Annotated in this window: 58 protein-coding genes, 1 pseudogene, 1 riboswitch and 1 other annotated feature (2 of these 61 cut by a window edge); of the genes and pseudogenes, 38 read left to right on the forward strand and 21 right to left on the reverse strand. The window is 40.5% G+C overall.

Features of this window, described 5'->3' with window-relative positions; all coding sequences use genetic code 11:
- The 6 genes from FCL54_RS01455 to FCL54_RS23765 all read left to right on the forward strand — a co-directional run.
- Nucleotides 1-325: the final stretch of an isochorismate synthase gene (locus FCL54_RS01455; RefSeq protein ID WP_171016627.1), read on the forward strand. It extends 1,088 nt beyond the left edge of the window; the window shows 325 of its 1,413 coding nt (coding positions 1,089-1,413); its start codon lies beyond the left edge, outside the window; its stop codon occupies nt 323-325.
- Nucleotides 322-2,085 (forward strand): 2-succinyl-5-enolpyruvyl-6-hydroxy-3-cyclohexene-1-carboxylic-acid synthase, encoded by a 1,764-nt coding sequence (menD, locus tag FCL54_RS01460; protein WP_138122423.1) that lies wholly within the window; start codon nt 322-324, stop codon nt 2,083-2,085. The genes FCL54_RS01455 and menD overlap by 4 nt, the downstream gene beginning before the upstream one ends.
- 1 nt (nt 2,086) lies before the next feature.
- Complete coding sequence (gene menH / locus FCL54_RS01465; protein ID WP_138122425.1) at nt 2,087-2,905, forward strand: 2-succinyl-6-hydroxy-2,4-cyclohexadiene-1-carboxylate synthase; 819 nt, start codon at nt 2,087-2,089, stop codon at nt 2,903-2,905.
- 16 nt (nt 2,906-2,921) lie between these two features.
- Nucleotides 2,922-3,740 (forward strand): 1,4-dihydroxy-2-naphthoyl-CoA synthase, encoded by an 819-nt coding sequence (gene menB, locus FCL54_RS01470; RefSeq protein WP_138122427.1) that lies wholly within the window; start codon nt 2,922-2,924, stop codon nt 3,738-3,740.
- Nucleotides 3,741-3,920: 180 nt separating this feature from the next.
- A complete protein-coding gene (locus FCL54_RS01475; RefSeq protein ID WP_138122429.1) occupies nt 3,921-5,390 on the forward strand; it encodes an o-succinylbenzoate--CoA ligase in 1,470 nt (489 codons plus the stop codon).
- A 485-nt stretch (nt 5,391-5,875) separates the two neighbouring features.
- Nucleotides 5,876-6,016 (forward strand): hypothetical protein, encoded by a 141-nt coding sequence (locus FCL54_RS23765; RefSeq protein WP_171016628.1) that lies wholly within the window; start codon nt 5,876-5,878, stop codon nt 6,014-6,016.
- 87 nt (nt 6,017-6,103) lie between these two features.
- On the opposite strand, the gene FCL54_RS01480 is transcribed toward FCL54_RS23765, so the two are convergent.
- Nucleotides 6,104-6,511, reverse strand: a complete 408-nt coding sequence (locus FCL54_RS01480) for a YlbF/YmcA family competence regulator (RefSeq protein WP_171016629.1) — start codon at nt 6,509-6,511, stop codon at nt 6,104-6,106.
- A 658-nt stretch (nt 6,512-7,169) separates the two neighbouring features.
- Here FCL54_RS01480 and FCL54_RS01485 point away from each other — a divergent pair.
- From FCL54_RS01485 to FCL54_RS01500, 4 genes are all read left to right on the forward strand, one after another.
- Nucleotides 7,170-8,234: an AI-2E family transporter gene (locus FCL54_RS01485; protein WP_138122433.1), complete on the forward strand. Its 1,065-nt coding sequence runs from the start codon at nt 7,170-7,172 to the stop codon at nt 8,232-8,234.
- A gap of 199 nt (nt 8,235-8,433) precedes the next feature.
- Nucleotides 8,434-9,768, forward strand: a complete 1,335-nt coding sequence (locus FCL54_RS01490) for an ABC transporter substrate-binding protein (RefSeq protein ID WP_246055102.1) — start codon at nt 8,434-8,436, stop codon at nt 9,766-9,768.
- 88 nt (nt 9,769-9,856) lie between these two features.
- Nucleotides 9,857-10,891, forward strand: coding sequence for a carbohydrate ABC transporter permease (locus FCL54_RS01495; protein WP_246055103.1), 1,035 nt, complete (start codon nt 9,857-9,859; stop codon nt 10,889-10,891).
- Nucleotides 10,891-11,763 (forward strand): carbohydrate ABC transporter permease, encoded by an 873-nt coding sequence (locus tag FCL54_RS01500; protein ID WP_138122435.1) that lies wholly within the window; start codon nt 10,891-10,893, stop codon nt 11,761-11,763. The genes FCL54_RS01495 and FCL54_RS01500 overlap by 1 nt, the downstream gene beginning before the upstream one ends.
- An 81-nt stretch (nt 11,764-11,844) precedes the next feature.
- Here FCL54_RS01500 and FCL54_RS01505 read toward each other — a convergent pair whose 3' ends face one another.
- Both FCL54_RS01505 and FCL54_RS01510 read right to left on the reverse strand, forming a co-directional pair.
- A complete protein-coding gene (locus tag FCL54_RS01505; RefSeq protein WP_138122437.1) occupies nt 11,845-12,039 on the reverse strand; it encodes a hypothetical protein in 195 nt (64 codons plus the stop codon).
- A 228-nt stretch (nt 12,040-12,267) separates the two neighbouring features.
- On the reverse strand, nt 12,268-14,643 hold the full coding sequence (locus FCL54_RS01510) for a UvrD-helicase domain-containing protein (RefSeq protein WP_138122439.1): 2,376 nt from the start codon (nt 14,641-14,643) through the stop codon (nt 12,268-12,270).
- A gap of 597 nt (nt 14,644-15,240) precedes the next feature.
- Between FCL54_RS01510 and FCL54_RS01515 the strand changes: the two genes are divergently transcribed.
- The 3 genes and pseudogenes from FCL54_RS01515 to FCL54_RS24290 form a co-directional block, all read left to right on the forward strand.
- The gene (locus tag FCL54_RS01515) at nt 15,241-15,471 is read left to right on the forward strand and encodes a hypothetical protein (protein ID WP_138122441.1); all 231 of its coding nucleotides are present in this window, start codon (nt 15,241-15,243) and stop codon (nt 15,469-15,471) included.
- A gap of 35 nt (nt 15,472-15,506) precedes the next feature.
- Nucleotides 15,507-15,854 carry a hypothetical protein gene (locus FCL54_RS01520; protein ID WP_138122443.1) on the forward strand — a complete coding sequence of 116 codons (348 nt, stop codon included), beginning with the start codon at nt 15,507-15,509 and terminating at the stop codon, nt 15,852-15,854.
- A 164-nt stretch (nt 15,855-16,018) separates the two neighbouring features.
- A pseudogene (locus FCL54_RS24290) lies at nt 16,019-16,102 on the forward strand (YjcZ family sporulation protein); the annotation flags it as partial.
- 104 nt (nt 16,103-16,206) lie between these two features.
- Here FCL54_RS24290 and FCL54_RS01530 read toward each other — a convergent pair.
- Nucleotides 16,207-16,824, reverse strand: coding sequence for a DNA-3-methyladenine glycosylase (locus tag FCL54_RS01530; protein ID WP_138122447.1), 618 nt, complete (start codon nt 16,822-16,824; stop codon nt 16,207-16,209).
- Nucleotides 16,825-16,993: 169 nt separating this feature from the next.
- Here FCL54_RS01530 and FCL54_RS01535 point away from each other — a divergent pair, with 169 nt between their 5' ends.
- The 3 genes from FCL54_RS01535 to ytkD all read left to right on the forward strand — a co-directional run bounded on the left by FCL54_RS01535 (nt 16,994) and on the right by ytkD (nt 18,527).
- Nucleotides 16,994-17,203: a WYL domain-containing protein gene (locus FCL54_RS01535; protein WP_138122449.1), complete on the forward strand. Its 210-nt coding sequence runs from the start codon at nt 16,994-16,996 to the stop codon at nt 17,201-17,203.
- Between the two features lie 96 nt (nt 17,204-17,299).
- Nucleotides 17,300-17,833, forward strand: a complete 534-nt coding sequence (locus FCL54_RS01540; RefSeq protein ID WP_138122450.1) for a hypothetical protein — start codon at nt 17,300-17,302, stop codon at nt 17,831-17,833.
- A 214-nt stretch (nt 17,834-18,047) separates the two neighbouring features.
- Nucleotides 18,048-18,527: an RNA deprotection pyrophosphohydrolase gene (gene ytkD / locus FCL54_RS01545; protein WP_138122452.1), complete on the forward strand. Its 480-nt coding sequence runs from the start codon at nt 18,048-18,050 to the stop codon at nt 18,525-18,527.
- Between the two features lie 59 nt (nt 18,528-18,586).
- Here ytkD and FCL54_RS01550 read toward each other — a convergent pair whose 3' ends face one another.
- From FCL54_RS01550 to FCL54_RS01565, 4 genes are all read right to left on the reverse strand, one after another.
- Nucleotides 18,587-19,459 carry a cation diffusion facilitator family transporter gene (locus tag FCL54_RS01550; protein WP_138122454.1) on the reverse strand — a complete coding sequence of 291 codons (873 nt, stop codon included), beginning with the start codon at nt 19,457-19,459 and terminating at the stop codon, nt 18,587-18,589.
- Nucleotides 19,460-19,711: 252 nt separating this feature from the next.
- Nucleotides 19,712-20,518 (reverse strand): ABC transporter permease, encoded by an 807-nt coding sequence (locus FCL54_RS01555; protein ID WP_138122456.1) that lies wholly within the window; start codon nt 20,516-20,518, stop codon nt 19,712-19,714.
- Entirely contained in the window at nt 20,490-21,269 is a 780-nt protein-coding gene (locus FCL54_RS01560) for an ABC transporter ATP-binding protein (RefSeq protein WP_138122458.1), read from the reverse strand. Before FCL54_RS01560 ends, FCL54_RS01555 begins: the two co-directional genes overlap by 29 nt.
- Nucleotides 21,270-21,280: 11 nt before the next feature.
- Complete coding sequence (locus tag FCL54_RS01565) at nt 21,281-22,279, reverse strand: ABC transporter substrate-binding protein (RefSeq protein WP_138122460.1); 999 nt, start codon at nt 22,277-22,279, stop codon at nt 21,281-21,283.
- Nucleotides 22,280-22,511: 232 nt separating this feature from the next.
- Here FCL54_RS01565 and FCL54_RS01570 point away from each other — a divergent pair, with 232 nt between their 5' ends.
- Entirely contained in the window at nt 22,512-23,090 is a 579-nt protein-coding gene (locus tag FCL54_RS01570; protein ID WP_171016630.1) for a phosphatase PAP2 family protein, read from the forward strand.
- A gap of 29 nt (nt 23,091-23,119) precedes the next feature.
- On the opposite strand, the gene pckA is transcribed toward FCL54_RS01570, so the two are convergent.
- Nucleotides 23,120-24,703: a phosphoenolpyruvate carboxykinase (ATP) gene (pckA, locus tag FCL54_RS01575; RefSeq protein ID WP_138122464.1), complete on the reverse strand. Its 1,584-nt coding sequence runs from the start codon at nt 24,701-24,703 to the stop codon at nt 23,120-23,122.
- A gap of 579 nt (nt 24,704-25,282) precedes the next feature.
- A riboswitch (SAM riboswitch) is annotated at nt 25,283-25,395 on the forward strand.
- A 249-nt stretch (nt 25,396-25,644) separates the two neighbouring features.
- Between pckA and metK the strand changes: the two genes are divergently transcribed.
- Nucleotides 25,645-26,838 carry a methionine adenosyltransferase gene (gene metK, locus FCL54_RS01580; RefSeq protein WP_138122466.1) on the forward strand — a complete coding sequence of 398 codons (1,194 nt, stop codon included), beginning with the start codon at nt 25,645-25,647 and terminating at the stop codon, nt 26,836-26,838.
- A gap of 74 nt (nt 26,839-26,912) precedes the next feature.
- Here metK and FCL54_RS01585 read toward each other — a convergent pair whose 3' ends face one another.
- The 5 genes from FCL54_RS01585 to FCL54_RS01605 form a co-directional block, all read right to left on the reverse strand.
- On the reverse strand, nt 26,913-28,250 hold the full coding sequence (locus FCL54_RS01585) for a UDP-glucose dehydrogenase family protein (RefSeq protein WP_138122468.1): 1,338 nt from the start codon (nt 28,248-28,250) through the stop codon (nt 26,913-26,915).
- Nucleotides 28,251-28,264: 14 nt separating this feature from the next.
- On the reverse strand, nt 28,265-29,407 hold the full coding sequence (locus FCL54_RS01590) for a glycosyltransferase family 4 protein (RefSeq protein ID WP_138122470.1): 1,143 nt from the start codon (nt 29,405-29,407) through the stop codon (nt 28,265-28,267).
- A gap of 38 nt (nt 29,408-29,445) precedes the next feature.
- Nucleotides 29,446-29,967, reverse strand: a complete 522-nt coding sequence (locus tag FCL54_RS01595) for a phosphatase PAP2 family protein (protein ID WP_138122472.1) — start codon at nt 29,965-29,967, stop codon at nt 29,446-29,448.
- A 235-nt stretch (nt 29,968-30,202) separates the two neighbouring features.
- Complete coding sequence (locus tag FCL54_RS01600) at nt 30,203-30,421, reverse strand: hypothetical protein (protein WP_138122474.1); 219 nt, start codon at nt 30,419-30,421, stop codon at nt 30,203-30,205.
- A 119-nt stretch (nt 30,422-30,540) separates the two neighbouring features.
- Nucleotides 30,541-31,062, reverse strand: coding sequence for a gamma carbonic anhydrase (locus FCL54_RS01605; RefSeq protein WP_138122476.1), 522 nt, complete (start codon nt 31,060-31,062; stop codon nt 30,541-30,543).
- A gap of 91 nt (nt 31,063-31,153) precedes the next feature.
- On the opposite strand from FCL54_RS01605, the gene FCL54_RS01610 reads away from it, so the two are divergent.
- From FCL54_RS01610 to FCL54_RS01620, 3 genes are all read left to right on the forward strand, one after another.
- Complete coding sequence (locus FCL54_RS01610; protein ID WP_138122478.1) at nt 31,154-31,948, forward strand: alpha/beta hydrolase; 795 nt, start codon at nt 31,154-31,156, stop codon at nt 31,946-31,948.
- Between the two features lie 114 nt (nt 31,949-32,062).
- Entirely contained in the window at nt 32,063-33,133 is a 1,071-nt protein-coding gene (locus FCL54_RS01615) for a tetraprenyl-beta-curcumene synthase family protein (protein ID WP_138122480.1), read from the forward strand.
- A 78-nt stretch (nt 33,134-33,211) separates the two neighbouring features.
- Entirely contained in the window at nt 33,212-33,517 is a 306-nt protein-coding gene (locus FCL54_RS01620; RefSeq protein ID WP_138122482.1) for a hypothetical protein, read from the forward strand.
- Between the two features lie 183 nt (nt 33,518-33,700).
- Here the strand turns inward: FCL54_RS01620 and mnmM are convergent, their stop codons facing one another.
- Both mnmM and mnmL read right to left on the reverse strand, forming a co-directional pair.
- Nucleotides 33,701-34,273 carry a tRNA 5-(aminomethyl)-2-thiouridylate-methyltransferase MnmM gene (gene mnmM, locus FCL54_RS01625; protein ID WP_138122484.1) on the reverse strand — a complete coding sequence of 191 codons (573 nt, stop codon included), beginning with the start codon at nt 34,271-34,273 and terminating at the stop codon, nt 33,701-33,703.
- The gene (gene mnmL / locus FCL54_RS01630; RefSeq protein WP_138122486.1) at nt 34,273-35,229 is read right to left on the reverse strand and encodes a tRNA modification radical SAM protein MnmL/YtqA; all 957 of its coding nucleotides are present in this window, start codon (nt 35,227-35,229) and stop codon (nt 34,273-34,275) included. Before mnmL ends, mnmM begins: the two co-directional genes overlap by 1 nt.
- A gap of 189 nt (nt 35,230-35,418) precedes the next feature.
- Between mnmL and FCL54_RS01635 the strand changes: the two genes are divergently transcribed.
- The 10 genes from FCL54_RS01635 (at nt 35,419) to FCL54_RS01680 (ending at nt 46,636) form a co-directional block, all read left to right on the forward strand.
- Nucleotides 35,419-35,652: a hypothetical protein gene (locus tag FCL54_RS01635; RefSeq protein WP_138122488.1), complete on the forward strand. Its 234-nt coding sequence runs from the start codon at nt 35,419-35,421 to the stop codon at nt 35,650-35,652.
- Between the two features lie 263 nt (nt 35,653-35,915).
- Nucleotides 35,916-37,121 (forward strand): MDR family MFS transporter, encoded by a 1,206-nt coding sequence (locus FCL54_RS01640; protein ID WP_138122490.1) that lies wholly within the window; start codon nt 35,916-35,918, stop codon nt 37,119-37,121.
- A gap of 94 nt (nt 37,122-37,215) precedes the next feature.
- Nucleotides 37,216-37,446 (forward strand) — a binding site (T-box leader).
- Nucleotides 37,447-37,732: 286 nt separating this feature from the next.
- Nucleotides 37,733-40,150, forward strand: coding sequence for a leucine--tRNA ligase (gene leuS, locus FCL54_RS01645; RefSeq protein ID WP_138122492.1), 2,418 nt, complete (start codon nt 37,733-37,735; stop codon nt 40,148-40,150).
- Between the two features lie 247 nt (nt 40,151-40,397).
- On the forward strand, nt 40,398-40,706 hold the full coding sequence (locus FCL54_RS01650; RefSeq protein ID WP_138122494.1) for a rhodanese-like domain-containing protein: 309 nt from the start codon (nt 40,398-40,400) through the stop codon (nt 40,704-40,706).
- Nucleotides 40,707-40,833: 127 nt separating this feature from the next.
- A complete protein-coding gene (locus tag FCL54_RS01655; protein WP_138122496.1) occupies nt 40,834-41,022 on the forward strand; it encodes a sporulation protein Cse60 in 189 nt (62 codons plus the stop codon).
- A gap of 135 nt (nt 41,023-41,157) precedes the next feature.
- Nucleotides 41,158-42,321, forward strand: a complete 1,164-nt coding sequence (locus FCL54_RS01660; protein ID WP_138122498.1) for a CapA family protein — start codon at nt 41,158-41,160, stop codon at nt 42,319-42,321.
- Between the two features lie 185 nt (nt 42,322-42,506).
- Nucleotides 42,507-43,979: a circularly permuted type 2 ATP-grasp protein gene (locus tag FCL54_RS01665; protein WP_138123219.1), complete on the forward strand. Its 1,473-nt coding sequence runs from the start codon at nt 42,507-42,509 to the stop codon at nt 43,977-43,979.
- Nucleotides 43,972-44,937 carry an alpha-E domain-containing protein gene (locus FCL54_RS01670; protein WP_138122500.1) on the forward strand — a complete coding sequence of 322 codons (966 nt, stop codon included), beginning with the start codon at nt 43,972-43,974 and terminating at the stop codon, nt 44,935-44,937. The genes FCL54_RS01665 and FCL54_RS01670 overlap by 8 nt, the downstream gene beginning before the upstream one ends.
- On the forward strand, nt 44,934-45,791 hold the full coding sequence (locus FCL54_RS01675; protein WP_138122502.1) for a transglutaminase family protein: 858 nt from the start codon (nt 44,934-44,936) through the stop codon (nt 45,789-45,791). The genes FCL54_RS01670 and FCL54_RS01675 overlap by 4 nt, the downstream gene beginning before the upstream one ends.
- A 224-nt stretch (nt 45,792-46,015) precedes the next feature.
- On the forward strand, nt 46,016-46,636 hold the full coding sequence (locus FCL54_RS01680) for a lytic transglycosylase domain-containing protein (RefSeq protein ID WP_138122504.1): 621 nt from the start codon (nt 46,016-46,018) through the stop codon (nt 46,634-46,636).
- 211 nt (nt 46,637-46,847) lie between these two features.
- On the opposite strand, the gene FCL54_RS01685 is transcribed toward FCL54_RS01680, so the two are convergent.
- Complete coding sequence (locus tag FCL54_RS01685) at nt 46,848-48,107, reverse strand: BaiN/RdsA family NAD(P)/FAD-dependent oxidoreductase (RefSeq protein WP_138122506.1); 1,260 nt, start codon at nt 48,105-48,107, stop codon at nt 46,848-46,850.
- A gap of 354 nt (nt 48,108-48,461) precedes the next feature.
- Between FCL54_RS01685 and FCL54_RS01690 the strand changes: the two genes are divergently transcribed.
- Nucleotides 48,462-50,105, forward strand: a complete 1,644-nt coding sequence (locus FCL54_RS01690; RefSeq protein ID WP_138122508.1) for a putative polysaccharide biosynthesis protein — start codon at nt 48,462-48,464, stop codon at nt 50,103-50,105.
- Nucleotides 50,106-50,139: 34 nt separating this feature from the next.
- Here FCL54_RS01690 and FCL54_RS01695 read toward each other — a convergent pair whose 3' ends face one another.
- A complete protein-coding gene (locus tag FCL54_RS01695) occupies nt 50,140-50,373 on the reverse strand; it encodes a hypothetical protein (RefSeq protein ID WP_138122510.1) in 234 nt (77 codons plus the stop codon).
- A gap of 87 nt (nt 50,374-50,460) precedes the next feature.
- Nucleotides 50,461-50,886: a DUF6884 domain-containing protein gene (locus FCL54_RS01700; protein ID WP_138122512.1), complete on the reverse strand. Its 426-nt coding sequence runs from the start codon at nt 50,884-50,886 to the stop codon at nt 50,461-50,463.
- A gap of 155 nt (nt 50,887-51,041) precedes the next feature.
- Between FCL54_RS01700 and FCL54_RS01705 the strand changes: the two genes are divergently transcribed.
- Together FCL54_RS01705 and FCL54_RS01710 are read left to right on the forward strand one after the other, a co-directional pair.
- Nucleotides 51,042-51,749 (forward strand): pseudouridine synthase, encoded by a 708-nt coding sequence (locus FCL54_RS01705; protein ID WP_171016631.1) that lies wholly within the window; start codon nt 51,042-51,044, stop codon nt 51,747-51,749.
- Nucleotides 51,750-51,880: 131 nt separating this feature from the next.
- A complete protein-coding gene (locus FCL54_RS01710; RefSeq protein WP_138122516.1) occupies nt 51,881-52,525 on the forward strand; it encodes a PRC-barrel domain-containing protein in 645 nt (214 codons plus the stop codon).
- A gap of 97 nt (nt 52,526-52,622) precedes the next feature.
- Here FCL54_RS01710 and FCL54_RS01715 read toward each other — a convergent pair whose 3' ends face one another.
- Nucleotides 52,623-52,820 carry a DeoR family transcriptional regulator gene (locus tag FCL54_RS01715; RefSeq protein WP_138123221.1) on the reverse strand — a complete coding sequence of 66 codons (198 nt, stop codon included), beginning with the start codon at nt 52,818-52,820 and terminating at the stop codon, nt 52,623-52,625.
- Nucleotides 52,821-53,207: 387 nt separating this feature from the next.
- On the opposite strand from FCL54_RS01715, the gene FCL54_RS01720 reads away from it, so the two are divergent.
- Nucleotides 53,208-54,224, forward strand: coding sequence for a potassium channel family protein (locus tag FCL54_RS01720; RefSeq protein ID WP_246055104.1), 1,017 nt, complete (start codon nt 53,208-53,210; stop codon nt 54,222-54,224).
- A gap of 19 nt (nt 54,225-54,243) precedes the next feature.
- Nucleotides 54,244-55,650 carry a dipeptidase PepV gene (gene pepV / locus FCL54_RS01725; protein WP_425467084.1) on the forward strand — a complete coding sequence of 469 codons (1,407 nt, stop codon included), beginning with the start codon at nt 54,244-54,246 and terminating at the stop codon, nt 55,648-55,650.
- A gap of 78 nt (nt 55,651-55,728) precedes the next feature.
- Here pepV and cysK read toward each other — a convergent pair whose 3' ends face one another.
- Complete coding sequence (gene cysK, locus FCL54_RS01730) at nt 55,729-56,664, reverse strand: cysteine synthase A (RefSeq protein ID WP_138122520.1); 936 nt, start codon at nt 56,662-56,664, stop codon at nt 55,729-55,731.
- A 368-nt stretch (nt 56,665-57,032) separates the two neighbouring features.
- Here cysK and thpR point away from each other — a divergent pair, with 368 nt between their 5' ends.
- Nucleotides 57,033-57,614: an RNA 2',3'-cyclic phosphodiesterase gene (gene thpR / locus FCL54_RS01735; RefSeq protein ID WP_171016632.1), complete on the forward strand. Its 582-nt coding sequence runs from the start codon at nt 57,033-57,035 to the stop codon at nt 57,612-57,614.
- Nucleotides 57,601-57,671, forward strand: the 5' end (the start) of a protein-coding gene (locus tag FCL54_RS01740) for a CidA/LrgA family protein (protein ID WP_138122524.1). Its footprint extends 319 nt past the window's final position; only the first 71 of its 390 coding nucleotides appear in the window; the start codon lies at nt 57,601-57,603; its stop codon lies beyond the right edge, outside the window. The genes thpR and FCL54_RS01740 overlap by 14 nt, the downstream gene beginning before the upstream one ends.

Raw genomic sequence — 57,671 nt, forward strand, 5'->3', positions numbered from 1 at the left:
ATACGGTACAACACTGATTTCTATGGTAGAAAGGCTGCATCCGACACCTGCACTGGGAGGTTATCCAAAGGATAGAGCCATCAGTGAGATCCGTGAGCGAGAAATAATGGATAGGGGCTGGTATGCAGCACCTATCGGCTGGATCGACTCACGGGGAGATGGAGAATTTGCTGTGGGTATCCGTTCCGGGCTTTTAGATGGTAAGAAAGCATTCTTATTTGCTGGCTGTGGGATAGTAGGAGATTCAGACCCGGAAAGTGAATACCAGGAAACGAGGATAAAGCTGCGTCCTATGTTGTCCGCTCTTGGAGGGAAAGAATCATGAGTCACGTTGAAAAGTTAACAGCCTATATTGGCTCCTTTGTAGATGAACTTACAAGATCAGGCGTTAAGAATGCTGTCATTAGCCCGGGGTCAAGATCGACGCCGATCGCAATGCTGATGGCGGACCATCCTGACTTAAAAGCATGGATTAATGTAGATGAACGTTCGGCAGGCTTCTTTGCGCTTGGAATGGCTAAAGCGGAAAATGAACCTGTCGCTTTATTATGTACTTCTGGAACAGCTGCAGCCAATTATTATCCTGCAGTAGTTGAAGCCCAAATGGCACGAGTGCCATTAATCGTAATTACAGCAGATCGCCCCCATGAGTTAAGGGACGTGGGAGCACCCCAGGCTATTGATCAGATCGGCATGTTTGGAAAGTATCCAAAATGGTCTATGGAAATGGCTTTGCCAGAGGAATCGGATTCTATGATTCATTATGTAAGAACAGTGGCAGGGAGGGCTGTTTCTGTTTCAAAAAACAGCCCATCCGGTCCGGTACATCTTAATTTCCCATTAAGAGAGCCGTTGATCCCGGATCTTGATCGTCCGTCATTGTGGGAAAACGGCCGCAGTGACAATCGCCAGTGGGTGCGTACTACAGAGATGAGTTATACGCTGCCTGACGGAGAGGTCGAAAGAATTGCAATGGAGCTAAGCGGAAAAAGGGGCGTTATCGTATGCGGAGCACAGGATAACAACGGTTTTCCTGAAGCAGTTACGAACCTTGCCGAAAAGTTAAAATTCCCCATCCTTGCTGATCCCCTTTCGCAATTGCGAAGCGGAAAGCATTCTAAGGATCGTGTCATTGACGGATATGATGCATTTTTAAGGAACGAACAGGCGGTATCTGCATTAAAACCCGATGTTATTGTCCGATTCGGAGCGATGCCGGTTTCTAAGGCGTTTCTCTTATATCTAAAAAAACATCAGGAAACCCGCTTGCTTGTCATTGACGAAGGCGGAGGCTGGCGGGAGCCAACACATCAGGCAGAGGAAATGATCTATGCAGATCCAGTAGCCTTTTGCAATCGGGTTATTTCTTCATTAAGTTTCATGGTTAATGAAAATGCGGAGTGGGAAAAGAAGTGGATCCGCCTAAACAACATCGTTACTTCTCGGTTACACGATTCTGCAAAGGCTGACCTTCTGTTTGAAGGAAGGGTTTTTAAAGAGCTGGAAGAGCAGCTTCCCGATAACTCTCTCCTGTTCGTTGGAAATAGCATGCCGGTCAGAGATCTTGATTCTTTTTTCCATAATAACGAAAAGAAGATCCGGACGATGGCAAACCGGGGAGCGAATGGCATCGACGGCGTAGTATCGACTGCCCTTGGTACATCTGCTTCGCAAGCACAGGTCGTACTGGTGATTGGCGATTTATCCTTTTTCCATGACTTAAACGGATTAGCTGCTGCAAAGCTTCATGGTTTAAACATTACAATCATCGTGATTAATAACGATGGCGGAGGAATCTTTTCCTTCTTGCCGCAGGGCAAACAGCAGCATGAAAAGCATTTTGAAGCTTTGTTTGGCACACCGCTCGGGCTCGATTATAAAAATGCTGTCGAAATGTATGGGGGCCGATTTACCAGGATTTCGAATTGGGGAGAGTTCCAGAACGCTTTTGAGAATTCAGGAAAATCAAAAGGTCTTCACGTTATTGAGGTTCCCGCTGACAGGACAGAAAACGTCAACCTGCACCGGGAAATCCGGGAAATAATTTCAGAGGACATTGCAGTGTTTTTAAGCGAGGAACAGTGAAATGAAAATAGAAGTGAACGGACTTCAAATGAATGTAGAAATAGCAGGTGATGGGCCTGCTCTGCTTCTTTTACATGGTTTTACAGGTTCAAGCGAAAATTGGACCCCTTTTCTGGAAAGCTGGACAAAGGATTTTAAAGTAATAATGCCTGATCTGATCGGGCATGGGAAATCGGAAGCTCCGATATATCCAGATCGGTATGAAATGGACCAAGCAGTAGAGGACATCATGGCACTTTTAGATCGACTTCAAATAGATAAAACCCATGTTCTTGGCTATTCGATGGGTGGAAGGCTGGCTTTAACACTTGCCACATCGTTTCCAGAACGAATAAACACCTTGCTTCTAGAAAGCAGTTCACCGGGGCTTGCAAACGATGAAGAACGGCGGCAACGGGTGGAAAAGGACGAAAACATTGCAGACAGCATCATGGAAAAAGGTGTAGAGGATTTTGTGTTGAAGTGGGAAAACATACCGCTGTTTGACACGCAAAAACGATTGAGCGAAGAGATCCGGCGGTCAGTCAGGCAGCAGAGGATGGTGAACAGTGCATGTGGCCTTGCTAACAACTTAAAAGGGATGGGGACAGGGAAGCAGCGGCCATTATGGAACGAATTAGAAAGCTTGAACATTCCTGTTTTTCTATTGGTGGGAGAGCTCGACCGCAAGTTCTGTAACATTGCTGAAAAGATGCTTGAATCCCTTCCTGACGCAAAACTTATTCGTTTTCCGGATACGGGTCATGCAATTCATGTAGAAGATCCGCGATTTTTTGGTAGAATAGTAAAAGAAGCTCTTTTAGAGTGTTCAAATACATAGAAAGGTGGAACTATATATGACAATTGAATGGAATTCCGAAAGACACTATGAAGATATTCTGTATGAGACACATAACGGAATTGCAAAAATCAGCATTAACCGTCCGGAGGTCCATAACTCGTTCCGTCCGAGAACAGTAAATGAATTGATCGACGCGTTTGCGTATGCACGTGACGACTCGGAGATAGGTGTTATTGTACTTGCAGGTGTTGGGGATAAAGCATTTTGTGCCGGAGGAGACCAAAGAGTCCGCGGACACGGAGGATATGTAGGAGAAGATCAGATTCCTCGTCTAAATGTTCTTGATCTGCAGCGTCTTATACGTGTTATTCCAAAGCCTGTTATTGCGATGGTTTCCGGATATGCAATCGGTGGGGGCCATGTCCTTCATGTTGTATGTGATCTAACGATTGCTGCTGACAATGCTGTGTTTGGACAAACAGGACCAAAAGTAGGAAGCTTTGACGCTGGCTATGGCGCGGGTTATCTGGCTCGAATCGTTGGCCATAAGAAGGCTCGTGAAATCTGGTATCTATGCCGTCAGTACAATGCACAGGAAGCATTGGACATGGGGCTTGTTAATACGGTTGTGCCGTTAGAAAAACTTGAAGAAGAAACGGTTCAATGGTGTGAAGAAATCTTAGCAAAATCTCCGACTGCTCTTCGTTTCCTAAAAGCATCATTCAATGCGGATACGGATGGCCTTGCTGGTTTACAGCAGCTGGGCGGAGATGCTACCCTGCTTTATTATACAACTGATGAAGCGAAAGAAGGCCGCGATGCGTTTAAAGAAAAGCGCAAACCGGACTTTAAACAGTTCCCGAGATTTCCTTAAACATAAGGAAGGGGCATGTGTTTGGCTTGTAGAACGCTTATAAAGCGCCTTTCATGCCGCTTGTAAAACCGGATTATCATTTGGCAGCTTGATGGCGATCATCAGGCTGCCTTTTTAGCTTAGAGAATAAATTCAGGCAATTTAAAAAGCAAATTTTATATATATGAAAGGTGATTCATCATGCAAGTAATGCCAAACTGGTTAAAGAAAAGAGCGGAGCTTACACCTGGCAGAATGGCAGTAACCATAGGGGAGAAAAGCTTAACTTACCAAATGCTAAATGAAGAAGCTATTATCATGGCTAAAAAACTTGCAGCTCTGGGTGTAAAGGAAAAAGACCGGGTCGCTGTTCTCGCGCAGAACTCTGTGGAGTCGGTTGTTTTTATGCATGCTTTAACTTACCTTCATGCAGTTCTGGTACCGCTTAACATTCGGCTATCAGGAGAGGAGCTTGCATGGCAAATTAATGACGCAAAGGCTGACTTTTTAATCTATGATCCTGTTTTTTTTAAGAAAACAGAAGAAGTAAGAAAGCTATCCCAGGTGGAATTTTATTCATGGAATGAGCTCAATAAACTGAAAGAAATAGCCGTGCCTGTTCTAAAGGACCATGTTTCTTTAGAAGACAATCATACGATTATGTACACTTCGGGAACTACAGGAAAGCCCAAAGGAGTTGTTCTGACATACGGAAATCATTGGTGGAGTGCGGTCAGCTCGTCTCTAAACCTTGGGTTGCATTTGGAGGACCGTTGGCTCGCAGCGACACCGTTATTTCACATGAGTGGTTTATCGATCCTTATTCGCAGTGTTATTTACGGGATCACGACTGTTATTCATGAAAAATTTGATCCTCAAAAAGCCAATAGCGCCATTAAAAATGAGGGAGTAACGATTGTTTCTGTTGTAAGTACCATGCTTGCACAGATGCTGGAAGAGCTTGGTGAATCAAGGTATCCAGAGTCGTTACGGTGTATGCTGCTTGGGGGTGGACCGGCACCATTGCCGATACTCGAAAACTGTAAGAAGCGTTCCATTCCTGTATATCAGACGTTTGGAATGACAGAAACAGCTTCTCAGGTTGTCACGCTCTCATCAGAATATATGCTTGAAAAATTAGGTTCTGCCGGCAAGCCCTTGTTTCCAGCAGAGGTTAAGATCATGGAAGACGGAAAGGAATTGCCCCCTGAAGAGGCAGGAGAAATTATAGTGAAAGGCCCGATGGTAACGAAAGGGTACTGGAAAAGAGAAGAAGCCACTGCTGAAGCCATTAAAGAGGGCTGGCTTTATACAGGAGATATTGGCTATCTGGATAAGGACGGTTTTTTGTTTATCCTTGATCGAAGAAGCGACTTGATTATCTCGGGCGGTGAAAACATCTATCCAGCAGAAATTGAATCTGTCTTATTAAGCCATCCATCAGTATTAGAAGCAGGAGTCGCTGGCAAAGAGGATAGCAAATGGGGACAGGTGCCAGTAGCATTTCTTGTTACCCAAAAGGACAAAACGGTTACGGAACAGGAAGTGCTTCAATATGCGGAAGCTAAACTGGCCCGCTACAAGGTCCCTGTAAAAGCATACTTCGTTGAAGAACTGCCAAGAAATGCATCTAAAAAGCTGTTAAGAAGGAAGCTAATGGATTTGTTATAAGAAAAGAAAGATGCTGAAGCAAAATTATTTTTCTTTAATTTCTTCGCTGGATAACAGTGTAATGGCGTAAGATAGAAGTTGAAACGCTGTTCTAAAATGCAAAATAAAAAACCTGGAATATCCAGGTTCAAGGATTTATATATTTTCCTGGCAAGCATCGCAGATTAAATTACTTGTGCTCACGGATTCTTGATGGCCGTTTTTATTTTCTACAAAAAGATAAAGTTGTTGAGGATCTTCAGTTTTATATATTTCATCCTGACATTCTTTGCAGACTACAACGAAAGATTCTTGCTTAGAGTGATATTGTACCATTTTAGTTGTCACCTACTTAAAGTTTATATTGTACATACTAACTACCCCTTTTTGTGAAATTTAAGACAAAAAGTTAAAAAATAAGCCAGATGTACCAAAAAATCATAATAAGGAATGAAAAGAGTTGAAGGACAGATAATAAAAAAAAGAGATATGTGGGAGTGACCAAAGTGAAAAAAGATACAGGGTTTAGGGCCATGAAAGATACGGAAGAAAAAATGGATTTAAACGGTATGGATAATGTTCCGGGTAATACGAAACATCAAGGTGAAAGGTCGAAAAAAGAAAAGAAGGGTTCTCAGAAACTCTAACTAAAAAACCCGCTCACAGATTAGTGAACGGGTTTTCTTGCGTTTAAAAAAGCATAACTTTTTAGCAAAGGAGAAGGCTTGCGGCGATTAACTGCAACCGCAAGAAGGACCGCATGAACCAGCTTCAAAATCGCTGTCTTCAGGTACGCGTCCAAGCTGAAAGGTTTTAGATACATATTGTTTAATCGTTTCTTCAATCTTATGCATTTGCTGTTGAGCATTAATGAATTGATTGATTTCAGGTATGGTTAACGCCTTTTCTTCTACTTGTTTATATTCGCTAAACTCTTCATCTGTGAGTGTGCCCTGTTGTTGTTTTTGGCGAATTACTTGCTGTTTAGAATAAAGATTTTGATAAATGCTTTTTGCTTCTTCGTTATTAAAAAATGAATCGATACTCGTTTTTATATCTGTAAATTCAGGTTGATCAAGAATTGTTTTGCAAAGTTCTTCCGTTTTGGTCAGTATTGGGCTTTTGTCTGTTTTTATTTCCATAAGATCCTCCTTCAGTTCATTACACCAATCATAACATACACCCACTGAAGAAATAAATTGTATGTTTCCGCGTTTGAAACTGCTACAAGTTCTAGTAAGAAGGGCACAAATCAATGGAGCGAAAAATAAATAGATTGCCCAATCAAAAGAAATTAAGTAGAATGAAATAGGAATCCTTATCATCAGATGCGAGGGGAAGAACGATGAATAATAAAAACCAGGTACTGTTTATTTACCTGCCGAAAGAAAAAGTAGAAGAAATTAAAAAGAAATCAGATAAAGATAACTAAATTTTGTGTTCTCAACCTAAAAAGGACATGCCAGCAGGCATGTCCTTTTTTGAATTAAATAAATGAAAAGATAGCTGCAATAACTACAATTAGCCCAATGATCATTAGAATAGTCCTAAGCATTATTTATTCCTCCTTTTGTTTGTAAACCTGTGTTTAATAATAAAACTTTACTAACTCGCTCCTGGTTAAATGATACCCTTTAACTTTTGGATGCTAAACATTTTTGTTGAATTTGTCTTTTTATAATTTTTGGGAAGTATGGAATTATTTATAATTTCCTTCTAAAAATAAAACTGCTGTTGAGATGTGTGAAAGTGCAGGCTTGTGGGAAAAGAACTATAGAAATGGACGAATGGAGGAAAAGTATGTGGACAAAGGATAGATTTTTTAAATATGCAACTGGAATACTTATCGTACTGGTGATCATTTTTTTCCTTGGGCAGATAGGTTTCTTTCTAGCCCCTTTCAAAAAACTCATCACGACTTTGTTTTTTCCGATTATCATAGCGGGATTGTTTTACTATATATTGCGTCCGGTAGTTGATTTAGGTAGCCGGTTTATGCCGAGGACTATCTCGATTCTAATAGTTTTTGTGCTCATACTTGGCGGGTTTTATTTATTGGGAACATTTACTGGAAATAAGATCACAGGGCAGATCAGTGACCTTACAAAAGAAATGCCTCAGAACGTGGAGAAAACATCGGAGATGACGACTGAGTTTATTGAGGATAACAATTATAATCTTTTTTCTGTGGAACAGGTGAAGGATAGGGCCATTAATTATTTGGGGAATATCGCAGCGAGTATCCAAAATAACATCATGACCATTGTTTCGATGATTACCAGCATTGCAACGGTGTTAGTCGTCGTTCCGTTCGTTTTGTTCTTCTTTTTAAGGGACGGGCATAAATTTCGGCCGTTCATGTTACGGTTTATTCCTGAAAAACATGATGCAGAAGGAAACCGCTTGTTAAAGGATATCGATAAAACATTGTTCACATACATTGTCGGCCAGTTTATGGTAGCTTGTGTTGATGGTATCTTAATGTATCTTGGATATACGATCATCGGTTTGAAATATGCGATTGTTTTAGCACTGTTTGTAATCATAACAGCGATTATTCCGTTGCTCGGTCCGATTCTTGGGGTTGTGCCAGCGTTGATTGTCGGGGCGACACAGGATCCGTACATGATGGTAAAGATTTTAATTGTCCTTGTGATCGTCCAGCAGTTAGAAAGCAACCTTGTTTCTCCGCTTATTCTGGGAAACAAACTGCATCTGCATCCATTAACCGTTATCCTGCTTCTTCTTGTGGCCGGATCGCTTTACGGATTTATCGGGATACTGATTGCTGTACCTCTTTATTCCATTTTAAAAGTAATGATCAAGAATTTTTATCATTTTTACAGATTGCGAAATAGTGGTTGAGACTCCGTAGTACGGGGTCTTTTCTTTTTATAAAAGTTAGTTGTCGGGTTCTCGAAGACTTATTTTGTATTTAAAAGTTAGAAAATCGGGGTAAAGGAAGAAAATTGTCAAAAAAAAGGTTTGAGAAGCAAATGGTTAAGGGTAGAAGAAGAAGCAGAAGCAAAATAGAGCTTAGTAAAAAAGTGGGGAGGTACATATTTTGCTAAAAGGAAAAAAATCATTTGCACTTTTCATGTCTTTATTTCTTATTATCAGTGTTGTTTTAACTGGCTGTTCCGAGTCAGAAAGCGAGAATGCCAGTTCCGACCAAACAAAAGATGGCCGGGTAGTGGTCGATTTTTGGACTTTCTGGGGTTCGGAAACAAGAAGGCCGATCATTGAAAAGATTGTTAAAGACTTTAACGAGTCCCAGGATGAGATTTTTGTGAAGCATACATATTTGCCATGGGGAGATATCTGGACAAAGAACCTTGCATCCATTGCTGCGGGTAATCCAGCTGATGTCATTATTAATGATATCAACACGGTTTCCCACCGTGCAAAAAATGAACAGGCTATGAATCTTACGAAGTATATCGAGAAGGAAGATAACTTTAAAGACAGTTTTTATCCAGAACTCTGGAACGCGGTAACTTATAAGGATGAAGCATATGCCGTTCCTTTTAATACCGATACAAGATTGCTTTTTTATAACAAGGATGCGTTTAAAGAAGCCGGGCTAGACCCGGACAAGCCGCCTAAGACCTGGAAAGAGCTAGAAGAGTATGCTAAAAAACTCGACAAGAAAAACGGTGACCGATATGAAAGAATCGGTTTCTATCCTGTATGGGGAAGCTTTGGTCCAGGAAGCTGGGCGATCAACGGTGACCAGGGCCGGAACTGGATTGAAGATAAAGAGGTGCTTGTTAACACTGAAGGCAAAGTAGAAGCGCTTAGTTGGGTGAGAAGCTGGAGAGAGAGATTAGGGGATAACACCATCAACGAATTTAAATCCCAATTCGGTAACAAACAGGCAAATCCGTTCATTTCCGGAAAAGTAGCGATGTATGCCGACGTTGCTACCTTCTATACCCAGCTTCGTGACTATGGCAAGGACGTTAACTTTGGCGTTGCCCCTATCCCGGCAAAAGATGAGGAATCCAAGCACTGGAGCATGGGCGGAGGGTTTGTAGCTGAAGTTCCAAAAGGAGCAGACCATCCTGAAGAAGCATTCGAATTCATCAAGTATTTAACTGGAGTCGAAGCACAAACATACTGGGCAACTAAAAACTTTGATAATGTCGCAAATATCGAGGCATCTAAAAAGGCTGCTGAAAGTGAAGAACTTTCAGAGGAAGGAAAGTACGTATACCAAAAAGCAGTTGATAATCTTGAGGTTACAAAGCTTACCCCAGTTCCTGTCTATGCACCAGACTATTTATCGATGATTAACCCGCAGATCGATGCTATCATGCTGGGGCAAACAGATGCTAAAAAAGCGTTGGACAAGGCTCAAAAGGATGTTGAAAACATCGTAGAAAAGAATACTAAGTAATAGGAAAAAAGAGGAGCAGGCCCAGTGCCTACCCTCCTCTTTTTAAATTAGATAACTTTATACAGTTCCTTAAAAAGGGAGGGATACGATGAATCAAGCTGAAAAGATGCTGAAAAAGGCGGAAACCACACATGATTTCCCTATTAAAGCTAAGCGGGAAAAAAAGAAAGAAGAAAAGGGGATCAATCCGAATATAAGCACTAAAAAAACAGGGCTTTTTTCGTCATTCAGTTTAAAAAACCGAGAGAATATACAGGGATATATCTTTGTTCTTCCGTGGATAATCGGTTTTGTAGTCTTTACAATGGGGCCGATGCTTTTTTCCCTTTACGCCAGTTTTACTAATTATAATATTACTTCTCATATGGACTTTATAGGATTAGATAATTATAGTCGAATGTTTAATACCGACCCATTGTTCTGGACTTCATTATGGAACACGCTATACTTTGTTATTTGGACGGTGCCAATGACAACGGCAGGCGCGGTTCTTCTGGCGCTATTACTTAACCAGGGAGTTCCGGGAATGCGGATATTCAGAACGATATATTATTTGCCCGCAGTTTTATCCGGTGTAGCTGTATATTTCCTATGGATGCAGCTTTTAAGTCCTTCCACAGGGCTTATCAATACTGCACTTGCCTGGTTTGGAATCGACGGTCCTGCATGGCTTTTTGATCCGGAATGGACTAAACCTGCGCTCATCATCATGAAAATGTGGGGAGTCGGCGGAGGAATGCTGTTATACCTTGCCAGTCTCCAGGGGGTGCCAAAGGCGTTATATGAATCAGCTACCCTGGACGGGGCCAACGCTTATCACAGGTTCCGCCACATAACGCTGCCCCTGATCACACCTGTTATTTTCTTTGATATTGTTACTAGTTTAATCGGAGGTTTTCAGATCTTCCAGGAAGCTTATGTTATGACGGAAAGCGGCAGCGGCGGTCCGATGAATTCCCTTCTATTCTATAACTTGCATATGTGGAATAACGCCTTTGAAATATTCGATATGGGTTATGCCTCTGCTATGGCGTGGATTTTATTTTTCATTGTCATGGTTCTAACGGTCATCAATCTTAGGTTAGGTAAAAAATGGGTTCATTATGAAGGAGGGGACGATTAATGGAAGGGATAAGGAAGAATAAGTTTCATGAATCGCAGACTTTCAGAAGAAGGTTCATGAAAACAATCATAATGCTTATCTTACTGGTGGGAAGTGTTGTTATTCTCTCTCCTGTCTGGTGGCTAGTATCTACCTCCTTGAAGTCGATGCAGGAAATTATGCAATTTCCACCGAGCTTTATGCCGGAAAGCTTTCGTTGGCAAAACTACGTAGAGGCATGGAACACTGCTCCCTTTACAAGATGGACGCTAAACACGCTCTTCGTCACAACATGTGTTGTTATCGGAAATGTCCTTGTAAACTCGTTTGTTGCTTATGGATTTGCAAAGGTAAAGTTTCCATATAGAAATTTGCTATTTACTATTGTTCTTTCTACTATGCTCATCCCGGGATTTGTTGTGATGATCCCTCAGTATATGCTGTTTGCTGAACTCGGTTGGGTTAACACATACTTGCCGCTTATAGTACCCGCGTTTTTCGGAAGTGCATTCTTTATTTTCTTGCTACGCCAGTTCTTCATGACGATTCCAAATGAATTGATCGATGCGGCGAAGATTGACGGAGCAAACCATTTTGTCATCTGGTGGAAAATCGTTTTGCCATTAACGAAACCAGCGATCGCAACAGTGGCGATCTTCTCATTCAACGGAGCCTGGAATGATTTCCTCGGTCCATTGCTATATTTAAACGATGAGTCCCTTTACACCTTGCAAATTGGCCTGCAAACTTTTAAAGGAACCGTTTCTACCCAGTGGCACTATTTGATGGCTGCTTCTGTTATGGTACTCCTTCCCGTAATTCTGTTATTCTTTATTTTCCAGCGTTACTTTATCGAAGGAGCCAATATTACCGGTGGAGGCACGAAAGGATGACAAAAAACAGCAAAATAAAGAACAGAAAAACCCCCTTTTCTACGAAGGGGGTTTTATCATTAAAAAAATGAATAAGTTCGTTTAGTTGCTCGGGGCCTTTAACACTCTTTCCCGTTCTCGTTGGAAGAACTCCTTCAGCTCTGGATTCAACCAATCCGGCTCTGTGTCGTTCACATCTAACTTGATGAGCTTTCCTTCAAGGTAATCCATAATTCCAAGAGTGGTTCCGTGGGCGTGTTGTTTATGAAATATGGTCTCAAAGCGGATGCTGGTCATAGAAGTCCTCCTGTTGTTTTTTTTAACTATATCATGACCGGAGGAACAATAAATGGCTTTAAACGTACCTTAAACCATTTGTAACATCACCGAAATAAATTTAAGAATATTATAATGCAGAATTTGGCTAACTGACGGTCACCATGTCAAAAAAGGAAATAAAAAGGTTATGATTTGACGAATGTTTATGCCTTTCCTGTTTTTTGGACACAGTTCTTTCATGAGTATCTACAAATTTTTCTTCCCTTTTTGCATTTCAAAACCGCAAATAGCACAAATTTGCTTTTCGGTAAAGTTGTTCCCAACATCTATTTTCATCCAACCATTGCATGTTTTATTCATGCAGATCCACGCCTCTGTCCGTTGAGAGTTGTCTTTATTGTAAAATGTCGTGCCAAATGCCTGTAAAAGGAATCTGGAAACAGGAGCATTTTTTCCAAGATGAAAAGCCGGTGAGCTGATATACAGTTCATCCTTTGCTCTTGTCACTCCTACATAGCAGAGCCTTCGTTCCTCTTCCATGGAAGCTTTTTCAAGTGAAGTTTTATCTTTTAGAACGACTTCCTTATCCTGCATAGCATTTAAAGCAGAAACATGAGGCAGGATCCCTTCAGAAGCTCCGATTAAAAAAACAACCGGGAACTCAAGTCCTTTAGCCTGATGAATTGACATAAGATTAATCTGGTCCTCAGAAGAATCCTGTTCTTTTTTTTCATAAAACTTATTAACGATTTCATCAACAAAAGCCAAGAAGTCCGGAATCGCATGAAATCGTTGTGCGGAGAACTCAAGCTCGTCCAGCATTTCTTTTACCGTTGTTTTATGGACAGTTGCGTTTTCAATGGTCCCTGTGTCGAGATGGTTTTCATATTCTTTACGAAGACTTCTTATTGCTTCAACCGGAGAAAGGCCAGTAGCCTGCTGCAACAAATCAACTCTCTTTTTTACTTTTCCTTTTTGAAAGTCTTTCAATGTATTCCATGTTGTCAGATGCAACAGGGGGAAAGGGAGCGGATCAACAAAATTCTCCATTTCAATATAGCGCATCCCCGCTTCCTGGTTAATGTACAAAGAAGGCAAAATGGTAGCCGTCGCATCAAGATCGCCAGGATTCATAACCAATCGAAGGTGATCGATTAACCCTTTTATGATTGTCTGATCATAAAAGACTTGCTTCATATTATTCGCAGTAAACGGAAGATTGTGAATAATTAGCTGTTCAAACATCGCCCTGGCATTAGAGTGGGTTCTGAAAAGAATAGCGTAATCACTCCATGACCTTGTATCGGGTTTATCTTTTAAACGGTTTACAATCGTTTCTGCTTCTTCTTCGGTGTTAGATGGCCTGTAAAATTGAGGTTCCATCCTGCTGCGCCTTACTGCTTTCATTGTTTTGCTGTGCCTTTGCGAATTGTGTTTAATAATATGGTTTCCAAATCCAACGATGGGTGAGGTAGAGCGATAGTTTGTATCTAGTTTTATTACTCTAGTATTTGGGAAGTCCTTGTGAAAATCTAAAATAATTTCACTGTCTGCTCCATTAAAGCTATAGATAACCTGGTCGTCATCTCCTACTGCAAAAAGATTGTTCTGTGGGCTTGCGATTAGTTTTAAAAGCTCATATTGAATTGGGTTTGTATCCTGGAATTCATCTGCCATCACATATGTAAATCGTTGCTGCAACATTTTTAAAAGGTTTGGAGAAGAGAGTAATAGCTCGTATGATTTTAACAGAATATCATCAAAGTCCATGTAACCGTTTTGCCTTTTCCAGGCCTCATACTTTTCGTAGATATGTTGTATATCTTTATCCGCCGCATCTTCTGACAAATCTTCTGGTTTTATCATTTGAAGTTTATAGGAAGAAATAAGTGATAGAAGCACTTCGGGAAAATACTGTTTCTTAGGAGACAGCTGTGACTGCCTTAAAATGTTTTTTATGATGATTTGTTTATATTTTTCACTGCTTAATATTCGATCAGTAATTTTTAGATTTCGAAGCATTCTTAGAAAAAATGAGTGGAAGGTTCCTGCAGTTATTTGCTTCGCTTCTCCTGATGAAATTCCAGGCAAAGAAGCGATTCTTTGCTTCATTTCTTCAGCTGCTTTTTTTGTAAAGGTAATTAAAAGAATCTGAGAAGGGTCTATCTCTTTTACACCGATCAGATACGCTGTTCGGGTAGTTAAAACCGAGGTTTTACCGCTTCCTGCACCAGCAATAGTAAGCAAAGGGCCTTCTGTATGCCTGACTGCCTCCATTTGGTTACTGTTTAAAAAAATAGTCTTATGTTCAAGTTCTGAAAAAAAGGTTTGTTCTTTCGGCGTTAAAACAGACTGTAGCGTTTTTTGTTGATCATGCTCTAAAAATGGGGCTTCGATATTTGCTGATTTTTTAACGCCGAAAGGAAGAGAAGAATAGCTCATGCTTTCACCTGCTGTTTTAAAGTTTCGCTCTTTTCGAATATTTTGTTGCTCAATAAGTTTTACATTAGAGAGGAACTGCGACGCAATTGCAGCATTGATTTCCGCTCTGGGCAGTTCGCTTTTCGCGGGCAACGCTTCAGCTTCCTGGTCAGAAAAACCGCCAGTCCAGTTCCGGCTCATAGAGACTAGTGGATTTCCCTCACCTCCTTGCGATAAGGCAACATCGACTCTCTTTCGTTCCGGCGTTGTTTCTTATCTCCATGCGGTTCAGTACAATCCATACGTCTCCTGGCGTTCGCCTCCACCGCGGGATCTTCAGCTGTTGATTTTCCCGGAGGACAAGGAAGGCTTCGGCAGGGTTACATCGCACGAAGGAAATGTGAATACATTTTCGAGGAGTCGACTGCCCTCTACTCCAATCAATTGACGTTTTTCAAAGATGTGGAACGTCAAAGCACAGCTCAGCGAAGGAAATACACGTAGACTCCTGCGGGACAGCGATGACGCTGAGACCCCGCAAGGAGCGTTTTGTGCGAGTGAGGAGGCTCAGCGCGAGCCCGCGGAAAGCGTAGTGTATTTCCGCAGCGGTCATAAGTAACTTGCGTCGCAGTTTATCTCTTTTTGTGCAAAAGCAACAATCTATTAGAAAAGAGCCTAAAATTTCATGGTCCAACTTAAAATGATACCACAATTTGCTTGAAAAGATTAGATTGTATTTACAACGGGTATTGAGAAAACAAGAAGAACACTGTTGAATCGATAAGGAGGTTTGTGAAAATGGAAGATAAATTTTTATTGGTGATCGTTGACCATGATAAAAAGATGTTTCATGTAGAAGATCTTGCAGGAGATGACGAAGACCCCCTTAAAAGAAAGGTAGATGAAGCACAGCGGGATGGGAGAGACGTACAATCGTTCTGGTCAAGAATGGACACGGTAAACAAAACGATAGATGCAGCCCAGCATGAGTACAAAGGGTATGCCCATACAGAGGACATGCTTGTATAAAAGAGAAACCATAGTCAAAAGGAGGAGAGAATAAGATGGAAAAAAGAACGTATTATATCACGCCTAAAGGAGACATTTTCGAACAGGAAACAGAAACACAGCTGAATCAATTTGAAATAGAAGCGGATTATGAAGAATATACTAAGTTAAAAATGGCGATCAATGAAATGAAAGCAAACAAGCAGGTGCAACAACATGATTTCTTTTCAACCGCCCATTTTCATGAAGAAGCGGTAGATAAGGATAGGCAGCTGACAGATAATGCGATATATGACCTCTACACAATGATTTATCAGCTTGGAACTTCCCACACCAAATACCAGATTGAAAAAATGGGAATATTACCAAGGCTTAAAGAAAATTTGCCTGAATACCGCAGATAAGGAAAGCCAAATGGCTTTCCATTTTTTTTAGAAAGAAAAGCCTGATTATTTGATATGGAAGGATCAAAAAAGTTGAAAGTTATTCCGCTAACGCCCTTTCATTTTCTGGGTTATAACATAAGATGTTATTGTATTATACAGAGGTGAAAAAAGGGGGATTCATAGTGAGTGCGTCTTATGGTTTCGGAAGAGGTTTCGCGTTGCTTGTTGTATTATTTATCCTGCTTATTATCGTTGGAGCAGCATATCCGATAGGATACCCTGGCCCAATGTATGGTCCGGTAGCAGGAGCGAATTATAACCCGTATTGCTAATAAAAAAACGATGGGGCTCCATCGTTTTTTCTGCTTCATTACTTTGAAACAAAAGCATTGTCTTTGATCCAGAACCTCCATGGGTAAGACACTGCTTCTTCAGCATATTCAATATTGATGCGGGGACCGGTTTCAATCATGGAATCATCTATTTCCCGTTCAGGATGCTGCAGATAAAGCGGCGGATTTGCCAGTGACAACCCGTACTGCTTTATCGTTATCCCCATCGCATCCGCAAGTTTTCCGGGTCCGTTCGTTAAGTTCTTAATTTGCCCCTGTTTTATTTCTCCGTTTTTGTTAAAAAGGTTCTTTAATCCTCGGCGTTCAATCATGATATCCATTCCTTCCACTGGCTCAATTGCTCTGATCAGAATTGCTTCAGGCTTATGGACTGGCCCGCTAACGATATTAAAGCAATAATGGAGGCCGTAAATTAAATAAACATATGCAAAACCTGGCGGCCCGTACATAACCTCGGTCCTGTTTGTCCTTCTTCCACCAAAAGAATGGGCTGCTTTATCTTCAGGTCCCATGTAAGCTTCGACCTCTACAATTTTGCCTGCTGTTCTCCCTTCATCACTCTCATGTATAAGTGTCATGCCCAAAAGATTGCGGCATAAATCCAGTGTAGGAGTTTGAAAAAAAGAAAAGTCCATTTGATCATCCCCTTTTTATTTATTATTTCCCCAGAAAGTACCAGAGTTAAAAGAGTAGTTTTTAAGAACGTATGTTTGGTATAATATCATTAGGAACAAGTGTTTGTTTTTGGGGATTTGCATATACTGATAAAGGGCGGTATAGCAAACATAAATTGGAGGGATAGGAATGAAAAACCTTCTGTATCACTGGTATGAAGAAAAGGTTCCGGTTGAGATCATCTACCTTTCAAAGAAGGGTGAGTTATCTCAGCGCACCATCCAAATTGAAAGTTTTAACGGTGAGATCATCAAAGCTTATTGTACAAATAAAAAGGCGCTTCGCATGTTTAAAGTTGAAAATATTTTATCCGCTCAGAGTAAGAGGTTAGTACATTAGGCCCTTTTTAACTTAAAAATGTTTTGAATAAAAGCAGAGAAGGAATACCTCAAATAGAAAATAATAACTAATTTTTTACAAAGGGTGGAAAACATCATGAAAAAATATTTGGGGTTTGTTTTTTCGGTGGTAATGCTTGGTTCTGTGCTAACCGGATGTAGCGGGGATATGACGAAGAAAGCAACACAACATTTCGGGGATAGTGAATTTTACCTTAGTGATAAGGTAGAAGCAAAAGCCTTTAGTGTGGAAAAACCTGATGTTGAAAAGGTAACTTCAGAATTTAAAAACGAAGTAGTTCAGGAAATTGACAACAACTATAAAGTGATCAATTATTCTAATAAAGATGAACTTGTTGAACATTTAGAACAATGGTCATCCAATAAATTGGCAACTGAAATTGTAGATGTTTATTACCAGGAACAAAACGGAAAGCTTTATGTAGTCCCAACGGAACTTTTTCCATGGATAACGGAAGATAAACCGTATGAACTCATCAAAGAAGGAACTTATACTTATACTGTAAAGCAAACGAACCAAACTGACCTGTACGGTAAATATACAATACTTATTCAACTTAAATATACTGACGGAAAATGGAAGATAGATAACTTTAACATTAAACGCTAAACCATATGGCTGCTTACGCCATATGGTTTTTTTGTATGGAAAAACTGTGTATATAACGACCAGGAACTAAGTAGGATGGGATTTCTTCAAATAGGTACCGGGGAGAAAATAAGTACTTTCCTGGCAAAGGCTTAAAACAATAAGGAAGTTGGACAATGAATCCCTGTTTCCTTTACAATGATAAAAAGGAAATAACCAAAAATGAGGTAATCCAATGAGCTACTTATCATTTATCGATTTTTATAAAAATGAAGTAAAACTTTCTTTTGAGGATCATCCATTCTCGAAAACACCGAAGCATGTCTGGGTGATATGCAGGTTTCGAAATCAATGGTTATTAACTGAGCATCCCAGGCGCGGTATTGAATTTCCTGGCGGGAAGGTAGAAAAAGGTGAAACCGCAGACGAAGCTGCAGTTCGGGAAGTCCATGAGGAAACTGGTGCTCATGTCAAACACCTCTCATACATAGGACAATATAAAGTCGAGGGCAAGGGCGGAACGATTATAAAAAACATATATTATGCAGAAATCAAAGAAATCATCCCAAGAGAAAGCTACTTTGAAACCAAAGGGCCAGTGCTTATGGATGATCTGCCTGCCAATCTGAAAGATAATAATCGCTATAGTTTTATGATGAAAGATAATGTTCTGAGAGAAAGCATAAGAAAGATTAAACAAACTAACTTATTTTAAAAGAGGCCGGTTCTTGATTTCGTATTGAATAATCGTGAGTCAGCCTCTTATGTGCATCATTAATCTTTTAGTTTATTATCTGGCGCCAGTCCGGGTTCAATATGGATATGAGCATGTTTGATTTTATGTTTGTCCTCTAACGTTTCTTCGATTCTGTCTGTAATCTCGTGTCCCTCCATTATATTAAGATAAGGGTCTACCTCTACAATTGCATCAACGATCACTTCATTTCCAGCCATTCTCGCTTTAATATCTACAATCTCTTCTACGCCATGGATATCTTTAATTGTCTCCTGGATTTCTCCTAATGTTTCCCTGTCGAATGCATCTGTTAACATTAACGAGGCATCTCTAAAAATCTCCCATGCAGTTTTGCAAATAATGACTCCGATGACAACACCTGTCAAAGGATCAAGCCATGGAAGCCGAAACTGGGAACCTATAATACCGATAAGTGTTCCGATACCGACAAGTGCATCTGAAAGATTGTCTTTAGCAGCTGCCATCAAACCGTGACTGTTTGATTCTTCTGCAAGCTTTTTATTATAGCCGTAAACTATGAACATAACGCATGAACCAAATGCCGCTGCCCATGCTGCTTCAATCGAGGGGGGCTGATCTCTTTTCATAAAAAGATCGGTTCCGGTTTCAAATAAAACTTGAAGGCCGATCACCATCATGATAAACGAGGCAACAAGAGAAGAGATGGTCTCCGCTCGTGAATGACCATAAGGATGGTTCTCATCCCGTGGTTTCATGGCGATCTTCAGTCCGATCAGGACAGCGATAGAAGCTATAATATCCGAAGTATTATTAAACCCATCGGCAAGAAGGGCCTCGGATTCACTGATGAAGCCGATAATTAATTTAACCGCGGATAAAAACAAATAAGCAGTGATGCTGATATATGCACCTTTAATAGCAGAATTCATACTTAGTCACCCTATTCTTTTGTGGTCCTTCATCATCCTACCAGACCGATTATGGGTGGGTCTATAGCAATTGTTTTGAGATAAACTATTACTCTAGGGAACCTGCTACTTTTTAAGGAAAAGCAAACGATGTTGGTAAAGGTAAACATTTTATGTATTAAAAAACAGTGCTTTATAAAGATGATTAGATATAAAAAGGGAAAACAGGCTCCTTTCTTCGATAGAAAAGAAGCCTGCCAGATGAGCGATACCCTAATGTTTGATCAGTTTTCTTTCAAGCCATTCTACTGCGTTATACATAACAGCTGAAAGCACAGCGATTATGACAAGGCTTAGTAAAACGAGCGTAAAGTTAAACACCTGGAACCCATAGATGATCATGTATCCCAATCCCTGTTTTGATACTAAAAATTCTCCAACGATAACCCCAACCCAAGAAAGGCCAACGTTCACCTTGAGAGTTGAGATGATTGTAGGAAAGGAAGCGGGCAAAACGACCTCTTTAAAGGTCTGTTGTTTATTGCCGCCAAATGTTTTGACTACTTTTATATAATTCGGTTCAACTTCTCTGAATGCCGTATACACTACAATGGTAGTAATGATTACGGAAATAGTTATTCCCATCGCAATAATGGATCCATAAGAAGGTCCGAGAGCGACTATTATAATTGGCCCCAATGCAACCTTTGGCATAGAGTTCAGCACAACAAGATAGGGGTCAAGAATCTTTGATAGTAAGCGGGACCACCATAAGATAGTTGCCAGGATCGTTCCGAGTAAAGTTCCCAGAATAAATCCTAATATCGTTTCTATTAACGTGACGGAAACGTGTATTAGTAAACTTCCATCGGCTAATTTATCGAGCATCAGATTCCATATTTTCGATGGGAAGCTAAATAACAACGGATCGATCCAGTTGAGACGGCCCGCGAGCTCCCATAGGGCAAAAAACAATATAAAAATCATGATTTGCCAGAATCTCATCAGCCGCTTTTCTTTTTTGATCTGTGCAAGGAAGTTAGCGTGTGATTCATTGACTGCTTTTGTTTTCAAGTTCATTCAACTCCTTCCAAATCGTTTGGAAGAGGATAGAAAAATCTGAATCGTTCCTTGCTTGAAACGGTTTGATGGATCTCAGGGATTCCGATACATCGAACACGCGCTGGATTTTTCCTGGTCTTGTTGAAAATAACACGATTCTGTCGGACATAGCGATCGCTTCGCCGATATCATGAGTAACGAGCAGAGCAGTTTTTTTATGGTTTTTCAAAGTTTCAAAAACAAGATCTTCCAGCTTTAGCTTTGTTTGATAATCAAGAGCAGAAAAAGGTTCGTCGAGCAGCAAAAGTTCCGGTTTTGTCGCAAGGGTGCGAACAAGAGCGACACGCTGCCGCATGCCACCTGACAACTGCGATGGATAACTATCTTTCACATCAAGAAGCCCCATTTGATCAAGGAGTGCAAGGGTGTATTCTTTGTTATCGCTATTTAGTTGTTTTGTGAGCCGCAGACCAAGTAAAGTGTTTTCCTCGATCGTTTTCCAGGGAAACAGATAATCCTGCTGAAGCATATAACCGATCTGAGTGTCAGGTTCCGTTATTTTTTTCCCTTTTAGGGCTACCTTTCCCGTTGTTGGTGCCAGTAACCCTGCGATGATAGACAGCAGCGTCGTTTTACCACATCCGCTGGGCCCTAAGAAGGAAATGAATTCTCCTTCGTCAATATTGAGAGAAACCCCTTTAATTGCATTTGTGGCTGTTTCTTTCGTGAAGTAATCATGTGAAATTTGATCGATTTCTAAAAAAGCCACGTTAAGTCCTCCTATTCCTGGACTTCTTTTGCCATCTTTGTGTTAACAAGCTTTTTATGCTCTACACGTTTTGGAAGCTCTCCAGCTTCTTCCATGATATCCTGCAGATTGTTCCATTCTTCTTCATCTAATATAGGGTTTGTTGCGTAAGTGTTCTGGCTTTTATAACGGTCCACAACGGTTTCGATTAATTCTAGTTCTGTATCCTTGAAGAAGGGCTGGATCGATTTAGCAATTTCGGCAGCTGAATGCGTATCAACCCATTGCTGTGCTTTATACAACGCTTTTGTAAAGCGTTCCGCAACATCTGCGTTTTCTTTCAAATAACTTTCTTTTGCCATGAACACGGTGTAAGGGACTTTTCCTGACTCTTTCCCAAATGAGGCCACAATATGCCCGACTCCTTGCTGTTCAAACAGGGATGCGGTAGGCTCAAACAGTTGAACGAATTCCCCGGTTCCGGAAGCAAACGCATTCCCGATATTCGCAAAGTCGATGTTCTGGATCAAATTCAAATCCTCCTGGGGATCGATGCCTTTATTTTTAAGCACATATTCCCCGACCATTTGCGGCATACCGCCTTTACGCTGTCCCAGGAAGGTACTTCCTTTTAATTGTTCCCACGAGAAATTTTCTACTTTATCACGTGCAACAAGAAAAGTACCGTCTGTCTGGGTTAGCTGAGCAAAGTTGATAACAGGGTCTTTAGTTCCCTGGGCATAAACGTAGATAGAAGTTTCAGACCCAACTAATGCAATGTCTGCACCGTCCGATAAAAGAGTGGTCATGGTTTTGTCTCCGCCCCATGTAGTGGTTAGTTCCACTTCGATTCCTTCGTCTTCAAACATGCCTTCAGAGAGGGCTACATACTGGGGAGCATAAAAAATCGATCGTGTTACTTCAGCTACACGGACAACATCATTTTTGCCGTCAGAGCAGGCTGTTAATGTAAAGGTAAATAATACTAAAATGGAAAACAGCGTCAATCCCCTTCGAAACTGTTTAGTCATATAAATAAACCTCCTTTTTACACACAGTATTAATAGTTGGTAAGCGGTACTACAATGTATGAAAAATAAAAAAATGTGTGTTTGCCTAAAATGATGGAGGGTAAGAAATCTTGAACTGAAATGAGAAAAAGGAGGGATTGATATTAGTAGAAATAAAGTTGTTCTTCAAATAGTGTTTGGTGCCCTGGTCGTTCTTTTTATTGGAATGGCGCTTAGTTATGATTCTTTCCTTGTGAAGGAAATAGATGAAGTTGTAGCGGCATATATGGAACAGTTACGCAACCCTGCATTAACGAATGTTTTTCTCTGGTTTACCTATATTGGATCAAAATATGTTGAGTTCCCTCTCCTGATTGGAATTGTGGCATATATGCGAATCACCTGTAAAAATGGAATCATTTCCTCCGTTTTGCTATTAAATTTACTGCTTGTTCGTTGGCTCAATAGCTTTTTTAAAGAATCATTTGGAAGGGAGAGGCCTGTACATAAGCCTTTGATAGATGTTGGAGGGCTAAGCTTTCCTAGCGGGCATGCGATGATTACCGCTTCCTTTTATGGCCTTTTAGTTTATTTTTGTTGGCGGAGGTTTGCTGAAAAAGGCAGTAGTGTTGGTGCCCGGATAACTGCAGCCATTGGCATTCTTGTCATCCAAATGATAGGGATAAGCAGAATCTACCTTGGTGTCCATTATTTTAGTGATGTAGTTGGGGGATTTGCTGCTGGAGCAGCTTTATTATCGCTAACGGTAGTTTGCTATAACTTTCTTATCGGTGAAACAGCAAAACAAAGAGAGGGACATCCAGGTGATTAGATGCCCCTCTCTTCTATTTACAATAATTATTATACATTTGGTCCTGCATTTTTAATACTGTCAGAAACGTTAGAGAACTTTTTAAAGTTTTGCTGGAATTTCTTTGCCAGCTCTGTTGCTTTCTCATCATAAGCTTCGCCATCGCTCCATGTTTGCTTTGGTTGAAGCACCTCGTCTGGTACACCAGGGCAATGAGATGGAATATGAAGGCCGAAAATAGGGTCTTTAACCGTTTCAACACTGTCTAGTTCTCCTTCCAGGGCGGCTTGAACCATTGCTCTTGTATAAGCAAGCTTCATTCTGGAGCCTTCTCCATAGCTCCCGCCGGACCAGCCTGTGTTAACCAGGAATACGTTCACATCATGCTCAACGATTTTTTCTCCCAGCATTTCTGCATAACGGTATGCAGGAAGAGGAAGGAAAGGGGCTCCGAAGCATGTTGAAAAAGTCGCTTCAGGAGATGTAACGCCTCTCTCTGTTCCGGCAAGCTTACTTGTATAACCAGAAAGGAAGTGATACATCGCTTGCTCTTTTGTTAGTTTGCTGATTGGAGGAAGAACTCCAAACGCGTCTGCTGTTAAGAAAACAATTGTGTTAGGATGGCCTGCAACGCTCGGCACAACGACATTTGGAATTGCGTCGATCGGGTAAGCAGCTCTTGTATTTTCAGTCAGCACAGTGTTGTCATAATCTGCCTGGCGAGAGTCTTCATCGACCGTGACATTTTCAAGAACTGTACCAAAACGAATCGCGTCCCAGATTTGCGGTTCTTTCTCTTTTGAAAGGTTAACCGTCTTCGCATAACATCCACCTTCTATGTTAAAGACGCCATTCACGGACCAGCCATGTTCATCATCACCGATCAAGCGGCGGTTAGGATCAGCAGACAGGGTAGTTTTACCTGTACCGGATAAACCAAAGAACAAAGCTACATCGCCTTCCTTGCCAACGTTGGCAGAACAGTGCATGGATAAAATGTTATTTTCAGGAAGCATATAATTCATAACGGTAAAGATAGACTTTTTGATCTCGCCTGCATATTGCGTTCCGCCGATCAAAACGATACGTTTTTCTAAAGAGATAATAATGAATGTTTCAGAATTTGTACCGTCTTCTTCCGGGTTTGCTTGGAAGTCAGGCGCAGATATCACAGTAAACTCTGCATTGTGATCTTTTAACTCTCCTTCAGCCGGACGGATGAAAAGCTGATGAGCGAACAGATTATGCCACGCATATTCGTTGATAACCTGTATAGGTAAGCGGGCAGATTTATCAGCACCTGCAAATCCTTTAAATAAGTATAGTTCTTCTTTAGTATTTAAGTAATCCATCACTTTATTGTATAGGTTTTCAAACTTTTCTTCAGAAATAGATTGGTTTGATTCCCAGTTCAGTTTATCTTTAATTGACTTTTCAGCGACAAAGAATTTATCCTTAGGAGAACGGCCGGTGTATTTTCCAGTTGTTACTCGAAGGGCCCCTGTTGAAGTCAAAGTGCCTTCGTTATTTGATAACGCTTTCTCAACCAGCCTGGAAGCAGAAAGGTTAACATGCACTGCTTTATTATTTAAAATTTCTTCTAGTACAGTAGAAGTATGGGAAGTTGTGCTCATTAACAAAACCATCCTTTATCATTAATTTCGTTCACATTGTTTGATTTCAAAATTAGTATAACATATTTATATAATTAATCTATACTAATTAAAGATTTTTTTTATTATATATATGTTATATGAGAAGTGACACCATATTGGGCATGGAGAAGGGAATTTAGACGGAAAAGCAATCTGGCAAATCATATCTGTTTAATCTGTTACCCTAATTTTCCGGATGGAAAAAGTATTTTTTTAAAGTTTCAGGATTGTCATCAAAATAAGAATATCATTTTTATTTTGCATCATTTGTTAGACTATTATAAGGAAGAGAGAAGAATGGAGTACTAATAAAGCCTGTATGAAAAAACTGCAGATTATGCTCAACAATAAAAATGGGATAGAAAAACGGGATGTAATAAAGAAGGTACAGCGGATTAGGATTTTAATGATCGTATTGGTAGTAGGTAATTCGTTATTGATATTCAAACCGGAGCATGCAATGTTTTAAACAAAATGCAAGGATGGTTCCTGCACGGTTCACTAAAAATGTTTGTTGACACACGATATTAACTGGGTTAATATATGTCAGAACGGATACTCTTATCCCGAGATGGCGGAGGGACAGGCCCAATGAAGCCCGGCAACCGACTCCAGTATGTGGGAGATAAAGGTGCTAACCTGCAAGACTATAATGTCTTGGAAGATAAGAGGCGAAAGGCACGGCTACCTTTTCCTCTGGAAAAGGTTTTTTTGTTTTACACGTCCTTTGCGGTGATTTATCGTGCAGCAACATATACATAAAGCAATCGATAAAACGGTGCTTCTATAGCGCAGAAAAGGATATCCTGTATGGACGGTTCATTGAATTCATTCACTGGTTTCAGTAAAACATAATAGGGAAAATGAGTACCGTATCAAGTTTTATATGCTCTAAATGAGTTAACAAGGAGGTACATTAGTTGAGCAATCGTCGTTTATTTACTTCAGAATCAGTTACCGAAGGGCACCCTGATAAAATCTGTGACCAAATTTCCGATGCGATTCTAGATGATATTTTGGCACATGATCCGAATGCGCGTGTTGCCTGTGAAACTTCTGTAACTACTGGATTAGTATTAGTCGCAGGGGAAATTACTACTTCCCATTATGTAGACATTCCAAAGGTAGTTCGTGAAACAATTAAAAAAATCGGGTATACCCGGGCAAAATATGGGTTTGATGCAGAAACATGTGCAGTTTTGACATCTATCGATGAGCAGTCTCCTGATATTGCTGCCGGAGTTGACCAGGCGCTTGAAGCACGTGAAGGACAGATGACTGATGAAGAAATCGATGCGATCGGTGCAGGTGACCAGGGGCTGATGTTTGGTTTCGCTTGTAATGAGACACCTGAATTAATGCCGCTGCCTATTTCACTTGCACATAAAATTTCTCGCCGCTTAAGCGAAGTGCGTAAAGAAGAGATCCTTCCATATCTGCGTCCTGACGGCAAAACACAGGTCACCGTAGAATATGATGAAAATGGCAAACCTGTCCGAATCGATACAATTGTTATTTCGACACAGCATCATCCAGAGGTTTCTCCTGGCCAAATCCAAAAAAACCTTAAAGAATATGTTATCAAACCGGTAGTACCTTCTGAACTTATCGATGATGAGACAAAATACTTTATTAATCCGACTGGACGCTTTGTAATCGGAGGACCACAGGGAGATGCCGGATTAACAGGAAGAAAAATTATTGTTGATACTTATGGCGGCTATGCTCGTCACGGAGGAGGAGCATTTTCAGGAAAAGATCCGACAAAAGTAGACCGATCTGCCGCTTATGCTGCTCGTTACGTTGCGAAAAATATAGTGGCTGCAGAGCTTGCTGACAAGTGTGAAGTACAGCTTGCTTATGCAATTGGAGTTGCACAACCTGTTTCCATTTCCGTAGATACGTTTGGAACAGGAAAGGTTTCTGAGGAAAAGCTTGTTGAAATGGTACGGAAGCATTTTGATCTGCGTCCGGCAGGTATTATTAAGATGCTTGATCTTCGCCGTCCTATTTACAAACAAACGGCTGCTTACGGCCATTTTGGACGTAATGATATTCAACTTCCATGGGAAGAGACTGATAAAGCAGAACTTCTGAAAAAGGATGCTCAATAATCAAATAACATCCAAAACAAAAAGAGGTGCGTGGTGCACCTCTTTTTGTTGCTTGAGAATCGTCTGGTAAGTTTTTATTTGTTTTTAACTTTCACTGCTCCGAGCCCTTTATAGATGTTTGGCCTGCCGATAGAACAATAGATCAGGTCGTGCTGATCGGCAATCTTTTTCATCTCTTTAAGCTCGAACATATTCCTTCCGTCCAATATCAAAGGGAGACGAAGGTTGCTTACGATTGACTTCCAGTTAAGAGACTTAAATTCATCCCATTCTGTCACAAAAATAACCGCATCACTATCTTCAACCGTTGTATAAGGATCAGGGAATAGGCTGACTTCATCAAGAGGATATACATGCACGAGAGGATCGTATGCACGGACTGTTGCGCCTTCCTCTAATAAATGGTGTACTAGTTTAATGGAAGGAGCATCCCTCAAGTCATCAGTATTCGGCTTAAAGGAAAGTCCCATGATCGAAATAGTGGCACCTTTTAACGTTCCAAGAAAGCTTTTAAGCTTATTGATGATTAAGTCAGGTTGTTTTTCATTTATTTTTAACACCTCTTGAAGGAGTGTCATAGGAACAGCGTGGTTTGCTCCGGTTTTCATAAACGCTTTTATATCCTTCGGGAGGCAGGAACCGCCAAAGCCAAGGCCGGGGTTTAGAAAGTCACTTCCGATTCGCGGGTCTGATCCTATTCCCTCTTTAATCTCATTTATGTCTGCCCCTAGCTCTTCACTTAGAGTAGCAAGCATATTCATGTAAGAAATCTTCATTGCAAGGAAAGAATTTGCTGCGTATTTAATCGTTTCGGCACTTTTACGATCACAAAACTGGATCGTACATGGAAAGCTTTTATACAGCTGTTCCATTGCCTTTCTTGCTTCATCAGTAGAGCATCCAACGATAATTCTTGAAGGGTAAAAAAAATCCGAAACGGCGCTCCCCTGTCGTAAAAATTCAGGATTAGAAACAACCTCGAATGTTACGCCATGATTGCTTGATTCATTTAAAAGCGTTTTTAGATTATCTCCTGTCCCTGGAGGAACCGTACTTTTTAGAACGACAATTTTATCAGTTGTGCTTTCTCTGGCTATCAGGCTTCCTATATTATAAATTTGAGACAAATCTGCATCGCCATCTGCCAGCGAAGGGGTTCCTACTGCTATTAATATTAGATCGGATTTTTGGATAGCCTGTGTGATGTTCGTTGTAAACGAGATGGCCTGCTGCGCCTTAGCTTCCTTTAAAATCTCTTCAAGTCCTTCTTCCCAGATTGGCAGCCCTCCTGATTGAAGGGTGGCGATCTTTTCGGAAGATTTGTCTGCACAAATAACGTTGTGTTTTTTTGCGGCTAAGCCTGCCCCTGTCACAAGCCCAACATATCCTGTTCCGATTACTGAAATGTTCATTTTGCTGTCCTCCTTTAAGCAAACTGAGCTACACGGTTTTTATATAAGACAAGTTCATAATGGTTAATCAATTCACTGAAAATAGTATCCCAGGATTGCGTAAGTGCATAACACCTCGCATTATATTCCATCATTTTTCTTTTTCCTTTTTTTTCGAGCAGTTCCACTATTCCTGAAACATATTGTTCTGGATCCCACGGGTCACAAAGTATACCAGAGTTGTTATGTGAAATGATTTCTTGCACACCGCCTGCCCGTGCACCGATGACTGGTGTTCCTGAAGCAAGAGCTTCAAGGACAACATTTCCAAATGTTTCGGTTGCAGATGGAAAGACGAATAAATCAGAGGAAGCGTATATTTCAGCGAGATCTTCTCCCTGTAAATATCCGAGAAATGTAACGTTAGCAGGTACCTTATTTTTTAAAACAGGAAGAGAAGGGCCGTCCCCTACAATAATCCAGTGGGTTTGCTCTTTTATATCTTGAGGCAACCTTTCCATTATCTTAATCAATGTATCGAGATTTTTCTCTGGAGCAATTCGACTTACAAATAATAATATGTTTTTTTCTTTTATTCCATATTTCTCTCTGATTATGGCCGATTTTTTTTGAGGATGAAAGAGGGTGCAATCTACGCCTCTCTTCCATAGGCTCACTTCCTGGAATCCTTTTTCATAAAGGTGTGATTGTGTCGACCTGGATGGTACAAAAACAGTGTGAAAGGGTTGATGAAACCATAACATATACCGCCAGATAAATGGGGAAAGAAATTCAAGGCGATAATGGCTTAAATATTCATCGAAATTGGTGTGGTAGGAACCAACCATAGGAATATCAAGCTTTTTTCCATAATGGAGGCCGCTTAAACCAATATTAAACGGAGTAGCAATGTGAAGCAAATCGGGTTGGAATCCTTTTAGCTGTTTTTGAATAGTTCCCAGCTTAGGAAGGGCGATCCGGCATTCAGGATAAAGAAAAAATTTCAAACTTGCAAAACGGTAGACATTACTTCCAAAAAGATCCTCATCGTTACCATCAGGAGCAAAAAGCTGGTAGTCGATCTGTTGCCGATCAAGGTAGGCGGCTAATCGGGAAAGAGTTCTTGAGACACCGTTCACTTGAGGCAAATAGGTGTCGGTAAATAAGGCGAGTTTCATAAAGGCGGCCTCCCATATGATTTACTTTTTTAGTTTTCTTAAAAAGAAGAAGCAAGAATGCCGAAAGCAGTTCCTAAAATCATCCCTGCTACAACATCCGATGGATAGTGATGTCCTAAGTATATTCTTGAAAAAGCTACTGCGAATGCAAGTATTAAAAAGGGCGTCGAAAGCGAGGGTATGCTTATAATAAAAGGTGTTACTACAGAAAAAACTGCTGTTGTGTGCCCGGATGGAAAGGAATAATCTTTTAGCGGGGCAACTTCTATTTTAGTGTCGGGAAGGACAGTATAAGGTCTGTTCCGGGGATACTTTCTCTTTAGTAATTGAACGGGAATATGGCTTGCTGCCAGTGCCGCGGCGCTTTGATACCCGATCGCTTTTCCGAAGGACGGGGCGAGAAAACAAACCGATAATGTAGCAGCAACCATGAACCTTGAGCCGCCAAGATGGGTAAGTTTTGATAACAAGAAAGTTAAGAATGAATGCTGGAACCGCTTGTTTACAAGACGAAAAATGAAGCACTCCTGCTCATAGAGCCATCCGATTACCTTTGTCACGTTAATCCTCCTAAAACCTTTGTTATTCCTATCTTAATTTAGCAATATTGTGAGAATATTAATGAAGAATAAAGGTTTTATTAAGATCTGTGTTAATTCATTATTACGCTTTTAAAGCTTGATTCCCCGGGGCGCACGGAAGCCTTGACAGAAGCCGTGGCTATATAAGGGCCTTTGATAAAGCAAGAATGCCTGAAATAAAAAAGAGGCAATGGGATTCCATCACCTCTTGATCTCACACTAAAATAATATAAAGGACATATAGAACGGCAAGTCCTGTTCCGATTATATAAACAAGAAAGATCGGGTTTTTAATAAAAGATTCCTGCGCTTTTACATTTCCTTGATTTTCATAGTCGCCCTTTTGATGATTGCCTATGCGGTAGGTAAGAAATGCAGATACAGCGAGCGTAAGGACAACCAGGACGATTAATACGTTAGTAAGTTGATACATCTTTGTTCCCCCTTGCCATAAATAAGCTATATGTAAAGTTTTTCTCAGCAAGAGAGAAGTTATGCAAAAAACGGTAAGTTTAAAGCAAAAAGGGTATAAAAAGAGATAATGAGATATCCTTATCTCTCGATCGGCTTCTGTTTTTTATAGTATTGTCCTTTCTCTGCGTATTCTCTTCTGATTCGATTCATTTCACTTATATCATGATCATTTAATTCACGTACTACTTTTGCAGGCCTGCCAAAGGCCATGGAATTAGGAGGGATTTTTTTTCCGGGCGGAACAAGGCTTCCAGCACCGATAAAGGCCCCCTCGCCAATTTCTGCACCATCCAATATTATGGAACCCATGCCGATCAGCGCGTTTTTTCGAATTTTACAGCTATGAAGAATTACCTGGTGCCCAACGGTAACACCATCTTCTATAATAAGGGGATTATCAGGACTTTGATGAAGAACGGAATTGTCCTGGATATTTACATTCTTGCCAATAACGGTTGGAGCCACATCACCTCTTATCGTCGTGTTATACCATATGCTGCTGAACTCACCAATTGTGACATCGCCAGTAATCGTTGTATAATCTGCAATAAAGACTGTTTTATCAATGGCAGGCTTTTTGCCCTTGTATGAATAAAGCACAGTATCCCAACTTTCTTTATTAAATAAATTATTGGTTCTTTTGTAGTGTAGCAAAGTTATCCTGTTTTTAGAAAGGGGCAAAATATTTCAAATGTGGACAAAGGAAACGGAAAATCCCCAGGGCGTTATTGTGATTGTCCATGGTGCGGGAGAACACCATGGAAGGTATGAATGGCTTATAAAAAAATGGTTAACAGAAGGGTACAATGTAGTCATTGGAGATTTGCCAGGCCAGGGTACATCTACAAGAAGAAGAGGCCATATCGATTCGTTCGACCAGTATATAGAAACAATTGAAAAGTGGGTGGAGAGGGCTGCGGAGTTTGATCTTCCCGTTCATTTAATAGGCCACAGTATGGGCGGTCTTGCTGTTATTCGCTCGTTAATGGAGAAAAAACTGCCTGTTTCAACAGTAATCCTTTCCTCTCCAAGTGTCGGATTGGAAAGTCCGCCTCCTAAAGGACTCGAAGTTGCATCCGTGGTTCTAAATAAAGTCGTTCCAGGATTAAGGTTGAATTCTCATCTGGAGCCTGGAATCGCAACACGAAATGAAGAAATTAAAGCAAGAGATATGGAAGACAATCTGCTTGTACGAAAGGTATCAGTAAGATGGTACAGGGAGCTTGTAAAAGCAATGAAGATTGCTGTAGAACATCCCGATAAATTTCCTGACTTGCCCTTACTGGTCATGCAGGGTGGTGCAGATGCTATCGTGGATAAGGATATCGTGCTAAAATGGTTTAATCGGCTTGCAATTACTGACAAGTCATATAAAGAATGGGATGGCCTATACCATGAAGTATTTAATGAACCAGAAAGAGAAGAAGTATTCTATATGGCTAAGGAATTTATAAACGTGAGAGAACATTTGAACCTCAATAAATGACCATAAAAAGCGATTTATTTTCGTAAGGAGACGAAAAAAGGAAGTTTTGCTCATCCTTTATAGAAATGCTTTACAGATATAGAAAGGAATCATATTGTGAGGGGGAGGTATTGCTTGAAAGCTCCAAAGTATCCATGGACATTAATGATGAAAATTTATAGGGATGTGCTCCCTGAAGTGAATAAACAGTTAAAGGAATGGACTGCAGTTGCTGATCAAATTCCTGATCCGGAATTGAGAAAGCAGGCGCTGGACAGTATTAGAACCAAGACCTTTCATTGTGAAGGAGGGTCGATATACAGCATTCTTGCGGGAAAGGAAAACAAAACGGCGATCCAATTCATCGTCGCTTACCAGACGATCAGTGATTATCTAGACAATCTTTGTGATCGAAGCACTTCTTTAGATCCGGAAGACTTTCGAACCCTTCACAAATCCATGCTTGACGCGTTGACGCCTGATGCAGATACCTGCAACTATTATTGTAAACGAGAGGAACAAAATGATGGGGGGTACCTGGTTAAGCTAGTTGAAGCTTGTCAGGATGCCTTGAAAAATGTTTCCGACTTACAGGCTATCCGTCCCCATCTTATCGAACTTTGTGAATACTATTGCGACCTTCAGGTACATAAGCATGTTTTAAAAGAAGAACGGGTGCCAAGACTGAAAGAATGGTTTGAAACACATGAGCAAAAGCTTCCCAAAATGAGCTGGAATGAATTTTCAGCCTCAGCCGGATCAACTCTCGGAATTTTTTGCCTTGTTTCTTATTCCTTGTATAATAATGGGATGACTACAGAAGAGGCGAAGAAAATAAAAGAAGGATATTTTCCTTATGTACAGGGTTTGCATATTTTATTGGATTATTTTGTAGATCAAGAGGAAGACAGGCAAGAAGGCGATTTGAATTTTTGTTTTTATTACCGGGATGAAGAGGAGCTTGCTAATCGAGTCGGCCACTTCATGAAGGAGGCAGATCGAAGTGTTAAGCGGCTGCCGGATTCGCAGTTTCATCGGTTGATCAATAAAGGGCTTATCGGTATTTATCTTGCTGACAGAAAAGTGATGCAGCAAAAGGATGTACGTTCGCTTGCGAGGAAGATAATCCGATTCGGAGGAAGAGCGAGCTTCTTCTTCTATTTTAACGGCTGGTTTTACCGTCGACTTCACCGTGCTTCTCAATAAATACAATTTCATAATAATTTCCTGAATGAGAGAAAAGATAAGTATAGCTTATTAATTCTATTAAAGGAGTTTTCTCTCATGGATAAAAAAAGATATTATATTGCAGTCGGTTCCGGTGAGATTCTTGAAGACAAAACAGCATCCAGCTTTGAATTTGAAATCGAGGCAACGGAAGAAGACATAATCAGGTTGCGGGAGCTATTTGATGAAGCTGACCGTGATAGCAGGTTTTCTTTATACCGAGCTCACGTTCCGGGAATTGGTTATCATGAAGACAAAAACAACGATGATTATGACAGGCATATAAAAGAGGTTTATGGCATGCTCCATGAGCTCGGAACACCTGAAACAAAAAGCCATATCGACAGTATGGATATTTTATAACGGTATAATCAAAGTTGGCGGTCCTATTTAGCTCCGGATCGCCAACTTTGCGTTGTTAGAGAAGTATAACGAAAAATAAAATCAGAAATCGCTGCCCTGTTTTGCCAAAAAGAGCAAAAGAAAAAGGCGTATACACCAACTACACACCTTCATATTTCCACTTGCTCTGCAAAAGATGAGAGCCTACCTTTTTTCAATCGCAATGATAAAAGGGGGATCGTTTTTTTGGTTTATAAAGTTATATTGCAATACATGGTAGTTTTTTTGGTCAAGACTCATAGCATACTTTAACACCTTGTCTTTTTCAACTTTTCCTTCCGGATGGCCGGAGTATATGACAAGAATTAGAATGCTTACTTTTGCCATTATTTCAAGCAGCTGTTCTACTGCTTTGAGGGTTGAAGCAGGGGAGGTCACTACCTCTTTATCTCCTCCCGGGAGGTAGCCTAGATTAAAAATGGCGGCTTTTACTCTTCCGTGATGGACTTCAGGGATTTCCGCTTTAATGGAAGCATGGCTTGCATGGACCAGTGTGACTTGATTATTTTCGTTATGTTCCCTTAGCTTTTTTCCCGTATTTTCAATTGCCTGTTCTTGTATATCGAAACCGAATATACTTCCTGATTTGCCGACTTTTTTAGCAAGATATAATGTGTCGTTTCCGTTTCCGCATGTGGCATCCACCGCAGTATCGCCTTCCTGCAAGAATTCATCTAATAAAAAACGTGCAAAAGGCAGAATTCCTTTCAGTTTCATTATCGATTCACCTCGTGAAACTTCCCCTGCCAGCTGTCTCGGCGCTTCAACTCATCTTCAATTCCATTAAGTACCTTCCATTTGTTCATGCTCCACATTGGACCGATAAGCAATTCAGGAGGTCCGTCACCGGTAATACGATGAACAACCATTTCAGAAGGCAATAACTCCAATTGGTCTGCAACAGTGTTAACATAACTCTCATAATCAAGGAATTCAACGAGTCCCTTTTCATACTGTTTAACCATTGCGGTGTTTTTGAGAAGGTGCAGCAGGTGTATTTTAATCCCCTGTACATCAAGTTTTGCAACTTCTCTGGCAGTTTCCACCATCATTTCAGGTGTCTCACCGGGCAGGCCATTAATAATGTGAGATACGACTTGAATGCCATGTTTTCGGAGTTTTTCAACCCCTTCTTTGTAACACTGATAGTCGTGGGCTCGATTGATAAGGTCTGCGGTTTTTTCATGGACGGTTTGCAGTCCCAATTCTACGATCAAAAAAGTCCGTTCATTTAGTTCAGCTAAATAATCAACCACATCGTCTGGCAGGCAATCTGGCCTGGTAGCGATCGAAAGACCCACAACACCTGGCTGTTTCAAAATTATTTCATACTTTTCCCGTAGTTCTTCCACAGGAGCGTATGTGTTTGTGTAAGCTTGAAAATAACCCAGGTACATAGCATCCTTCCACTTTTTGTGGGTGCGTTCTTTGATCACATTGAACTGGGTGACCAGGTCATCCCTGCGATCGCCGGCAAAATCGCCTGAACCGCTTGCGCTGCAAAACGTACACCCACCATGGGCAACATTGCCGTCCCTGTTCGGGCAATCAAAGCCACCATCAAGAGGCACCTTGAATACTTTGTGGCCAAATGTTTTTCGTAAATATGCATTAAAAGAAAAATATCGTTTCTCGCCGTAATAGGCTGGAATTTGCTTTGTTTCTAAATTCATTTCATGCCTTCTCCTTTCAGTGTATGCAGTACTTTTTTAGAGAAATAAAAGGCCGTGGCATACAAATGAATTTTAGCATGACCCAAACGTTTCTCCAAATAATGCCGGAAAGACTATTCCTTGTTTTGCTATCCTCACTAATCGGGTATTGAATAAATATAAAGACATTAATTAGAGGTGGTGAAAAAAATGGGAGAAAAAGATAAAAACCTTCCTCCTCGAAAACGAGACACAAAGGAAAGAATGGACAATCCTGAACAGTATCCGACAGATAAAGAAAGCATGTTCGACCGTGATGACAGCGAGTTAAACGTTGATCCGATTCCTTTAGAGGATGTAAAAGAAGAGCAACGCGAAGAAGAAGACGGAGAAATTATAAAAGATACTTCTTCTTCTGAGAAAAAGTATAAAAGTGATGAATAGACTAAAGCATGCCGGAAAGGCATGCTTTTTTTACTGTATAGGAAAGGTTAACTTTTTAGCAAAGGAAGTTGTCTGACGCCGCTGGCAAGTCAAAGAATACTGGTAAGGGCAACTACACCTCCGACTTCCTTAAAAGGCTTGCCCATCAAATAGATGAGTTTTTTTATGCGCTTCAGGGGTAAAAAAATATTGCATCTTAACAGAAAAAGGAATAAAATCAGTTTGGTGAAATTTTGAGGCTCGAAATAGTAGGAGGTATGTTCATGCCGAAGGCTCTCTGGCTCTTGTTGATCGGTATGGTTATTAACGTTACAGGTGGGTCTTTTTTATGGCCGCTGAATACAATATATATTCATGAACATTTAGGCAAGTCCCTTTCTTTTGCGGGGCTAATTTTAATGTGTAACGCAGCAGCAGGAATCGCAGGTAATCTTATTGGAGGTTATTTATTTGATGAAATCGGCGGTTACCGCTCGATTTTAATAGGTACGTTTATGGTGATGTGCTCGGCTTTCATACTGGTGTTTTTTCATGATTTAAGTTCGTATATCATCGTCTTGATTGCCCTTGGACTTGGTTCTGGCATGACTTTTCCTTCCATGTATGCAATGGCGGGAGCTGTGTGGCCTGAAGGAGGCAGAAAGGCATTCAACAGAGTTTACGTTGCTCAGAACCTTGGTGTAGCGCTCGGAGCTGCACTTGGCGGTATGCTTGCTTCTTATAAGTTTGAACTTGTTTTTCTCGGAAATGGAATGATGTATTTCATATTTTTAATGATCGTTTTGTTCGGGTTTAAGGGAATGGAAAAGGATGTGCACCTTGCCGCTAGAAAGAGCAACATCTTTAACCAGGACACAATGATAAGGAATAAAAGGAAATTTAATAGCCTGTTAATTTTGTGTGTCGGATTTTTGCTGTGCTGGATCGCGTATGTACAATGGCAATCCACCATTTCAGCATATACACAAGAAATCGGGATCAGCTTAAAGCATTACAGTTTATTATGGACGATAAATGGCGCGCTAATCGTAATAGGTCAGCCTTTTATAGCATTTTTTGTAAGGAAATGGTTCCACACGATTAAAACACAAATAATCGCTGGAATCTTCCTGTTTGTCGCATCACTGGCAGTTGTAGCCAATGCCGAAGTATTTGGGGCTTTTGTAGCTGCAATGATAATTTTAACGTTTGGAGAAATGTTTGTCTGGCCGGCGGTTCCAACTGCAGCCCATGAACTTGCACCTGAAGGAAGAGCAGGATTTTATCAGGGGATTGTCAATAGTGTCGGAACTGCTGGCAGAATGATCGGTCCTTTGTTTGGAGGTATTCTTGTCGACCTTTATGGCATGACCGCTTTGTTTACGGTATTAATGGGTCTTGTGCTTATCGGTGTAATTACAACAGTCCTGTATGATCGGGGGATTCGCAGGGAAGAGGCTTCCTATCCAGCTGTCACTGCATCTGAATAAAACGGGTATAACTTGTGAAACGATGGAAATAATGAGAAATATCTTGACATTTAAAACGCTTATTCATACAATACTTTATAACAACTTGTTATGTCTAATAGCAGTGACAAGGAGTAGTAGTAAAGAAGCAGTACTAGAGAGTTAACGGCTGGTGGAAGTTGACACTGATTTTCTTTATGAACTCGCCTTTGAGCTACCTGGTATGAACGAAAAGTAGTATCGGGCGTTTTCCGCGTTAAGGATTAAAGTGAGCACAGTTTATTTATGTGCTAATCCGGGTGGTACCGCGGGTATTTGATTTGTTTATCAACCTCTCGTCCCTGACAGAAGTCAGTGGCGGGAGGTTTTTTAATTGATTTTATCCAGGAATCGTTGAATGAGGCAATTTTGCTCTCCTGGGCGACTATCTGTATGAACGATATCTTACAAGCGAGCTTGACGAAACCGTACATACAGGTAGTCTTATCGCTTACGTTCTTACAAAAAAGGTTTAGTCATCTTTTTTTATAGGAGAGTAAAGATGATTCGCTTCGTGGTATAAATTTTCAGTTAATGCATTGGTGTAAAAAAAGTTTAATTCAAAAGTAGTGTGAAGGAAGGAGCGGTTTACGATGGCCTTTGATCATAAAAGCATCGAAAAAAAATGGCAGCAATATTGGGAGAAAAACGAAACGTTCAAAACAGACAGCGACGCTTCGGGAGAAAAAGTATATATCTTAGACATGTTTCCTTATCCGTCTGGAGCAGGGTTGCATGTAGGGCATCCTGAAGGGTATACGGCAACAGATATTCTATCCCGCATGAAGCGCATGCAGGGATACAATGTGCTACATCCGATGGGTTGGGATGCATTCGGCTTGCCGGCTGAACAGTATGCCTTAGATACAGGGAACAACCCGAGAGATTTCACACAAAAAAATATCGAGACTTTCAAAAGGCAAATCAAAGAACTTGGTTTTTCCTATGATTGGGACCGGGAAATTAATACTACGGACCCAAACTATTATAAATGGACACAATGGATTTTCACAAAGCTGTATGAAAAAGGACTTGCATATGTGGATGAGGTTCCGGTTAACTGGTGTCCTGCTTTAGGAACAGTACTTGCTAACGAAGAAGTGATCGACGGTAAAAGTGAACGTGGCGGCCATCCTGTCATCCGAAAACCAATGCGACAATGGGTTTTGAAAATTACGGAATATGCTGATCGCTTGCTTGAAGATTTAGAAGATGTTGAGTGGTCTGAGAGCATTAAAGAAATGCAGCGGAACTGGATCGGGCGTTCGGAGGGTGCTGAAATCACGTTTAAAATCGATGGGTATGAAGAAGGAATCACTGTATTCACTACCCGTCCTGATACATTGTTTGGTGCAACCTATATGGTACTTGCTCCAGAACATCCGCTTGTCGATAAAATAAGAACCGAAAACCAGAGTGAAGAAGTCGAGGCATATAGGCAAAAGGTCCAGAGCAAAAGCGATCTTGAGCGAACTGAGCTTTCAAAAGAAAAAACAGGCGTGTTCACAGGGGCATATGCAATTAATCCGGTGAATAACGAAAAAGTTCCCGTCTGGATCGCTGACTATGTATTAATGAGTTATGGTACTGGAGCGATCATGGCCGTTCCGGCGCATGATGAACGCGATTATGAGTTTGCAACAAAATTTGACCTGCCTATCAAAGAAGTTGTGGCAGGGGGCGATATATCGAAAGAAGCTTATACAGAAGACGGAGAGCTTGTAAATTCTGAATTCTTGGACGGCTTGCGAAAGGACGAAGCCATTAAGAAGATGATCGAATGGCTTGAGGAAAATAACAAAGGTACGAAGAAAGTGACATATCGCCTTCGCGATTGGCTGTTTAGCCGCCAGCGTTATTGGGGAGAGCCGATTCCGATCATTCACTGGGAAGATGGCACGATGACAGCCGTGCCAGAAGAGCAGCTTCCTATAACACTTCCGGAAACAAACGAGATCAAGCCGTCAGGAACAGGGGAATCTCCTCTTGCAAATATCGATGAATGGGTAAATGTGACCGATCCTGATACTGGAATGAAAGGGCGCCGAGAAACGAATACGATGCCGCAGTGGGCGGGAAGCTGCTGGTACTATCTACGCTTTATCGATCCTCATAACAACGAGGCCCTTGCTTCTGAAAAATTGTTAAACGAATGGCTTCCGGTCGATACGTATATCGGTGGTGCAGAACATGCCGTCCTTCATTTGCTTTATGCCCGCTTCTGGCATAAAGTATTGTATGATATCGGAGTTGTTCCAACGAAAGAGCCGTTCCAGCGTTTGTATAACCAGGGGATGATCCTTGGTGAAAACAACGAGAAAATGAGTAAGTCAAAAGGAAACGTTGTAAACCCTGATACAATCGTTGAAAGCCATGGTGCCGATACACTGCGTCTTTATGAAATGTTCATGGGGCCTTTCGAAGGTTCGATCGCATGGTCTGAAAACGGACTTGAAGGAGCAAGAAGGTTCCTTGACCGAATCTGGCGCTTATTCGTTAACGAAGATGGCTCATTAACTGAAAAGGTTACAGACGAAAACGGAACGGAAAATTTTGAGCGGACCTATCACCAAACCGTGAAAAAAGTAACAGAAGATTATGAGGAACTACGCTTTAATGTAGGTATTTCTCAATTAATGGTGTTCATTAATGATGCTTATAAACAAGAAAAACTTCCAAAGGCATTTATGGAAGGGTTTGTAAAACTACTTTCACCGGTAGCTCCACATATCAGTGAAGAATTATGGTCGTTGTTAGGACATGACGGAACAATTGCTTATGAACCATGGCCAACATTTGATGAAGAAAAACTTGTTGAGAATGAAGTGGAAATTGTTGTTCAGATAAATGGAAAAGTCCGTGCGAAAATCTCCATTCCGGCCGACGCAACGAGAGAACAAATGCAAGAAGTTGCAATGGAGGAAGAAACAATTAAATCCCAGCTAGAAGGAAAAACAGTCCGAAAAGTAATCGCTGTTCCTGGTAAGCTTGTTAATATTGTTGCCAATTAGAGAAAGAGAAGCATCCGTTCTAAGATGGATGCTTCTTTTGTTTGGGAAGGCGAACGCTTCCATTGTTTTGGTTTAAGTAATATTCTGTATGCATTTAAATGGTCATTTTAAATGAAATAATGTTAATAAGTGGATATAGAGAATTCTTGTGTAAACGCTTGAAATAAGTTACCATTGTGAAGGATTATTTATTTTTAAGTAAACCTATTAGGAATATTTAATAGATGGAATGCAGGAGGCGTTTTTCATGAGCGAAGAGGTTAAAGTAATCACCCCAAAAGAAGTAGAAAACTTGTTAGACGAAGGAAAAACAATTTCTCTAATCGATGTAAGGGAAGACGAAGAGGTTGCGGAAGGGACAATTCCTGGAGCTAAACATATTCGTCTTGGGACAATTCCTGAACGCCTTGAAGAAATAAATAAAAACGAAGAACATATTATCGTGTGCCGTTCCGGCAGGAGAAGTGAGCATGCATGTGATTATTTACAGGAACAGGGCTTCAATGTAAGAAACATGGTTGGCGGAATGATGAAGTGGGAAGGCGATGTTAAGTAGTCTTAAGTAAAATCAAGTGATAAAGATAGTCCTTGTCGAAAGAAAGTAGATTATTCCCCTTTAACTTACAAATTTCGTCAAAGGAAAAAACACCTCCGGGTTGTATTAACAATCAGGAGGTGTTTTTTTGTTGAAAGTAAAGTTGTTTGACGAAGAAAACGAAAATGATCTTGAGGAAGCAATCAATCAATTTTTCGAAACCATAGATGAACATCAACTGATCGATATTAAATACCAGGTTGCTCTTGCAGAAGATTCTCTTGATGAGGAATATATGGTGTATTGTTATTCTGCGATGATCATTTATCGCCTCTAAAGCGAATAAAGATTAATTGGCTGCCTTAAACATATAAGCAATTTGACTGTTAACAGTTTAGTAAAAAAGCAGGTTTGGATTCATGCTTATCCATGTTTAGATAGAATCATATTAGATTACGGGGGAATTTGAAGCGTGCGCAAAGTTATTTTTTCGGCAGGATTATTAAGTTTTTTACTCGTCCTTTCCTTTTTCCTTTTTAGCTATTTGGATCACAGCTTAACGGTTAGTGAGAATACAAGTTACCAAACAACAGATTCAGTCAAGCCTAAAACAGTTCCAGAAGAAAGGGATGATCAACCGGACACTGACCTGCATGTACAAATAAAAGAGAGCGAAAAACAAGTGCTTGATTCTGCTACAGAACCGATCGAATTGGCATTTGCTGGAGATGTGATCTTAGAAGCATCCGGAAAAACAGCTGTACAAAAATATGGGATTGATTATCCATTCGAACAGATAAAGGGCGATATCATTGGGGCTGACTATGCTGTAGTTAATCTTGAAACCCCAATCACAGGTCGTACTTTGCCCTTTCCAAAGGAATTTAATTTTAAATCTGGCCAGGAATTGCTGACAGGGTTAACGAATGCCGGTTTTGATATGGTAACTCTCGCTAACAATCATACGATGGATTACGGTGAACAGGGGCTTATCGATACATTAAAAAATTTAAATGATAAGAAGATCCCTTATATCGGAGCGGGATTAAACGAAGAAGAAGCTTTCTCTTCCAAAACGGTCGAAATCAAAGGAAGAAAAATAGGGTTCATTGGTTTTTCACGTGTCCTACCCGATGTCTCTTGGTATGCGGGAAAAGAAAAACCAGGTATAGCAAGCGGTTATCAGCTCGATAGAATGGTAGAAATAGTGAAAGAAGCAAAAGAGGAAGCAGATTGTTTATTTGTTTATATTCATTGGGGGAAGGAAAGGCATTCCATTCCAGAACAATACCAACTAGAATATGCAAAGGCTCTGGTTGATGCTGGTGCAGATGGTATTATTGGTTCTCATCCTCATGTTTTACAGGGTTTTCAGTTTTATAAAAATAAGCCCATCGCATATTCGCTTGGGAACTTTTTATTTCCCGATCATGTAAACGGAAAGACGGCAGAGAGCGGGATTTTAAAGCTTACAATTAATGGAGAGGATATTGCGATGCGATTTATACCGTGTATGATAAAAAATGACCAGATCGTAAAGCTCGATAACAAACAGGGGGAATCGCTTCTTAATGATCTTGTAAACATCTCCTATAACATCGAGCGGGAAAATTTAACCTTTAAAAGCACTGAGTAGGCACCCTTTATCGGGGGTGCTTTCTTTTTGCTTAATTCTACATAAAAAGCTGTTTTTATTAGTTATTTTCATTAAAAGTATTGGAAAAAGCAGGAATAGATGAAAAAATGGCGAAATATTATAACAAAATAATTGAACAAAAGCCAAGTACATCCGGTTTTGTAAAAACAGAGGAGGAGAAGGTATTGTTTGATTTATATAAGTTAAACAGCTCTTATGATGAGATGATCGACAAGAACAAGCAGCCAAGAACACATTGCTATCCCATGTATGACAGACTATTGAAGATGTCTCCGGAAGAAATGGAAAAGAGGCATGCTTTTGCCCACGGTGATTTCCTGAGGCAGGGAATCACATTCACCGTATACAATGATAATAAAGGGACAGAACGTACAATGCCGTTTGACTTTGTGCCGAAAGTTATTCCGCAAAAAGAGTGGCATCAGATTGAAAAGGGGCTCATTCAACGGTTTGAAGCATTGAACATGTTTCTGGACGATGTTTATCATGATCAAAAAATTTTAAAAGATAAAGTTATACCGAGAGACCTCATCGTAAACTGCCCACATTTTTTTCACCAGGTAGCCCATATTGATGTTCCTGCAAGACAACATATCTTTATGGCTGGGATTGACTTGATTCGGGATGAAAAAGGAGAATACCGTGTTCTGGAAGATAATCTTCGCAACCCTTCTGGACTTTCTTATGTTTTTCAAAACCGCTATGTAATGCGAAAAGTATATCCGGAGTTATTTTATGATTATTCCGTTCAGTCGCTGGAAAACCAATTTTCCAAAATACATGCTTCCATGTCGTATCTTGCCCCTCATCAGAACCCTGATCCAACTATTGTGCTATTAACGCCCGGCGTCTTCAATTCAGCATATTACGACCATTCTTTTATTGCACAGCGTTCCGGTATAGAGCTTGTTGAAGGAAGGGACCTAGTCGTTCAGAACAGGTCTGTTTATATGAAAACATCAAGAGGATTAAAGAAAGTGGATGTGATTTATAGAAGGATTGATGACGAATTTCTTGATCCGCTTGAATTCAGGGAAGATTCCTTACTTGGCGTTCCAGGTTTAGTCGATGCATACAGAGCTGGAAATGTCTCTATATTGAATGGAATCGGTAACGGAGTAGCAGATGATAAAGCGGTCTATCATTATGTTCCTGATATGATTCGCTATTATCTGGGGGAAGAACCACTGGTAAAGAATGTCGATACGTATCTATGCCGTGATGAGGAACAACGGGCTTATGTGCTTGAACATCTTGATGAACTGGTTGTAAAAGCCACAAACGCTTCAGGCGGGTACGGCATGCTGATTGGCCCCCATGCTACTGGAGAAGAGATCGAAAAATTCCGGGAACAGATCCAAATAAACCCTTCAGAATATATAGCACAGCCGACAATTAACTTGTCATCCCTGCCGGCTTATAAAGGCGACAGATTCGCAGCGTGCCATGTCGATTTGAGAGTTTTTATATTTGGAGGAGAAACTCCGACTGTCTTCCCAGGGGGTCTTACTAGAGTCGCACTAAAAGAAGGGTCGCTAGTAGTTAATTCTTCTCAAGGTGGGGGAGCAAAAGATACATGGGTGCTTCAAGATGAAGAGGTAGACCATCAAGAGGAAGGAGAGCAGAGCCATGCTTAGTCGTGTTGCTGATTCATTATTCTGGATGGCGCGTAATGTGGAACGGGCTGACAATAATGCAAGGCTTATCGCGGTAAAGTTGATCAGCCAACTTGAGAATGCTAATCACCAGGAGGAGCTGGAAGACAATTGGGAAGAATTGATCCAAATAAGCGGGTACCAGTCACAATACAGTCAGCAATATGAAAAAATCACGGATCGAAATGTAATCGAATTTTTATTTTTCTCCTCGAAGAACCCAAACAGCGTTTTTACCGGAATAACGATTGCAAGGGAAAATGCAAAAGCTGTACGGGAAATTATACCTCAGGAATTATGGGAAATGCTTAACAGCTTCTATTTAGAAATTAAAGAATGCTCGGAGTCTTCCTGGGAAATCGAAAAGGTAAATGACTATTGTGAGCTGGTGAAAAACCGTTCGCTTTTATTCCAGGGGATTGTGGAAGCAACACTGCAGCGAGGCGATGCTTATTTGTTCATGGAAATGGGCAAGTATATTGAACGGGCAGAAAAAACATCTAGAATACTGGATGTGTTCTTTCATAAAAATTTAGAGAGTTACAAAAATGTTGAGATTGTAACTTACCATCACTGGTGGTCTGTCCTTCAGTCTGTGAGCGGCCACGAGGCTTACATTAAAACTTACCGTCCGTTGATCAACGATCAGAACGTTGCGGAGTTCCTGATTTTTAATCCTTCTTTTCCAAGGTCAATGTACTTTTGCATCCAGAAGGTAAAAGGGGCGTTTGAAATGATAGAAGACCATCATGTCGAACATTATTCAAAATCGCTGTTCGAAGCACTTGAATATCTGGAAAATGATTTAACTGACTATACGATCGAGGAGGTTATCGCTCACGGTCCGCATTCTTTTCTTCAAAGCTTTCAGAACAGATGCAATAAAATTGGCCAATTAATCGCTAAAACTTATTACCTGGGGGAAGTTACCGTCACATGAAATTCGAAGTCAGTCAAACAAACCACTATGATTATAGTTTGCCAGTAAAGCAGAGCATCAATCAGTTTAAATTGAAGCCGATCGATGAAGGGAAACAGCGCTGCCTTTCATATACGGCTACAATAGATCCTCCCAGTGAAACGTTTATCCACCGGGATTATTGGGGCAACGCAGTTGAAACGTTTTACCTCTGGGAGGAACATGACTTTCTAACGATTGATACAAATTCAATAGTAGAAATTACACCGCTGGAAGGCATTGATGAGTTTACTCTATCTGAAGAACAAAAAATGGCTTTTCAAACTTTCGATTTTAGACAGGAATATGCCGAATTTTTAACGGGAACGGACTATACACATCTTCCAGATGAAATTCTTCATGAAGCCACGGATGAGCTCTGGCAAAATTCGAGAGACCCGTATGAATTTGTTAAAATGCTTAATGCTTATTTATATGAGAAATTATCATACCGATCAGGTGCTACTACTGTTAAGACTACGGCACAGGAAGTTTTTGAAAAGAGGGAAGGGGTATGCCAGGATTATACCCATCTTATGCTGGCGCTTTGCCGCTATAGGGGCATTCCAGCAAGGTATGTCAGCGGTTATATTTATATTGGCGAAAACTCCGCTTTGAGAGGAGATGCAGCAACACATGCCTGGGTTGAAGTGAAGATGCCCGGTTGGCCGTGGATAGGTATTGACCCAACGAATAACATCATTGTAAAAGACCAGCATATAAAAGTAGCTGTCGGAAGAGACTACAGGGATATTGTACCTTTAAAAGGTGTCTATATCGGCGGCGACCAGACACTTGCTGTAAGTGTCAGCGTTAAAAAATCCGAAGAAAGTTGATTTGGGAAGAATGCAGCCCTCAAAAGATTAACTGTCTGGCATGCACACCCTTATATACTTGAGGAATGGAAACCCGGTCTCTTAATGGAGGTCGGGTTTTATAAATTTTCTGGTAATTAATGCAATGTTCCTCTGTCGGTTCTTGAAAAAAGAAATCTATTATCCTGTCCATTATGCTATAATCAACAGAGGAAAATTTTTCTTGTAGATTTGAGGTGGAGTTTGTGAAAGCAGAGCTTATTAAATCGTTGATCGAATTGCAAGCACTGAAACAAATAAATTTTCAAAATGCGCCAACAACATCAATCGATCCGGGAAGTACCGATTCTTTTGCAATGCTGTTAAGCCAGCAGCTTGAACAGTTTCAACAAATGGATCTGATGCAACAACAGAATGGAACGGTTTCTAATGCTTCATCTTCCTATCAAGTGTCATTTCATCCCTCAGTAGCAGAAGAAACGATTTCTCATGGGGAAATTGACGGATACATATATGAGGCAGCACAGAAGTATGGAGTTGATCCGGGATTGATCCGTTCTGTTATTCAGAGGGAATCTAACTTTAATCCTGGCAGCAAAAGCTCTAAAGGAGCAATGGGCTTGATGCAGCTTATGCCTCAAACCGCCAGAGGGCTGGGTGTTCAGGATCCATTGGATCCAAAACAAAACATTGACGGCGGCACAAAATATCTCCGCCAGATGCTTGACCGTTATGACGGAAATACTATGCTAGCGCTCGCCGCTTATAATGCAGGACCTGGAAATGTCGATAAATATAACGGCGTTCCTCCTTTTAAAGAAACACAAAATTATGTCCGCCATGTACTTGAAACCTACCAGGCATAGAGAAAACTTGCCGATTGGAAATTTTATATCGTATGACTTTTTCGCATGCTTTGTTGCTTAATAAGCTTCACATTAGAGATGAACTGTGACGCAATTGCAGCATTGATTTTTTCCACTCCGTGCAGTCGCTTTCCGCGACAGACTTAAAATGCGGTGTGGGTTCTGCAAATCCTATAGTACTAGAGAAGCCAGCAACATATGTTGCTGGCTTCTAATGTCTGGTTGCCGCATTTTTCCCTGCTGTAAAGCCGGTAACAAAGGCAGCTGTGATGTTATATCCACCGGTATATCCATGAATGTCAAGGACTTCTCCACAAAAATACAGGCCTTCCATGAGCTTCGATGCCATTTCTTTTGGATGTATCTCTTTAAGTGATACTCCTCCTCCTGTGACAAAAGCTTTTTCGATTGATAAAGATCCGTTTATTTTTATTGTGAACTGCTTTAATTGTTTTGCAAGCTCTCTGATCTTTTCTTTTGGGAGATGATGAAAATTTGTGTCCGGTGACAGTGCGATCTGATCAAGTAAAAACAATAAATAACGTTCCGGAACAATTCCCTTCCAAACATTCTTCAATGCTTTGTTAGGCTCATCTTTTGCAAGCCTGGCCAATTGTTGAAACACTTCTTCTTCATTTTGGTCGGGCAGGCTGTCGATTCGTAACGGTATATACTGTGCATCATATTTTTTCAATGCTTTAACAGCGTATTGGCTGCAGCGCAGTACAGCAGGCCCAGAAAGGCCAAAGTGGGTGAAAATCAAATCCCAGCGATGTGTCTTGATCGCTTTTCCTTTTGGATTTAAGACGGTAAGCGCTACATCCCTGAGAGAGAGGCCCTGCAGCGTTTTTTGTTTGATAAAAGTTTCTTCTGAAGTTAAGGGGACTTCTGTTGGGTACAAATCTGTAATCGTATGTCCGGCTTTTTCTGCCCATGCATACCCGTCACCTGTTGAACCTGTATGGGGGACAGATTTTCCACCAACAGCAATTATGACATTGCCGGCATAGATTTCTTCTTTCGTTTGCAACCGAATCCCCTTCACGGCTCCCTTATCATAGAGTACTGTTTCGACTGGAGTATTGACCTTTATTTCTACCCCCAGCTCTTCTACTTCGTTTAACAGCGCATTCACTACATCTTTCGCGCTATTAGAAACAGGGAACATCCGGCCGTGATCCTCTTCTTTTAGCTGGATACCAAGCCCTTCAAAAAAGTCGATGATATCCTCATTATTAAAAACAGAAAATGCGCTGAATAGAAAGCGTCCATTTCCTGGAATAAATTTAATCAGTTCTTCTAGCGGCAGCCTGTTTGTCACGTTGCACCTGCCACCTCCTGAAATCGCAAGTTTCCTTCCAAGTTTGCTCCCCTTATCGACTAAAAGCACGGAAGCACCGTGTTTTGCAGCGGCTACTGAAGCCATCAAACCTGATGGCCCGCCGCCGATTACGATTACATCATAGTTCATCTTGGCACCTCTTTCATTTTGCTCTTTTCAAAACGAGTTTTTTTAATTGAAATTAATACTAAGCAGTTGGTGGAAGCCTGCGGAAAGAGGAAATTGATCACTTTCCTCTTACGAAAACAGCTTTCATTGTTTAACGCTCCATACAAAATTATCACAGTAAAATAAAAAAAGGAATAAATGCTGCTGTTATAGATTATTTCCATTTGTTGTTCAGCTATAAATAGCTTAAAATGGTAGAGTGCTATTTTATACAAAAATCGACATACACGATAGAAAAATAGGGTATTGAAGTCTTTAGTAGAAATTCAAGTTATCTATATTAAGTTTTATTTTGTACTGGGAGTTGGACGAATTATGTCAGATTCACGATTGGTCAGGGGAACATTATTGTTAACCTCGGCAACTTTGATTTCTAGAATATTAGGTTTGGTTTATTTCTTTCCATTTTTATGGCTTGTTGGAAAACAGGGGGCAGCACTTTATCAGTACGCCTATACCCCTTATACGATATTATTGAGCATTTCCACTATGGGAGTACCATTAGCTGTATCAAAATTTGTGTCCAAGTATAACGCCCTGGGCGATTATCATACCGGGAGAAGGTTGTTTAAATCAGGGCTGCTGTTAATGTCTCTCACCGGGCTGGTAGCATTTTTAGCATTGTTTTCCTTTGCTGGGCCTATTGCTAAGCTTATTATTGATAACAAAGCAACGACCGGTAACACGCTTGCGGATGTTACCATGGTTATCCGAGTAGTAAGTACAGCGTTAGTTATTGTACCGAGCATGAGCCTGATCAGGGGGTATTTCCAGGGATTCCAATCGATGGGTCCCACAGCGGTATCCCAGCTGGTTGAACAAATAGTCCGGATTGTGTTTATACTTGCTGGAAGTTTTATCGTAATTAAGGTCCTAAAGGATGAAATTGCAGTTGCTTCTGGAGTAGCGACGTTTGGAGCTTTTATTGGGGCGCTTGGAGGGCTTGCCGTTCTGGTCTGGTACTGGAAAAAAAGGAAAGCCCATCTTGATGAACAGCTTGAACAAAGCACTGTCGACCATCAAATCCCTTTAAAGGACATGTATAAGGAACTGATTGCATATGCCGTTCCGTTTGTTGTTGTTGGATTAGCGATTCCGATTTACCTTCAAATCGATACTTTTACAATAAATAATGCCTTAAGGGACATCGGATATGAATTGGAAGATGCCGAGGCTGTCTATGCTATTTTGACAGCCCATTCCCATAAATTAATTATGATTCCTGTTTCACTTGCTACTGCTATGGCATTAACTTTAATTCCAACAATTACTAATTCATATACTAGTGGGGATAACGATGAACTTCATGGCCAAATCACACAAACCTTTCAGCTGCTTTTATTCTTAACCTTGCCTGCTGCGATCGGTTTGTCCGTTTTGGCGGCTCCTGCTTTTGGTTCGTTATATGGATTGGATGATATTGAACTTGGAAGTAGAATCTTGCGATGGTATGCGCCTACTGCTATATTTTTTGCACTATTTTCTGTGACAGCAGCGATATTGCAGGGGATAAACAAACAAAAGTTTGCAGTTATCAGTCTTTTAGTAGGTGTGGTGTTAAAAGGATCACTAACTTATTTCTTTATTGTAAATTATGAAGAACTGGGACCGATTTTAACGACGGATATAGGCTACCTTGCATCCGTAATAATTAATCTATATATTATTAAAAAGTATTCTGGTTATTCATATGGGTATATTGCGAAGCGAGCTCTTTTGATCGGCATATTCGTTATTGCGATGGCAATTTCCGTCTGGCTTGTCAGAATGCCGATCGAAGCATTTATTGCTGGAGGATACAACAAGGGTGGAAGCTATCTGCAGGCAATTCTTTCGTTGATCGCTGGAGTAGTGACTGGAGGGGCGGTATATTTGTGGTTAAGCTATCGATCCCATCTTGCCGGACAAATACTCGGAAATCGTTTCAAATTCTTAAAACGTAAGAAGAATGCAATTTAAAGAAGAAGGCCGAATTTCGGCCTTCTTCTTATTGTTATTGTCCGTAAGTGCCAATCTGGCGTTCAAGCCTTGTTACTCTTCTTTCAAGACGATCAAGCTGTCTTTCGATTCTGTTAAGTCTTCTGTCAATGTTTCCTTCCCCAGAATAGCCTCCTGGATATCCTCCAGGGTAACCACCGGGATAACCTCCCGGAAAGCCCCCAGGATAACCTCCGGGCATACCCGGGAACTGTTGAAGCTGAGTTTGTGGTTGTTGTCGATAATCCATCCCTGCACCCCTAACTAAATTTAATACACATTAGTCTATGAGAGAAGGGAAGTGTTTGTTAATGGTAAAACAATAAGCCTCAGTCAGTTAACCCAATTTCTTTTGATACCAGTTCAGTTGCTCGCCGATGCCCAGTCCTTTTAATGGTACCTCGTATTCAAAATTATGCTTTTCTAATTTCGGTTCAAGATGCTTCCGATAGACAGCCCCTCCGTGAAGGTAAACGATCACTTTACTCGGGTTTTCTACCTTACTGAAGTTTTCAACTACCTTTTCTGCCCATTCTTCACGTTCTTGATGGGTAAAGGTTTTGATCGAAACATCATAAGGATCCATCATATCGTTTGGTAATAATAGTCCATCTTTGGCATTATAGAAATACATACGCGCATAATTTTGCTTGGCGTATTCTAAAGATTTTTGAAATAGCGGGCTCTGGTAAAACTCTGTTACTGGGGCAGGTTTATTGTTCTTTTTGCGAGCGGTAGCAAGTAAACCGACTTTTTGTTTCATAAACGTTCACTCCAGTTCTTTAATGCATTCTGCATATTCTCTTGTACGGTCTACATACCCGACTTTTGGAGTGCGTATGCCCAATAATTGAAAATAACCTAAAAAAATGGAAGAAAAGTGGAAAAAAAGATTGTGAATGAGAGAGGTATCCAATTATGAGAATCGATAAAGTTTTAGCCAATCTTGGTTATGGAAGCAGAAAAGAAGTAAAGAAATTGTTAAAAACAGGAGTAGTAAGAGTCGATGGAGAGCCTGTAAAAGATGCGAAAATCCATGTTGATCCAGATGAACAAAGCATCAGTGTCTTTGGGGAAGAAATAGAATACAAAGAGTTTGTATATTTAATGATGAATAAACCCCGGGGATTATTATCTGCGACAGAGGATGAATATGCAGAAACAGTAATTGATGTGCTAGAACCAGAAGATGCAGTCTTTACTCCTTTTCCGGTAGGAAGGCTGGATAAAGACACAGAGGGTCTGCTGATCCTTACAAATGACGGGCAGCTGGCCCACCATTTAACTTCACCGAAGCATCATGTACCCAAAACATACTATGCTGAAATCTCAGGTGTGGTGGATGAATCAGATGTAACAGCATTTTCAACAGGAGTCACGCTGGAGGATGGTTATGAAACAAAACCGGGTGAGCTAGTTATTCTTGATACAGGACCCACTTCTTTCATCGAGTTAACGATAACAGAAGGCAAATACCATCAGGTAAAACGGATGTTTGAAGCGGTCGGAAAAAAAGTGAAATACTTAAAAAGGCTGAGCATGGGATCTCTTAAGCTGGATGAGTCATTGAATCCTGGTGAATACCGGGAACTGACTGATGAAGAGATCGATCTTTTAAAGGGCTAAGAAGTAGTTGTACTTTACCTGGATAAAGCCTAATCACCACCTCTCTTCCCCTGGATACTTACCGATCAAAGGGTTTTTTATTAAATACAGAAGGGTAATAAAAGGGTAAAAAGCGTCGAGGAGAGGATATCATGGCTATAGCAGGAAAAGAACTAATGGATATGACAATAGTCGGGAAAAACACACCGGATCTTAAATCTAAAGTTGAAAATTTTTATTTTGATTCCAGGTTAGGCAATATTGAATTTTTAGAATATGATGAAAGGCTTTATGTAAACCATACTGAAAATTTAGCTGCCCATAATGATCATCATGCTGATGAAGTTTTGAATTCTGTTGAGGCTTCTGGAGGTTTCTCTAATTCAAATTACCCTGTGACAGACGATGATCGTAAGGAAAACAAAATGAACAAAGCAATCGTTCTGCCGTTCAACCAGATAGAAGAGATAAAGAACAAAAGGATTGTTGTTTCTGAATCAGCTGATGAGATGGATTACGAGATGCTTAACCATCTTGCTTCGTATAATCAACTGAAGGGTGCTGAAGTTAAGACTGATGATGGCAGGGAGTTTGGGAAAGTAAAAGATATTATCATTGACAGCGATGAGGAAAAAGTGGTAGCCCTGGGTCTTTCAGATGGATTATGGTCGGACCTAATCGGGGAAGGCAAGCAGTACTTGCCATTTACAGAGATTGTCAGACTGGAAGGAAACCAGGTAATCGTGGAAAACCACGCAGAGGAGATGTTAAGGGATAGATTTGATGACTTTCTTTAAGAATGTTAACCAAATAAATTAGAAGAAAGCCCGGGAGTTAATTTCCCGGGCTTTCTTCTAATTCTGGACGAGGCAATTCTGATATGATTGTTTACTTTTAGCTTACTTTTACCTTTTTTCCGGTAGTTGTCCAATAACCTCTGTTCGGACTTTTGACAAGATTGTTATAGGACAACACGTTTAAGTCTCTTTGTACGGTACGCTGGGTGATGCCAAACTCTTCAACCAAGTCTTTTGTGCTGACTGTCCCTTTTTCAAGAATGAATAAGTAGATTGACTTGATACGGGTCATCATTCGATCAGTTGAAGGTACGCTCAAAAAACCACTCCCTAAAGTTTAATTCTGTTCCTGAACATATCGTAAAATTTAACTATTAAATAAGTATGAACCGAAAGTTAAGATATTCTAAATATTCTTTCGATTTAAAGGTTAAGTTCCTTGTATGTTAAGAAGAGACCAGAGCTATTTCGATTTATAAAAAAAGAGCTTCGATTATCTATCAGGAACTTTGTACCGTATATTAGAACCCGAGCATCCCCCCTAATAATTGATATTTTACAATAATTCTGTCAATTAGGCAAAAGTACTAAAGAAATGTCAAAAAAACGGGAAGTTTTACCCTGTCCTTCTAACACCCGCATCTCAAAATTTGATATGCTATACAATTAGGAGGGTAGATCGATGAGTATGATACATTTGCAAAAGTTAATCAAAAAAGCTTTAAGCTTAAACAATTGGTTTGTTTTTTATTCTGCAATTGCACTGGTTGTTGGAAGTTCAGCCATCACCAGGCTTATTGAACCGGAGACATTCCCAACGTTCTTCGAAGCACTCTGGTGGGTGATGACAACTGTTACGACAGTTGGTTATGGCGATTACTCGCCCGTTACGACAGGAGGAAGAGTATTTGCGATCATCCTTTATATGATCGGAATCGGATACATATCATTAGTTATCGGAAAAATAATCGAAGGTTTCTCAGCGGTTAAAAAGAGAAGAGAGGAAGGCAGAATGGAGTATAAAGGGAAAAATCATATTATTATTATCGGGTGGTCCAAAAAAGCATCTTTTGCCGTAAAAGAAATTATGGAAACAGAAAATAATAGGGAAATCGTTATTATTGATAAACTTGAAAAAGCGCCTCTTTTAACCGAAGATATCCATTACATAAAAGGGGATGCTGCAGAAGAGAAAACGCTGTTGAAAGCGAATATAAAAGAGGCGGAAGCAGTCCTGATTTTTTCGGATGATTCCATTCATGATGCCCTTTTAGCGGACGGAAAATCACTGTTGATCTGTACGACCATAGAGAGTATGGTTCCGGAAATCCATACAACAGTAGAAGTGATGAAAGAAGAACATATCAAAAACTTTAAACATGTAAAAGTAGATGAGTTTGTTTTAACCCATGAAACGATTTCACGTCTCGCTGTAAGGTCAATCTTTTCAAAAGGAATAACGAATGTATTTTCTCAATTAATGAGCAGGGGACACGGAGAAGATCTTTATGAGGTTGTTGCGAAACCGCACTGGAAAACGTATCGACAGGCATTTGACGAATTGTTACAAGAAGGAGCTACGCTTATCTCTGATGGGAACAATCTCGAAATCAATCGGAACCTTGACGAAAATATTTCTCCAAATGCTAGGTTGTTTGTGATATGTGATAGAGAAACTTACTTAAAGATAAAAACATGACATGGAAGGAGGATTAATAATGGTCGAATGGATAGAGGAAGTAGAGAAAAGGAAAGACGACTTAATTAAAGATCTACAGAACTTACTACGTATTAGAAGTGTTTTGGATGAAGAAAAACCGACGGATGATGCACCGTTCGGAATTGGCATCAAAGAAGCACTCGATTTTATGCTTAAAACTGGTGAGCGAAATGGTTTTAGTATTAAAAATGTTGATCAAATAGCGGGACACCTGGAGATGGGGCAGGGGGAAGACTTAATCGGTGTACTTTGCCATGTAGATGTTGTTCCAGAAGGTGATGGATGGTCAAGCGATCCATTTGGGGCAGAAATAAGAGACGGCAAGATTTTTGCCCGCGGGGCTATTGATGATAAAGGACCAACGATAGCTGCACTATATGCGATGCAAATTATCAAGGAACTGGGCTTGCCGCTGTCTAAACGAATACGAATGATAGTAGGCACGGATGAAGAAAGCAATTGGCGCTGTGTGGACCGCTATTTCAAAAAGGAAGAGATGCCGTCTGCAGGGTTTGCACCTGACGCGGTTTTTCCGATCATTCATGCAGAGAAAGGGATCGCAGATTTCGAATTGGTTAGCCGGGAGCATAGGAACGAAGAAGAATTGGAGACAGAGCTTTTGAGCTTCCAATCGGGCCAAAGGTTAAATATGGTTCCTGACCGTGCTTTAGCAGAAATAAAAGGCAGTAACCAGATGATGGAACAAATTTCAGGCCGCTATAAAGAGTTTCTTGATCAAAATAGCTTTCAAGGAAGCAGTTCTTTGAATGAAGAGAAGCTTACGCTTTCACTTGAAGGAATATCTGTCCATGGCTCAGAGCCAGACAAAGGAATTAACGCAGGACTGCAAATGGCAGGATTTTTGAAAGGTGTCCCGTTTCAGCAAAAAGGATTAACGTTCATTGGATTTTTGAATGATTTCATGCTTAACGATTCAAAGGGAAACAAGTTAGGAGTGGCATTTAAAGATGAGATTTCAGGCGAGCTAACGATGAACGTCGGAACCATGTCTTTTTCAAAAGGATTTTCAAAGATCGGAGTTAATCTTCGTTATCCGGTTTCATGTGACTTTAAAGTTGTTCAGCCAAAAATACAATCTGCAGCAAATAAGTATCAGATGGATCTTCATGTCATTGACCATATGGTACCCCACCATGTTCCGAAAGATCATGAACTGATACAAACGCTACAGGCTGTTTACAGAGAGCAGACAGGAGAGGAACCTGAACTTCTCGCGATTGGCGGAGGTACTTACGCAAGATCACTGGATGCAGGAGTGGCATTTGGCGCATTGTTCCCTGGAAAGCCGGAGGTGGCCCATGAAAAAGATGAATACATCGAAATTGAGGACTTATTGAAGGCGACAGCAATTTATGCACAGGCGCTGTATGAGTTAGCAAAATAACCAAAGAACCCGATCAGTTTATATCATACGATCGGGTTCTTTGGTTTAGATAGTCGAATTCGTTATTTAGATCCGTTTTCATTCTTTCTCATAATTGAATAAGTCAGTGGATAAATAACGTTCTCCCGCATCAGCTGTGATGCACACAACAACCTGATCAGGAGTAAGTCGTTCCGCGATTTCCATTGCAGCATAGACTGCCGCCCCAGAGGAAGGCCCGACCAGGATTCCTTCTTGTCTTGCCAGCCTTCTCGCAACATCGTAAGCCTGTTCATCTTTGATCTGGAGAATTTCATCGTAAACGTCTGTATTTAGTACATCAGGGATGAAACCCGGGCTTGTTCCGACCAATTTGTGTTTTCCAGGTTTGCCTCCTGAAAGTACTGGAGAACCAGCGGGCTCTACTACATGCACGGTCATATCTTCATAGTATTCTTTTAAGGTTTCACCTGTTCCGGTAACAGTTCCCCCTGTTCCCGCTGTACTTACAAAGGCGGATGGGGTAACGTTTAATTCTTTCATCGCTTCGACAATCTCCAGTGCAGTTGTTTTTCGATGTGCATCTGGATTCGCCCCGTTTTCAAATTGCATCGGCATAAAGCTTTTATCAATTTCCTGAGCGAGTTCTTTGGCTTTTTTTATTGCTCCGGGCATTTTTTCTTCACCGGGGGTCAATACTACCTTTGCCCCATATGCCTTTAAAAGGTTAATCCTCTCCTGAGACATAGTGTCGGGCATTACAATGATAGAACGGTATCCGCGGGCAGCAGCATTCATAGCAATGCCGATTCCAGTGTTTCCAGAAGTAGGCTCAATAATGGTAGATCCCTCGGTTAAAAGCCCTTTTTCTTCAGCCTGCAAAATCATGTTAAACGCCGCACGGTCTTTTACACTTCTGCTTGGATTGAAATATTCGAGCTTCACATAAATTTTTGCACCGTTTGGATTCGGAAGGCGATTAAGTTTGACTAAAGGAGTATTTCCAATAAGTTCAGCAATATTATTTACGATCATTAAAAACCATCCTTTATGATTTTATGGAGTATTCTATAGTCTACTGTTCCCATTATAGCAAAAATTAATGTTTAATTCCTTTATAGCCTATTGAATAAGTTGGTTATGGGAGATTTGCTTCTGTTTCAGGAGGCTACCTATCTTTAGTAACTACTTTTATATCCCAATATCCCTTCTTTCTTATATATAAGTATAATCTGAAAACAAGATCATTTTAATAGCCTTTAATAATGTGTACTATTAGGTAATGGGAAATGGGTTGATCCGAATGCTTCGTATTTATAAACGAAAGAAGTATTAGAACAGAATTTTAAAGGAAATCCCTGTTTAATGTCTAAACTGTAATGATAATCAAGGAGATGATTAGATTGGATTCTCATCATTATTTTATAGCGATTCCACCCGGGAAACAGATCAGAGAAATAATTGAGGAATGGTCTTTAGCATTTAAAGAACATTTTTCTTATAAAGTCTGGGTGCATAAAGATGACTACCACATTACGCTCGCATTTTTAGGGGCTGCAACCGATCCTTCGCTCGCTCAAATGAAGGATAACTTATCGATCGCTTTAAAAAAATTCACACCATTTAAACTTGAGTTAAAAGGAACAGGGGGTTTTGGAAAACCAAAAACACCACGTGTCTTATGGGCAGGGGTCTCAGAGCCGGATGTTTTGTTTTCGCTGCAGGATGAAGTGAAAAGGGCATGTGAAACTACAGGATTTAAGCTTGATGAGAGACCATACCGGCCACATATAACCATTGCAAAAAAATGGGACGGAGCCGGAGAGGTTTCCTATGATTGGATGAAGGATGTAACAGGAGAAAAAGAAAACCGCTTTTCATGGAATGTAGATAAGATTGTATTATATAAAATCCACAGGAATAAAAAGCCGCATTATGAAGCTATTTTTGAATTTCCGCTTTTTCAAGATAATGAAACGTTTTAACTGGCAAAAATATGCGGTTATCAGTATTCAAATTAGCCTCCTTTATGGACTTTTTTT

It is taken from the genome of Exobacillus caeni (assembly GCF_005747095.1).
GTDB classification, from domain to species: Bacteria; Bacillota; Bacilli; order Bacillales; family Guptibacillaceae; genus Exobacillus; species Exobacillus caeni.

What these genes read in the sequence shown, in the direction of transcription:
- menD (WP_138122423.1), top strand. Translation starts at nt 322, where the DNA reads ATGAGTCACGTTGAAAAGTTAACAGCCTATATTGGCTCCTTTGTAGAT.
- menH (WP_138122425.1), top strand. Translation starts at nt 2,087, where the DNA reads ATGAAAATAGAAGTGAACGGACTTCAAATGAATGTAGAAATAGCAGGT.
- menB (WP_138122427.1), top strand. Translation starts at nt 2,922, where the DNA reads ATGACAATTGAATGGAATTCCGAAAGACACTATGAAGATATTCTGTAT.
- FCL54_RS01475 (WP_138122429.1), top strand. Translation starts at nt 3,921, where the DNA reads ATGCAAGTAATGCCAAACTGGTTAAAGAAAAGAGCGGAGCTTACACCT.
- FCL54_RS01480 (WP_171016629.1), bottom strand. Translation starts at nt 6,511, where the DNA reads ATGGAAATAAAAACAGACAAAAGCCCAATACTGACCAAAACGGAAGAA.
- FCL54_RS01485 (WP_138122433.1), top strand. Translation starts at nt 7,170, where the DNA reads ATGTGGACAAAGGATAGATTTTTTAAATATGCAACTGGAATACTTATC.
- FCL54_RS01495 (WP_246055103.1), top strand. Translation starts at nt 9,857, where the DNA reads ATGAATCAAGCTGAAAAGATGCTGAAAAAGGCGGAAACCACACATGAT.
- FCL54_RS01500 (WP_138122435.1), top strand. Translation starts at nt 10,891, where the DNA reads ATGGAAGGGATAAGGAAGAATAAGTTTCATGAATCGCAGACTTTCAGA.
- FCL54_RS01505 (WP_138122437.1), bottom strand. Translation starts at nt 12,039, where the DNA reads ATGACCAGCATCCGCTTTGAGACCATATTTCATAAACAACACGCCCAC.
- FCL54_RS01510 (WP_138122439.1), bottom strand. Translation starts at nt 14,643, where the DNA reads ATGAGCCGGAACTGGACTGGCGGTTTTTCTGACCAGGAAGCTGAAGCG.
- FCL54_RS01515 (WP_138122441.1), top strand. Translation starts at nt 15,241, where the DNA reads ATGGAAGATAAATTTTTATTGGTGATCGTTGACCATGATAAAAAGATG.
- FCL54_RS01520 (WP_138122443.1), top strand. Translation starts at nt 15,507, where the DNA reads ATGGAAAAAAGAACGTATTATATCACGCCTAAAGGAGACATTTTCGAA.
- FCL54_RS01530 (WP_138122447.1), bottom strand. Translation starts at nt 16,824, where the DNA reads ATGGACTTTTCTTTTTTTCAAACTCCTACACTGGATTTATGCCGCAAT.
- FCL54_RS01535 (WP_138122449.1), top strand. Translation starts at nt 16,994, where the DNA reads ATGAAAAACCTTCTGTATCACTGGTATGAAGAAAAGGTTCCGGTTGAG.
- FCL54_RS01540 (WP_138122450.1), top strand. Translation starts at nt 17,300, where the DNA reads ATGAAAAAATATTTGGGGTTTGTTTTTTCGGTGGTAATGCTTGGTTCT.
- ytkD (WP_138122452.1), top strand. Translation starts at nt 18,048, where the DNA reads ATGAGCTACTTATCATTTATCGATTTTTATAAAAATGAAGTAAAACTT.
- FCL54_RS01550 (WP_138122454.1), bottom strand. Translation starts at nt 19,459, where the DNA reads ATGAATTCTGCTATTAAAGGTGCATATATCAGCATCACTGCTTATTTG.
- FCL54_RS01555 (WP_138122456.1), bottom strand. Translation starts at nt 20,518, where the DNA reads ATGAACTTGAAAACAAAAGCAGTCAATGAATCACACGCTAACTTCCTT.
- FCL54_RS01565 (WP_138122460.1), bottom strand. Translation starts at nt 22,279, where the DNA reads ATGACTAAACAGTTTCGAAGGGGATTGACGCTGTTTTCCATTTTAGTA.
- pckA (WP_138122464.1), bottom strand. Translation starts at nt 24,703, where the DNA reads ATGAGCACAACTTCCCATACTTCTACTGTACTAGAAGAAATTTTAAAT.
- FCL54_RS01585 (WP_138122468.1), bottom strand. Translation starts at nt 28,250, where the DNA reads ATGAACATTTCAGTAATCGGAACAGGATATGTTGGGCTTGTGACAGGG.
- FCL54_RS01590 (WP_138122470.1), bottom strand. Translation starts at nt 29,407, where the DNA reads ATGAAACTCGCCTTATTTACCGACACCTATTTGCCTCAAGTGAACGGT.
- FCL54_RS01600 (WP_138122474.1), bottom strand. Translation starts at nt 30,421, where the DNA reads ATGTATCAACTTACTAACGTATTAATCGTCCTGGTTGTCCTTACGCTC.
- FCL54_RS01610 (WP_138122478.1), top strand. Translation starts at nt 31,154, where the DNA reads ATGTGGACAAAGGAAACGGAAAATCCCCAGGGCGTTATTGTGATTGTC.
- FCL54_RS01620 (WP_138122482.1), top strand. Translation starts at nt 33,212, where the DNA reads ATGGATAAAAAAAGATATTATATTGCAGTCGGTTCCGGTGAGATTCTT.
- mnmM (WP_138122484.1), bottom strand. Translation starts at nt 34,273, where the DNA reads ATGAAACTGAAAGGAATTCTGCCTTTTGCACGTTTTTTATTAGATGAA.
- mnmL (WP_138122486.1), bottom strand. Translation starts at nt 35,229, where the DNA reads ATGAATTTAGAAACAAAGCAAATTCCAGCCTATTACGGCGAGAAACGA.
- FCL54_RS01635 (WP_138122488.1), top strand. Translation starts at nt 35,419, where the DNA reads ATGGGAGAAAAAGATAAAAACCTTCCTCCTCGAAAACGAGACACAAAG.
- FCL54_RS01640 (WP_138122490.1), top strand. Translation starts at nt 35,916, where the DNA reads ATGCCGAAGGCTCTCTGGCTCTTGTTGATCGGTATGGTTATTAACGTT.
- leuS (WP_138122492.1), top strand. Translation starts at nt 37,733, where the DNA reads ATGGCCTTTGATCATAAAAGCATCGAAAAAAAATGGCAGCAATATTGG.
- FCL54_RS01650 (WP_138122494.1), top strand. Translation starts at nt 40,398, where the DNA reads ATGAGCGAAGAGGTTAAAGTAATCACCCCAAAAGAAGTAGAAAACTTG.
- FCL54_RS01670 (WP_138122500.1), top strand. Translation starts at nt 43,972, where the DNA reads ATGCTTAGTCGTGTTGCTGATTCATTATTCTGGATGGCGCGTAATGTG.
- FCL54_RS01675 (WP_138122502.1), top strand. Translation starts at nt 44,934, where the DNA reads ATGAAATTCGAAGTCAGTCAAACAAACCACTATGATTATAGTTTGCCA.
- FCL54_RS01685 (WP_138122506.1), bottom strand. Translation starts at nt 48,107, where the DNA reads ATGAACTATGATGTAATCGTAATCGGCGGCGGGCCATCAGGTTTGATG.
- FCL54_RS01690 (WP_138122508.1), top strand. Translation starts at nt 48,462, where the DNA reads ATGTCAGATTCACGATTGGTCAGGGGAACATTATTGTTAACCTCGGCA.
- FCL54_RS01695 (WP_138122510.1), bottom strand. Translation starts at nt 50,373, where the DNA reads ATGGATTATCGACAACAACCACAAACTCAGCTTCAACAGTTCCCGGGT.
- FCL54_RS01700 (WP_138122512.1), bottom strand. Translation starts at nt 50,886, where the DNA reads ATGAAACAAAAAGTCGGTTTACTTGCTACCGCTCGCAAAAAGAACAAT.
- FCL54_RS01705 (WP_171016631.1), top strand. Translation starts at nt 51,042, where the DNA reads ATGAGAATCGATAAAGTTTTAGCCAATCTTGGTTATGGAAGCAGAAAA.
- FCL54_RS01710 (WP_138122516.1), top strand. Translation starts at nt 51,881, where the DNA reads ATGGCTATAGCAGGAAAAGAACTAATGGATATGACAATAGTCGGGAAA.
- FCL54_RS01715 (WP_138123221.1), bottom strand. Translation starts at nt 52,820, where the DNA reads ATGATGACCCGTATCAAGTCAATCTACTTATTCATTCTTGAAAAAGGG.
- FCL54_RS01720 (WP_246055104.1), top strand. Translation starts at nt 53,208, where the DNA reads ATGAGTATGATACATTTGCAAAAGTTAATCAAAAAAGCTTTAAGCTTA.
- pepV (WP_425467084.1), top strand. Translation starts at nt 54,244, where the DNA reads ATGGTCGAATGGATAGAGGAAGTAGAGAAAAGGAAAGACGACTTAATT.
- cysK (WP_138122520.1), bottom strand. Translation starts at nt 56,664, where the DNA reads ATGATCGTAAATAATATTGCTGAACTTATTGGAAATACTCCTTTAGTC.